At 63.3% G+C, this 57,671-nt stretch carries 48 protein-coding genes and 4 pseudogenes (1 of these 52 running past the window's edge); 20 read left to right on the top strand and 32 right to left on the bottom strand.

All coding sequences use genetic code 11. The features are described from left to right. From F1640_RS20580 to F1640_RS20570, 3 genes are all read left to right on the top strand, one after another. Positions 1–2,914 carry the 3' portion of an efflux RND transporter permease subunit gene (locus tag F1640_RS20580; RefSeq protein ID WP_194921679.1) on the top strand. It extends 230 nt beyond the left edge of the window, so the window shows 2,914 of its 3,144 coding nt (coding positions 231–3,144); its start codon lies beyond the left edge, outside the window; it ends in the stop codon at positions 2,912–2,914. A gap of 11 nt (positions 2,915–2,925) precedes the next feature. Then, positions 2,926–3,315 carry a copper-binding protein gene (locus F1640_RS20575; RefSeq protein WP_255530646.1) on the top strand — a complete coding sequence of 130 codons (390 nt, stop codon included), beginning with the start codon at positions 2,926–2,928 and terminating at the stop codon, positions 3,313–3,315. 248 nt (positions 3,316–3,563) lie between these two features. After that, a complete protein-coding gene (locus F1640_RS20570; RefSeq protein ID WP_013039108.1) occupies positions 3,564–4,859 on the top strand; it encodes a hypothetical protein in 1,296 nt (431 codons plus the stop codon). Between the two features lie 66 nt (positions 4,860–4,925). On the opposite strand, the gene F1640_RS20565 is transcribed toward F1640_RS20570, so the two are convergent. Both F1640_RS20565 and F1640_RS20560 read right to left on the bottom strand, forming a co-directional pair. Continuing rightward, on the bottom strand, positions 4,926–5,456 hold the full coding sequence (locus F1640_RS20565) for a GNAT family N-acetyltransferase (RefSeq protein WP_007686150.1): 531 nt from the start codon (positions 5,454–5,456) through the stop codon (positions 4,926–4,928). Then, positions 5,453–6,073, bottom strand: a complete 621-nt coding sequence (locus F1640_RS20560) for a recombinase family protein (protein ID WP_008832583.1) — start codon at positions 6,071–6,073, stop codon at positions 5,453–5,455. Before F1640_RS20560 ends, F1640_RS20565 begins: the two co-directional genes overlap by 4 nt. A gap of 125 nt (positions 6,074–6,198) precedes the next feature. Between F1640_RS20560 and F1640_RS20555 the strand changes: the two are divergent. Continuing rightward, positions 6,199–7,305: pseudogene (locus tag F1640_RS20555) on the top strand (DUF4158 domain-containing protein); the annotation flags it as partial. 45 nt (positions 7,306–7,350) lie between these two features. On the opposite strand, the pseudogene F1640_RS20550 reads toward F1640_RS20555, so the two are convergent. From F1640_RS20550 to F1640_RS20535, 4 genes and pseudogenes are all read right to left on the bottom strand, one after another. Next, positions 7,351–10,319 (bottom strand): annotated as a pseudogene (locus F1640_RS20550) (Tn3 family transposase). A gap of 91 nt (positions 10,320–10,410) precedes the next feature. After that, entirely contained in the window at positions 10,411–11,829 is a 1,419-nt protein-coding gene (gene merA / locus F1640_RS20545) for a mercury(II) reductase (protein ID WP_004213247.1), read from the bottom strand. A 37-nt stretch (positions 11,830–11,866) separates the two neighbouring features. Then, positions 11,867–12,196 (bottom strand): heavy-metal-associated domain-containing protein, encoded by a 330-nt coding sequence (locus F1640_RS20540; protein ID WP_004213249.1) that lies wholly within the window; start codon positions 12,194–12,196, stop codon positions 11,867–11,869. 12 nt (positions 12,197–12,208) lie between these two features. Beyond that, the gene (locus tag F1640_RS20535; RefSeq protein WP_014072602.1) at positions 12,209–12,604 is read right to left on the bottom strand and encodes a mercuric transporter MerT family protein; all 396 of its coding nucleotides are present in this window, start codon (positions 12,602–12,604) and stop codon (positions 12,209–12,211) included. Positions 12,605–12,680: 76 nt separating this feature from the next. Between F1640_RS20535 and F1640_RS20530 the strand changes: the two genes are divergently transcribed. The 3 genes and pseudogenes from F1640_RS20530 to F1640_RS20520 all read left to right on the top strand — a co-directional run. Continuing rightward, entirely contained in the window at positions 12,681–13,103 is a 423-nt protein-coding gene (locus F1640_RS20530) for a helix-turn-helix domain-containing protein (protein WP_014072603.1), read from the top strand. Between the two features lie 170 nt (positions 13,104–13,273). Then, positions 13,274–13,834, top strand: coding sequence for a recombinase family protein (locus F1640_RS20525; protein WP_004213255.1), 561 nt, complete (start codon positions 13,274–13,276; stop codon positions 13,832–13,834). Positions 13,835–13,895: 61 nt separating this feature from the next. After that, positions 13,896–15,701: pseudogene (locus F1640_RS20520) on the top strand (Tn3 family transposase); the annotation flags it as partial. A gap of 196 nt (positions 15,702–15,897) precedes the next feature. Here the strand turns inward: F1640_RS20520 and F1640_RS20515 are convergent. The 13 genes from F1640_RS20515 to F1640_RS20455 all read right to left on the bottom strand — a co-directional run bounded on the left by F1640_RS20515 (position 15,898) and on the right by F1640_RS20455 (position 30,542). Next, positions 15,898–16,647, bottom strand: a complete 750-nt coding sequence (locus tag F1640_RS20515; protein ID WP_194921675.1) for an HAD-IIB family hydrolase — start codon at positions 16,645–16,647, stop codon at positions 15,898–15,900. Next, positions 16,644–19,145 (bottom strand): heavy metal translocating P-type ATPase, encoded by a 2,502-nt coding sequence (locus F1640_RS20510; RefSeq protein WP_004212886.1) that lies wholly within the window; start codon positions 19,143–19,145, stop codon positions 16,644–16,646. Before F1640_RS20510 ends, F1640_RS20515 begins: the two co-directional genes overlap by 4 nt. Then, positions 19,142–19,750 (bottom strand): cation transporter, encoded by a 609-nt coding sequence (locus tag F1640_RS20505; protein ID WP_004212885.1) that lies wholly within the window; start codon positions 19,748–19,750, stop codon positions 19,142–19,144. Before F1640_RS20505 ends, F1640_RS20510 begins: the two co-directional genes overlap by 4 nt. After that, a complete protein-coding gene (locus F1640_RS20500) occupies positions 19,747–20,433 on the bottom strand; it encodes a ZIP family metal transporter (RefSeq protein ID WP_004212882.1) in 687 nt (228 codons plus the stop codon). The genes F1640_RS20505 and F1640_RS20500 overlap by 4 nt, the downstream gene beginning before the upstream one ends. A gap of 3 nt (positions 20,434–20,436) precedes the next feature. Beyond that, complete coding sequence (locus F1640_RS20495) at positions 20,437–20,850, bottom strand: hypothetical protein (RefSeq protein WP_004212881.1); 414 nt, start codon at positions 20,848–20,850, stop codon at positions 20,437–20,439. Positions 20,851–20,897: 47 nt separating this feature from the next. Beyond that, on the bottom strand, positions 20,898–21,275 hold the full coding sequence (locus tag F1640_RS20490) for a hypothetical protein (protein ID WP_009824022.1): 378 nt from the start codon (positions 21,273–21,275) through the stop codon (positions 20,898–20,900). Further along, positions 21,272–21,760 (bottom strand): SRPBCC domain-containing protein, encoded by a 489-nt coding sequence (locus tag F1640_RS20485; protein WP_004212879.1) that lies wholly within the window; start codon positions 21,758–21,760, stop codon positions 21,272–21,274. Before F1640_RS20485 ends, F1640_RS20490 begins: the two co-directional genes overlap by 4 nt. 53 nt (positions 21,761–21,813) lie before the next feature. Continuing rightward, entirely contained in the window at positions 21,814–25,059 is a 3,246-nt protein-coding gene (locus tag F1640_RS20480) for an efflux RND transporter permease subunit (protein WP_004212878.1), read from the bottom strand. A 3-nt stretch (positions 25,060–25,062) separates the two neighbouring features. Beyond that, positions 25,063–26,241 (bottom strand): efflux RND transporter periplasmic adaptor subunit, encoded by a 1,179-nt coding sequence (locus F1640_RS20475; RefSeq protein ID WP_004212877.1) that lies wholly within the window; start codon positions 26,239–26,241, stop codon positions 25,063–25,065. Next, on the bottom strand, positions 26,241–27,518 hold the full coding sequence (locus tag F1640_RS20470) for a TolC family protein (RefSeq protein WP_013039111.1): 1,278 nt from the start codon (positions 27,516–27,518) through the stop codon (positions 26,241–26,243). The genes F1640_RS20475 and F1640_RS20470 overlap by 1 nt, the downstream gene beginning before the upstream one ends. 60 nt (positions 27,519–27,578) lie before the next feature. Continuing rightward, positions 27,579–27,875, bottom strand: a complete 297-nt coding sequence (locus F1640_RS20465; protein WP_194921673.1) for a hypothetical protein — start codon at positions 27,873–27,875, stop codon at positions 27,579–27,581. A gap of 73 nt (positions 27,876–27,948) precedes the next feature. Next, the gene (locus tag F1640_RS20460) at positions 27,949–29,916 is read right to left on the bottom strand and encodes a cytochrome c/FTR1 family iron permease (protein WP_194921671.1); all 1,968 of its coding nucleotides are present in this window, start codon (positions 29,914–29,916) and stop codon (positions 27,949–27,951) included. Then, on the bottom strand, positions 29,916–30,542 hold the full coding sequence (locus F1640_RS20455) for a cation transporter (protein ID WP_004212870.1): 627 nt from the start codon (positions 30,540–30,542) through the stop codon (positions 29,916–29,918). The genes F1640_RS20460 and F1640_RS20455 overlap by 1 nt, the downstream gene beginning before the upstream one ends. Before the next feature lie 75 nt (positions 30,543–30,617). On the opposite strand from F1640_RS20455, the gene F1640_RS20450 reads away from it, so the two are divergent. Continuing rightward, on the top strand, positions 30,618–31,037 hold the full coding sequence (locus F1640_RS20450; protein WP_007406847.1) for a helix-turn-helix domain-containing protein: 420 nt from the start codon (positions 30,618–30,620) through the stop codon (positions 31,035–31,037). Here F1640_RS20450 and F1640_RS20445 read toward each other — a convergent pair. After that, complete coding sequence (locus F1640_RS20445) at positions 31,031–32,233, bottom strand: aspartyl protease family protein (RefSeq protein ID WP_013039112.1); 1,203 nt, start codon at positions 32,231–32,233, stop codon at positions 31,031–31,033. The two genes, F1640_RS20450 and F1640_RS20445, sit on opposite strands and share 7 nt — an antisense overlap. A gap of 289 nt (positions 32,234–32,522) precedes the next feature. Beyond that, positions 32,523–33,095: a recombinase family protein gene (locus F1640_RS20440; protein WP_194921669.1), complete on the bottom strand. Its 573-nt coding sequence runs from the start codon at positions 33,093–33,095 to the stop codon at positions 32,523–32,525. 191 nt (positions 33,096–33,286) lie between these two features. Between F1640_RS20440 and F1640_RS20435 the strand changes: the two genes are divergently transcribed. The 4 genes from F1640_RS20435 (at position 33,287) to F1640_RS20420 (ending at position 37,141) form a co-directional block, all read left to right on the top strand. After that, positions 33,287–33,760: a helix-turn-helix domain-containing protein gene (locus tag F1640_RS20435; RefSeq protein ID WP_309229334.1), complete on the top strand. Its 474-nt coding sequence runs from the start codon at positions 33,287–33,289 to the stop codon at positions 33,758–33,760. A 77-nt stretch (positions 33,761–33,837) separates the two neighbouring features. Further along, positions 33,838–35,187 carry an IS1380 family transposase gene (locus F1640_RS20430; RefSeq protein WP_194917264.1) on the top strand — a complete coding sequence of 450 codons (1,350 nt, stop codon included), beginning with the start codon at positions 33,838–33,840 and terminating at the stop codon, positions 35,185–35,187. Positions 35,188–35,358: 171 nt separating this feature from the next. After that, a complete protein-coding gene (locus tag F1640_RS20425; RefSeq protein ID WP_230461501.1) occupies positions 35,359–36,336 on the top strand; it encodes a Mu transposase C-terminal domain-containing protein in 978 nt (325 codons plus the stop codon). After that, on the top strand, positions 36,263–37,141 hold the full coding sequence (locus F1640_RS20420; protein ID WP_009824028.1) for an AAA family ATPase: 879 nt from the start codon (positions 36,263–36,265) through the stop codon (positions 37,139–37,141). The genes F1640_RS20425 and F1640_RS20420 overlap by 74 nt, the downstream gene beginning before the upstream one ends. A 314-nt stretch (positions 37,142–37,455) precedes the next feature. On the opposite strand, the gene F1640_RS20415 is transcribed toward F1640_RS20420, so the two are convergent. Beyond that, a complete protein-coding gene (locus F1640_RS20415; protein WP_013039113.1) occupies positions 37,456–38,694 on the bottom strand; it encodes a site-specific integrase in 1,239 nt (412 codons plus the stop codon). Between the two features lie 182 nt (positions 38,695–38,876). On the opposite strand from F1640_RS20415, the gene F1640_RS20410 reads away from it, so the two are divergent. Genes F1640_RS20410 through F1640_RS20400 form a run of 3 tightly spaced genes read left to right on the top strand, consistent with a single transcriptional unit; the run spans position 38,877 to position 42,594 of the window. Continuing rightward, complete coding sequence (locus F1640_RS20410; protein ID WP_170112583.1) at positions 38,877–40,529, top strand: Mu transposase C-terminal domain-containing protein; 1,653 nt, start codon at positions 38,877–38,879, stop codon at positions 40,527–40,529. Continuing rightward, complete coding sequence (locus F1640_RS20405) at positions 40,526–41,449, top strand: TniB family NTP-binding protein (RefSeq protein WP_107394497.1); 924 nt, start codon at positions 40,526–40,528, stop codon at positions 41,447–41,449. The genes F1640_RS20410 and F1640_RS20405 overlap by 4 nt, the downstream gene beginning before the upstream one ends. After that, complete coding sequence (locus tag F1640_RS20400) at positions 41,446–42,594, top strand: TniQ family protein (RefSeq protein ID WP_185210328.1); 1,149 nt, start codon at positions 41,446–41,448, stop codon at positions 42,592–42,594. The genes F1640_RS20405 and F1640_RS20400 overlap by 4 nt, the downstream gene beginning before the upstream one ends. A gap of 34 nt (positions 42,595–42,628) precedes the next feature. Here the strand turns inward: F1640_RS20400 and F1640_RS20395 are convergent, their stop codons facing one another. After that, positions 42,629–43,519: a recombinase family protein gene (locus F1640_RS20395; protein WP_107394495.1), complete on the bottom strand. Its 891-nt coding sequence runs from the start codon at positions 43,517–43,519 to the stop codon at positions 42,629–42,631. Positions 43,520–44,493: 974 nt separating this feature from the next. Between F1640_RS20395 and F1640_RS20390 the strand changes: the two genes are divergently transcribed. Next, on the top strand, positions 44,494–45,009 hold the full coding sequence (locus F1640_RS20390; RefSeq protein ID WP_194921667.1) for a hypothetical protein: 516 nt from the start codon (positions 44,494–44,496) through the stop codon (positions 45,007–45,009). 1,104 nt (positions 45,010–46,113) lie between these two features. Here the strand turns inward: F1640_RS20390 and F1640_RS25510 are convergent. From F1640_RS25510 to F1640_RS20370, 7 genes are all read right to left on the bottom strand, one after another. Next, entirely contained in the window at positions 46,114–46,383 is a 270-nt protein-coding gene (locus tag F1640_RS25510; protein ID WP_255530642.1) for a hypothetical protein, read from the bottom strand. 35 nt (positions 46,384–46,418) lie between these two features. Continuing rightward, entirely contained in the window at positions 46,419–46,856 is a 438-nt protein-coding gene (locus F1640_RS25505) for a replication initiator protein A (RefSeq protein WP_309229333.1), read from the bottom strand. After that, positions 46,817–47,242, bottom strand: coding sequence for a replication initiator protein A (locus F1640_RS25500; protein ID WP_309229362.1), 426 nt, complete (start codon positions 47,240–47,242; stop codon positions 46,817–46,819). Before F1640_RS25500 ends, F1640_RS25505 begins: the two co-directional genes overlap by 40 nt. Then, the gene (locus F1640_RS25875) at positions 47,124–47,411 is read right to left on the bottom strand and encodes a hypothetical protein (RefSeq protein WP_309229367.1); all 288 of its coding nucleotides are present in this window, start codon (positions 47,409–47,411) and stop codon (positions 47,124–47,126) included. Before F1640_RS25875 ends, F1640_RS25500 begins: the two co-directional genes overlap by 119 nt. Positions 47,412–47,519: 108 nt before the next feature. Next, positions 47,520–47,891 carry a hypothetical protein gene (locus tag F1640_RS20380; protein WP_194921665.1) on the bottom strand — a complete coding sequence of 124 codons (372 nt, stop codon included), beginning with the start codon at positions 47,889–47,891 and terminating at the stop codon, positions 47,520–47,522. Positions 47,892–47,908: 17 nt separating this feature from the next. Then, the gene (locus tag F1640_RS20375) at positions 47,909–48,598 is read right to left on the bottom strand and encodes a ParB N-terminal domain-containing protein (protein WP_194921664.1); all 690 of its coding nucleotides are present in this window, start codon (positions 48,596–48,598) and stop codon (positions 47,909–47,911) included. Between the two features lie 48 nt (positions 48,599–48,646). Next, positions 48,647–48,964, bottom strand: a complete 318-nt coding sequence (locus tag F1640_RS20370; protein ID WP_194921662.1) for a hypothetical protein — start codon at positions 48,962–48,964, stop codon at positions 48,647–48,649. Positions 48,965–49,985: 1,021 nt separating this feature from the next. Between F1640_RS20370 and F1640_RS26080 the strand changes: the two genes are divergently transcribed. After that, complete coding sequence (locus F1640_RS26080) at positions 49,986–50,846, top strand: toprim domain-containing protein (RefSeq protein WP_194921660.1); 861 nt, start codon at positions 49,986–49,988, stop codon at positions 50,844–50,846. A gap of 69 nt (positions 50,847–50,915) precedes the next feature. Next, the gene (locus tag F1640_RS20360; RefSeq protein ID WP_194921658.1) at positions 50,916–53,114 is read left to right on the top strand and encodes a strawberry notch-like NTP hydrolase domain-containing protein; all 2,199 of its coding nucleotides are present in this window, start codon (positions 50,916–50,918) and stop codon (positions 53,112–53,114) included. Between the two features lie 185 nt (positions 53,115–53,299). Here F1640_RS20360 and istB read toward each other — a convergent pair whose 3' ends face one another. After that, positions 53,300–54,079, bottom strand: coding sequence for an IS21-like element helper ATPase IstB (gene istB / locus F1640_RS20355; protein ID WP_194918758.1), 780 nt, complete (start codon positions 54,077–54,079; stop codon positions 53,300–53,302). Then, a pseudogene (gene istA, locus F1640_RS20350) lies at positions 54,069–55,595 on the bottom strand (IS21 family transposase). Before istA (F1640_RS20350) ends, istB begins: the two are co-directional and overlap by 11 nt. Positions 55,596–55,828: 233 nt before the next feature. Between istA (F1640_RS20350) and istA (F1640_RS20345) the strand changes: the two are divergent. Both istA (F1640_RS20345) and F1640_RS20340 read left to right on the top strand, forming a co-directional pair. Then, on the top strand, positions 55,829–57,340 hold the full coding sequence (gene istA, locus F1640_RS20345) for an IS21 family transposase (RefSeq protein WP_066770782.1): 1,512 nt from the start codon (positions 55,829–55,831) through the stop codon (positions 57,338–57,340). Next, positions 57,337–57,671 (top strand): ATP-binding protein (locus F1640_RS20340; RefSeq protein ID WP_219730931.1); only part of this gene is annotated, 335 nt, incomplete at its 3' end. The genes istA (F1640_RS20345) and F1640_RS20340, both read left to right, overlap by 4 nt.

Below are 57,671 nucleotides of genomic sequence, written 5' to 3'. Positions count from 1 at the left end.
CGGCGCCAAGACGGTGCGCGGCTATAGCTTCTTCGGCGACAGCTTCGTCTATGTGATCTTCGAGGACGGCACCGATCTCTACTGGGCGCGCAGCCGCGTGCTCGAATATCTCAACCAGGTTCAGGGTCGGTTGCCGGCCAGCGCCCGCAGCGCGCTCGGGCCGGACGCGACCGGGGTCGGCTGGGTCTATGAATATGCGCTGGTCGACCGCACCGGCCGGCACGATCTCTCGCAGCTTCGCGGGTTGCAGGACTGGTTCCTGCGCTACGAGCTGAAGACCGTGACCGGCGTGGCCGAAGTCGCCAGCATCGGCGGCATGGTCAAGCAGTACCAGGTGCTGCTCGATCCGGTGAAGCTCGCGGCCTACGGCGTAACCCACGCCCAGGCAGTGCAGGCGATCAGCCAAGCCAATCAGGAAGCCGGCGGCTCGGTGCTGGAAATGGCCGAGGCCGAATATATGGTCCGCGCCTCGGGCTATCTGAAAACGCTCGACGATTTCCGGGCAATCCCGCTCAAGACTGCGGCGGGCGGCGTGCCCGTCCGGCTCGGCGATGTCGCCACGATCCAGGTCGGCCCCGAGATGCGGCGCGGCATCGCCGAACTGAACGGCGAAGGCGAGGTCGCCGGCGGCGTCGTTATTCTTCGGTCAGGCAAGAACGCCCGTGAGACCATCGCGGCGGTCAAGGACAAGCTCGCCGATCTCAGGAAAAGCCTGCCGCCGGGCGTCGAGGTGGTCACGGTCTATGACCGCTCGCAGCTGATCGATCGCGCGGTCGAGAACCTCACCCGCAAGCTGGTCGAGGAGTTCATCGTCGTCGCATTGGTCTGCGCCCTGTTCCTCTGGCACGTCCGCTCGGCGCTGGTCGCGATCCTGACCTTGCCGCTCGGTGTGCTGGCCGCGTTCGTCGTAATGCGGTTCCAGGGGGTGAACGCCAACATCATGTCGCTGGGCGGCATCGCCATCGCCATCGGCGCGATGGTGGATGCGGCGGTCGTCATGATCGAGAACGCCCACAAGAGGATCGAACGCTGGGAGCAGGATCACCCGGACAGACATCTCGATGGCGAGATGCGCTGGATCGTCGTCACCGAGGCGGCGGCCGAGGTCGGGCCGGCGCTGTTCTTCAGCCTGCTGATCATCACGCTGTCGTTCATTCCGGTCTTCACCCTGGAGGCGCAGGAAGGCCGGCTGTTCGCGCCGCTCGCCTTCACCAAGACCTATGCGATGGGCGCGGCCGCGATCCTGTCGGTGACCCTGGTGCCGATCCTGATGGGCTGGCTGATCCGGGGCCGCATTCCGGCCGAGCAGGCCAATCCGGTCAATCGCTGGCTCACCAATATCTACCGGCCCGCGATCGACTGGACGATGAAGCGGCCCAAGGCAGTGCTGCTGATCGCGGCTCTGGTGTTCGCCACCACGGCCTGGCCGCTCAGCCGGCTCGGCGGCGAGTTCATGCCCAATCTCGACGAGGGCGACCTGCTCTACATGCCCTCGGCGCTGCCGGGCCTCTCGGCCGCCAAGGCGAGTGAGCTGCTCCAGCAGACCGACCGCCTGATCAAGACCGTGCCCGAAGTCGAAAGCGTGTTCGGCAAGGCCGGCCGCGCCGAGACCGCGACCGATCCCGCGCCGCTCGAAATGTTCGAGACGACGATCCAATTCAAGCCCCGCGACCAGTGGCGGTCGGGCATGACGCCCGAACGCCTTGTCGACGAGCTCGATCGCCGGGTGAAGCTTCCGGGTCTCGCCAATATCTGGGTGCCGCCGATCCGCAACCGCATCGACATGCTCGCGACGGGCATCAAGAGCCCGATCGGGGTCAAGGTGTCGGGCAGTGACCTCGCCGAGCTCGACCGCATCGCGCATGATGTCGAGACCGTGGCCAGGAGCGTGCCCGGCGTCAGCTCGGCGCTCGCCGAGCGGCTGACCGGCGGACGCTATGTCGATGTCGACATAGACCGCGCCGCCGCCGCGCGGTTCGGGCTCAACATCGCCGACGTCCAGGCCATCGTCTCCGGCGCGATCGGCGGCGAGACGATCGGCGAGACGGTCGAGGGCCTCGCCCGCTACCCGATCAGCGTGCGCTATCCGCGCGAATTGCGCGACAGCCTCGACGGGCTGCGGGGGCTACCGATCCTGACGCCCGCGGGCCAGCAGATCACCCTCGGCACGGTCGCCAATGTCACGATCGCCGAAGGGCCGCCGATGCTCAAGACCGAGAATGCCCGGCCCTCGACCTGGGTCTATGTCGATGTGCGCGGGCGCGATCTCGCCTCGGTGGTTGGCGATCTGCAACGCGCGGTGGCGAGACAGGTTCGGCTCTCGCCGGGGGTCAGCATCGCCTATTCGGGCCAGTTCGAATATCTCGAGCGCGCGGTCGACCGCTTGAAGCTGGTCGTGCCCGCGACGCTGCTGATCATCTTCGTGCTGCTGTACCTCATCTTCGGCCGCTTCGACGAGGCGGCATTGATCATGGGCACGCTGCCGTTCGCGCTGACCGGCGGCATCTGGACGCTCTATCTGCTCGGGTTCAACCAGTCAGTCGCGACCGGGGTCGGGTTCATCGCGCTAGCCGGCGTCTCCGCCGAGTTCGGGGTGGTGATGCTGATCTATCTCAAGAATGCGCTGGCCGAGCGCACGGCTAATCCGGACGCCGCCGAGGTGAAGGCCGCGGTGCGCGAAGGCGCGCTGCTGCGCGTCCGGCCCAAGGCGATGACGGTCGCGGTGATCCTCGCCGGCCTGCTGCCGATCCTGCTGGGATCGGGCGCGGGCTCGGAGGTGATGAGCCGGATCGCGGCGCCGATGATCGGCGGCATGCTGAGCGCGCCGCTGCTGTCGATGTTCGTCCTGCCCGCCGCCTATCTGCTGCTGCGCCGGCCGAAGACCGACCCCATCCATCAACCCGCTTCATCATGAAGGAGACGATTATGAGACATGCACGACTGACCCTCGCCCTCGGCCTTGCCGTCCTGACCGCCGCGTGCGGCAAGAAGGGCGAGACCCCGGTTACAACCGAAACCAACCAGGCGGCGCCTGCCGCGACCATGAGCGGCGACATGGGCAACATGTCGATGGCGCCCGACGCGAACGCCGCAATCAAGGCCAAGGGCCATGGCACCGTCACCGCGATCGACAAGACGGCGGGCACGATCACGCTCAACCACGGCCCGATCCCCGAAGCCAAGTGGCCGGCGATGACGATGGCGTTCAAGGCGGCGCCCGCGATCACCGATGCGGTCAAGGTCGGCGACAAGGTCGATTTCGACCTCTCGCTCAAGGGCAGCGATGGCGAGGTCACCGCGATCGCAAAGCAGTGATCCGCTAAGTTCGACCGGAAAAAGCTGGTTGCGTCGCCGCTCCCGGGCGGCGACGCCCGTGCCGGCCGTCTGCCTGGCTGTGCGCCCGGTCGACGGTTGCGACCGGCAACGCCCAATGCCAGCGGCGTTTCCCTGCGCGATCACCGACAATTTGAGCACGCTTCGCGGATCGCACATTGAACGTGCAAGCCGCCCTTGCTCGCGATAGCCTGAACGGCAAGGAGCCCAGTTTAGATGACCCAGCCAGTATGACCTTGTTACCCGCGACACATCATGATCTCGTGAGCGAGCTTGTCCGTCGTTGGCGAGACGATCCCGGCGCCACCTATCGCTCCTGGTTTCTGTGGGACGAACGGCTGAAAAACTTCCGCTCCATCCGTCGCGGGCTGCAGCAGGTGGTCGCAGAAATCGAAAGTGGGCGGTTCGGCGTCGCCTATCGCGGCTCGTCACTGGAAACGGTTGTCCACTCGATCGCCGAACAGCGGCAGATCTTCAAGGGCGCCGACCATGCCTGGCTGTGGAAGCCCAAGCTGCGCATTCCAGACATCTACGAAAGCCCGGACAACCAGCGGGCGTTCGGTCGCCTGCTCGACAATTGCTCGTGCTGCGATACCGCCGAGGAGATCATCAGCCACATCCGCAGCATAGACGCGCTCAAGATCAAGGGGCTGGGGCCGGCGGCGGCCAACCTGCTCTATTTCCTTCACCCGACGCTGGTGCCGCCCTTCAATACCGCGATCGTCAAGGGCTACAATGCCGTCACCGGCGCCAAGGTGAAGCTCGGGTCATGGGATCATTTTCTCGCCATGCGCGCCGGCATCCTCGACCTCAACGACCGTTACCGCGAGTTGCTCTCCAACGATCTCGGCGCGATCGGCGGACTGTTGTTCGACATTGGCTCGGGCCGCTATCCCGCGCCACCGCTGGAGGATGACGCAACGGCGGCCGACGACTGGCTCGGCAGATTGGAACATGCCAGAGCGGAGGCAAGCCGGCTCGACAAGACAGCCGCCGCGCAGGGCGAAACCGATCGCACGCACGCCGAAATCCAGGCCTGGCTGCGCGACCTCGGCCATGCCCTCGGTTACGATGTGTGGATCGCCGCCAATGACCGCGGTCGACTTCACGCTGGCTGCCCGCTTGGACAGGGATGCCTCGAGCGCCTTCCAGACGCCATTGCGACCTCTCCCGGAGCGGACTCGATCCGCCTCATCGACGTGTTGTGGCTGGCGAAGGGTGGCGACGGCGTCGCCGCCGCGTTCGAGGTTGAACATTCGACCTCGATCTACTCGGGGATCGTGCGCATGCTCGATCTGGCGCTGTCGGGGAGCGATCTGCACGCTGCCGCCGGGCTATTCCTGGTCGCACCGAATGCGCGCGAGCAGGACGTTCGCGCGCAACTCCGTCGCCCGGCTTTCAGCCGTATTGCCGATCTCGACTTCGCCTATCTGCCCTATGGCGAGCTGGAGAGAAACAGGGACGCGATCGCTCGTTTTGGAACGGGATTGAAGGCCATCAAGGCGATCTCAAGCCCCCTTCCCTGAAAGGGGGCGTTTGCGGGAGGGGGCGGAATCCTACGCCAAGCTCGCCCAGATAGCCGGCGCGAGATCTTACTTGTTGCTGCCTTCTACGGTCGCGCCAGAAAGGCGACGGCTCAGTTCTATCCGGCGATGGCTACGCATTTTGAAGGTGTCTGGCCCAACGCGCCGATACTCAATGAAGCCGAGAGAACGCCAAAATCGCTCTGCCGCTTCATTCGCTTCCAGCACGGCCAACCGAATCTCTGTGGCACCTCTCGCAGCGGCCCAGCTTTCGACCGTCGAGTAAATTGAGCGTCCGACGCCACGACCACGCTGTGCGGCATCTACGATCATGAAGCCGAGATACCATGTGCCATCACGCGGATAATCGCGGAGGATGGCCGCGATTGCATATAGGCCGCCAGGCCCCTTCCATCCCAGGACAGCTTGATTGTGGGCGCTCTTTTCGGGCGGCACATCGGAGAAAAGCTCGCGAGCATCGTCCAGCGTGGGCGCGGCCCCGTCCTGCAACAGGAAATAGTCGCTGCAACGGTTGTACAGGTCTGCAACGTCTGCGGCGTCCGCTTGGGTAAGTTTGATCGGGGCTCCCGTCATCATCATCGCGTTTTGGCAGCAAGCACGCGCTGACCGTAATCCCGGAGTTCCCCGTTGGGACCGACATAGCGGTAGAGAGTGACGCGCTCGATCCCGAGTTCCTTGCAGAGGTCGGAAACGGACGTGTCGCGTTGGGCCATAGCAGCCTGAGCGAGCCGCACCTGGGCCTTGGAGAGGGCGAACTTGCGGCCACCCTTGCGTCCCCGCGCGCGGGCAGCGGCCAGGCCAGCCATGGTGCGCTCGCGGATCATATCCCGCTCAAACTCCGCCAGTGTGGCAAAAATGCCGAACACCATCCGGCCCGATGGCGTCGTGGTGTCGATCTGCGCGCCCTTGCCGGTGAGCACCCGCAGACCGATACCGCGATCCGACAGATTCTGCACCGTGCTGACCAGGTGGGTGAGCGTTCGGCCGAGCCGGTCGAGCTTCCAAACGATGAGGACATCGCCGTCGCGCAACGATTTCAGGCAGGCGGCAAGACCGGGGCGATCATCACGGCTACCGGATGCACGATCATCATAGATATTGCCTGGCTCGACACCGGCAGCGCGAAGGGCATCGTGCTGCAGGTCGAGCGACTGCGAGCCGTCGGCTTTGGACACGCGGGCGTAGCCGATCAGCATGGATCACAAACGAAGGTTTGAGGCGGTGACGAACATGAGCACATAAGATTGGGCTATTGTGTATCTTAACCAGCATCTCAATCAAGCTATCTCAAACCGTAGCTCGGAAAGAATAAGGAGCATGTATGCCGCGTCGCGTGACCCTGACCGATCGACAGCGCGAGGCGCTGCTTCACTTGCCGGTCGATCAAGGTGAGCTGCTGCGGCACTATACCCTCAGCGATGAGGATCTCGGGCATATCCGCCAGCGCCGGCGCGCCCACAATCGTTTTGGCTTCGCGCTGCAACTGTGCGTCCTGCGCTACCCGGGCCGGGTGCTCGCTCCTGGCGAGTTGATCCCGGCGCAGGTATCGGATTTCATCGCGGCCCAGCTCGGCCTGACCAGCGACGATCTACTCCTCTATGCCGCGCGCGAGGAGACCCGGCACGAGCATCTGGCGGACCTTCGCCGAATCTACGGCTATCGCTCCTTTTCGGGGCGGGGCGCACGGGATTTGCGCGAATGGATCGCTCGGGAAGCCGAGGCGGCGACATCGAATGAGGATCTTGCCCGTCGCTTCGTTGCGGAGTGTCGCCGCACCCGCACGATCCTTCCCGGCTCCTCGACGATCGAGCGCCTTTGCGCCGATGCGCTGGTTGAGGCCGAGCGCCGGATCGAGGATCTTATCGCCCATCGCATCACGCCAACCCTGAGCGAGAATTTGGCTCACCTGTTGGAGGATACGGTGGATGGTCGCGTCACGCGCTTCGTATGGCTGCGACAGTTCGAGGTTGGCGCAAATTCAGCAGCCGCTAACCGGCTGATGGATCGACTGGAATATCTTCAAAGGTTCGATCTTCCGGCGGATTTGCTGGACGGCGTGCCGGCGCATCGTGTGACCCGGCTTCGCCGGCAGGGCGAGCGCTATTACGCCGACGGCATGCGTGATCTGCCCGAAGACAGGCGGCTTGCGATCCTCGCTGTCTGCACCCTGGAATGGCGGTCATCGCTGGCCGATGTCATCGTGGAGACCCACGATCGCATCGTAGGCCGTCTCTATCGGGCCTCCGAACGCCTTTGCAACACCAGGATCGCCGACGAAAAGGCGGCCGTTCGGGACACGCTGAAGTCCTTTGCCGAAATCGGTGGTGCTTTGCTTGGAGCGCAGGACGATGGCACGGCCCTGGACGGGATAATCGCCACCGGGCCTGGCTGGGAACGGTTCAGAACCCTTGTCGGCGTCACCTCAAGGTTTGTTCGCCAGACAACGATTTCTCGGACATAAGCGGAACATGGGCTACGCTACACGCTTCAACCGCGCCATTGGCTCGTTGAGTGGGTGGAATTCACCTGCTGGAAGTCGCCTGGCCTGCTCCCAGAGGTAATCGCCGGTCAGACTGATGTGCGCCCAGCCCATCGGAGAAAGGTGCGCAAGCAGTGCCGCATCGAACGTCGTGCCGACAGCGTTGAGGTGCTGGGCGGCCCGGTCGAGATAGACCGTGTTCCAGTAGGAAATCGCCGCAATCAGCAGGTTCAGCCCAGATGCGCGAAATTCCTGATTTTCCAGCGAGCGATCGGTGAACCGACCCTGCCGGTTGGTATAGATGGCGGCGGCAAGCGTGTGCCTCGCCTCGCCTTTGTTGAGACCGGCCTGACAGGCACGTCGCAGTTCCGGTTGTTCAAGCCAATCGAGCGTGAACAAAGTGCGCTCGATACGGCCCAGTTCAGCCAATGCAAAATCCAGCCTGTTCTGGCGTTTGTAGGCGGCAAGTTTTCGCAAGATTACTGACGGCGCCACCGTGCCATCCTTGATTGAGGCGACAATCCTGACGATGTCATCCCAATCGGCCTCGATCGCTGCCGTTTTGATGGTGCGGCCCATCAGATTTTCGATGCCCTTGTATGTCGATGGCGCAGCGATCGAACCCAGCTTGCGGTCGCCAATATCGCGCAGCCGTGGCGCGAAGCGGAACCCGAGTAGGTGGCAGAGTGCGAAAACATGATCGGTGGCGCCGCCGGTATCGTATAGTGCTCATGCAACGGAAGGTTGCCGGCGCCCAGGACAAGCCCGTCGAGCACGTAAGGCGCTTCACCTGCCGTCGCGGACATGATCCGTGATCCGAATGATGCGAAGTGATCGGAAAGGTGAGAATAGATTTTCACGCCAGGTTCGGCGCCATATTTGGCATTGACGTCCGCCGCCCCTGAACGGCTCCGCCCCGACCGGAAGAACTGGCCATCGGACGACGAACTGGTGCCAGCGCCCCAATGCCGCGCGAAGGGTAATTCGTGATGGGCTGAGATGATCATGGCCAGCGCGGCCTGATAGTTCTCGGGTGAAAGATACCAGTTGTGGGTCCATGCGAGTTGGGCATAGCTGACGCCTTCGCTGGCATTGGCCATCCGCTCCAGCCCGAGGTTGGTGCCATCAGCCAGAATTGCGGCGAGTACCGTGCTGGGGTTGTCGTGCTCCTTGCCTGAGCGCAGGTCACGGAATGCGTTCAAAAAACCAGTGCGTTCGGCGACTTCAAGCAGCAGCTCGGTGATGCGCACGCGGGGAAGCAGGGTATCGAGCTTGCGATCGAGGGCTTCAGCTTCCGGTGGGGTGACAGGCGGCATTTGCTGAAGCTTGAGCCGGTCTCGTTCGAGCGACACTCCCTCAAGCTTGTTTGTTTTCAACTGCTTGGCAAATCGGCGCAGCCGCCAGTCAAGATTTCGTGCCCGGTCAGCGAGGTAGGATGCAGCATTTGAATCGAACGGAAGCACATCCGCCACTTTGGCGGCGTCGCGCCGACCCAGCAAATAGGCATCGAAGCGCTGATAGTTGCGGGTTCCCTCGATCCATACATCACCGGCGCGCAAACGATCACGCAAGGTTGCCATGATCGCAATTTCATAACGTCGGCGGTCGATACGGCCGCTTTCGGTGATGAGACGCTTCCACTGCCGATTGGGGAATGGCAGTGGAACGCCATCGGGAAGGTCGCGCGACTTTCGTGTGTTCGCATCGCGAATGACATCGATGGCTTTGATCAGTGCCGTCCCTGTTCCAGACGCCTTGAAGGTGAAGGCGTCCAGAAATGCCGGGCTGAAACGCCGTAGCGTGGCGTAACGCTCGGTTGCCGTTACCAGTGCGTCCTCGCCGGCAAGATCAGCAAGGGCATCTACTTGGGCCTTTGCCGCAACAAGCCGGTGCCAGCCCACCGCTTCGTCAATCAATTCGAGCGGATCGCCGCCATTCTGGACAGCCTCATCAAGTGCTGTAATCGTGGCGCCAAACAGCCGCATGAGTTGCCCCACCGACTGAATACTATCTTGGTAGCGACGCTCGCGCCCACGCCGCGCGCGCGTGAACATGCCGCCGATAAGTCGGTCAAACATTTGGATCGCGGCATCGGCAAGTCTGGCCTCAAGGTCGATCACTGCGGCCGTCAACGTCGCCCGCCTGCGATTGACGCTGTAATCCGAAAGCAGGAATGCCGGTGCCACGCCGCCCTCGCGGACAAATTGGGCAAAGCGGAATTCCGGAATGGCGCCCCCAACTACCGGGTGGATACCTATGCCGCGAACATAGCGCAGGCGCTCAAGCAAGCCATTGATATTGGCCGCAGTCGGGGCTTCTTCGAAATTACGCAACCACGCCAGCGGTGTCATGCCGAAATCCGGGTTGTTGATTACGAGTTCGTCTAGCCGTGTCAGTTCAGCAGAGCTGAGGCCTTCGACGATTGCGGCTGCGGCAGCTTTGCGTGCGCGTGCCCGGCCAGCAAGACCGGCGCGTTCCAGTGTGTCGCCTGACGGAAGAATGAACCGCTCACCCTTCAGGCCAACCATGAGGGCGCGAACAATCGGTTCACCTCTGTCTGTATACTCGGCGGCTTGCGCGGCAAGATTCAGGGCAAGTGCCAGGTCGCCGCGTCGAAACGGGCGTATGCCAAGATAACGCGCCACGAGATCGGCATGATCGGTACGGGTTTGCGCGCGCTGACCATATGCAGAGAAGGAGGAAGGATCGACGAATAACTGTGCCGCGAGGTACTGAAGAATGACGTCGGGAAGCCCGATCTCGGGTTGCAGACCAAAGCCGGGATGTCGCATCAAAGCGATTTGTGCAGCCAGACCGAGGCGATTTGCTGGACCATAGCGGCGCCCAACCAATTCAACATCTTCCGCAGAAAGGGTATAATGCCCAATGATCGCGGTTTCTTGGACAGGAGGATCGAACAGGCGCCGGCGCTCGTCTCCGGTCAGAAGTCGGCGTCGTGCCATTTTGCTCTCCCGCTGAGGCGAATAACAAAATTGACACCAAAGCGGCTTGCACTGGAGGGAGGCCATTCGTTGCCGGTTGATCCCCGAGCAATCACCCGGCGCAGCAAGACAGTTTGGCGACATCCTTATCAAACGTTTGGGCCGCCAGTTTGAGGCCTTCCACAGTGGTCAGGTAAGGAAATATCGTTGCACCCAATTCCAGGGTGGTCATGCCGTGTTTGATCGCCAGCACCAGTGTCTGGATCGAATCCGCGCCTTCGGGTGCCATGATCTGGCCGCCCAGCAAACGGTCGTTCGCCTTGTCGGCAATCAGTTTGATGAGACCCCGCGTATCGCGTGCTGCCAGTGCCCTTGGCACAGCATCGAGCGGGAGCAGCGAAACCTTGATGTCCAGGCCTTGCGCCCGTGCTGTCGTTTCAGTGAGGCCGGCGCTGGCGACTTGCGGGTCGGTGAAGACGACGGATGGCATGGAGGAATTGTCGTAGCGGTATTGGTTGCCCGTCACCGCGTTGCGCGCGGCCAGTTTTGCGCCATAGGCGGCCATGTAGACGAACTGGTCCCGTCCCGTTACATCGCCCGCCGCGTAAATGCCTGGAACCGACGTTTCGAGGTGGTCATCGACGACGATTCCACCATTACGGGCAAGCACTATGCCGCGCTCCTCCAGCCCAAGCCCGTCGCTATTGGGTCGGCGTCCGGTGGCGATGAGCACCTGTTCCGCCGCGACGGTGTCACAATGCCCCTCGCAGGTCAATTCGACCCCGCTCTGTGTTTGGGCGATACGCTGATAGCCGACACCTGCGCAAACCCGCACGCCCTCGGCTTCCAAATAGTTTTTCAGCGCGGCACTCACTTCCGGGTCCATTTCGGGGAGCAGGCGGCTTCGGCAGCAGATGGTGACATCAACGCCCAGACGCGAAAACATCTGTCCCAGTTCTACCCCGATCACCCCGCCACCGATCACCAGCAGCGATTTGGGCAAGCGATCCAGCGCCAGCGCCGATGTGCTGGTTAGGTAGGGCACGCTGTCCATCCCCGGAATCGGCGGCACGGCGGCGTGCGCACCCATCGCCAATATGACCTTGCCGACCTTCATGGGCGCATCGCCGACAATCAGCGCACCATCGGCAAAGCGTGCCTTGCCCTCGATATAGCTCACACCGTCATAGGCGGGCAGCAGATCGACATATTTTTTTTGGCGCAGCGTCGTGACAAGATCGTCCTTCGACGCCGCCAATACGGACCAGTCATCCATCTGGACAGCGCCCCCAAGGCCGGGAAAGCGCGCGGCGGCAAGCCCACCATGCACCGCTTCGGCGGCGCGGATCAGCGTCTTGGAAGGAACGCAGCCAACATTGACACAGGTGCCGCCAATCGTGCCGTGACCGACGAGCGCCACTTTCGCGCCCAGATCGGCAGCGGCGATCGCGGCGGAGAACCCGGCAGAACCCGCGCCGATGACGGCCACGTCAAATCCTTCCTGCCCGGGGCGGTTGCAACAGTCGTTCATTGCTTATCGCTTTCTTGAGGCGCTGGCGGCGCCCCGCTCAGTTTTGAATAGCGCGCGCCGGATAACCCGCGTTGGTTGATGCAGCGGCAATCGCAGCAGCATTGGTGCGGCGCGGGTTATAGGTTGCGCGCGCGGTCTTGGCTGCGAAATCGACCGTGACCGCCGTTACCCCGGCGACGCCTTCCATCGCCTTCTTCACGGTGATCGGGCAGGTGGCGCAGGTCATGTTCTCTATGGCAAAGGTGGTTTGCTTCTGAGCGGTTGCGGTAGCCGCGGGGCGATCTTGCGCCGTGCCACTAACTGCATAGGCGACCCCGCCGCCAGCCATAGCCAGCACGGCCATAGCGATACATACTGTCTTTTTCATGGGTATTTCCTTTCAATAGAACCAGGGTGCCCACCAGTCGATGGTGAGCGCCAGGATGGCGACGGCAAGGCCCAGCCACAGCACCGCCTTGGTGGTCCAAGCCGATTGTGGACGAGCGCAGTAGGAACCGTCTTCACAGGGCGGTTTCGGCTTGAAATAGACATGCCAGAAGCCGTAGCCGAGCAGCGCGAGCGTTACGCCTGCGACATAGGGCTTGTAAGGTTCGAGCGCCGTCAGGTTGGCGATCCACGCGCCGGAAATTCCGAGCATAACCAACAGTAGCGGGACGACGCAGCAAGCCGAGGCGAGCCCCGCGCCGATCAATGCGCCCGCCGCAACCCAGTTTGCCTGCTTCGGCTCGTGGTTTTCGGTGAGGGCTGGCTGTCCCGCTTCCGGCGTTGAGACCATGGCTTGAATCCCTTGTTCCAACTGAGTGATTCGCAGTGTAGGCTCTGTAGCCACTACAGACTCAAGAGGTATTTTCATGGAGCAACAGGTCGGCATCTTGCGTGCCCAGCTTGCCCGGAAAACAGGCTGCAATCTCGAAACCATCCGCTATTACGAGAAGGTGGGATTGCTGCCGGGGCCGCCTCGCAGTTCCAACGGCTACCGCGTCTATTCGCCGGAACTGGTGCAAAGGTTGCAGTTCATCCTGCGCGCGCGCGACCTTGGCTATGCAATGGATGAGATACGGTCATTGTTGTCGCTCACCGATACCGGTGCACAAACCTGCGCGGAGGTTATGGCGAGAACCGAACTCCACCTTGAAGATGTCCGCCGCCGCATTGCAGATTTGCAGAAGATAGAGGTGACGCTGGCGACCACGTTAGCCAGATGCACTGGAGATGACGTTGCCGAATGTCCCATCCTGGAAGCACTCCAGTTTTTACCCCATCAAGGCAATTGACGCCATCTTTGAGGGATTTGATTTTGTGATGTCAGCTTGGAGTATAGCCTAACCGGACGTCAGGGCGCTACCGCGGTTTCTGTCAGATTAGGGTACTAAACGGAATTTGTTGACGAATGTCGTTGCGTATCATAGATTTCAACCTGACATTTTGATGGAGAGAGTGCGCAGTGAAGGGGCAACGGATCGGCTATGTCCGGGTCAGCACGTTCGATCAGAATGTGGATCGCCAATTGGAAGGTCAGTCGCTCGATCGGACCTTCACCGACAAGGCATCGGGCAAGGACGTCAACCGCCCCCAGCTTGAGGCTCTGCTCACTTTCGCCCGCGAAGGCGATACCGTCGTCGTCCACAGCATGGATCGGTTGGCCCGCAATCTGGATGACCTGCGCAAGCTGGTCCAGGGCCTCACCAAGCGAGGTATCCGGATCGAGTTTGAGAAGGAAAGCCTGTCCTTCTCGGGGGAGGACTCCCCGATGGCCAATCTGATGCTCTCGGTCATGGGTGCGTTTGCTGAGTTCGAGCGCGCCCTGATCCGCGAACGGCAACGCGAAGGCATTGCGATCGCTCGGCAGCGCGGCGCCTATCGGGGGCGGAAACGGTCGCTCTCGGATGAGATGATTGCCGATCTGCACCGCCGCGTTGCCGCCGGTGAACGCAAGGCGACCATCGCGCGCGACATGGGCATCAGCCGCGAAACCCTCTACCAGTACCTTCGCGCCGCTGCCTGACACCAATGTTCACATTATGTCCGGAAAATCGTTGTTCAGCGTACAAAGCTTGAGGTGACGCCTTGTCGCCACGGCCTCCGCGCTGACCAACGTGCTCGCGGCCGACCCGCTCAGCCGTGTGCTGGACGGCTATCACCGTTTCCGCCTCTACGCGCCCAGGATGCTGCGCCTGCTCGACATGCAGGCGGCGCCGATCGCCACGCCTCTTCTGGCGGCCGTTGCGATGCTGCGTAACGGGATCAAGGTCGATCCGCCGGTGGATTTTCTACGTCCCAACTCGAAATGGCATCGTCATTTTTGCGCTGAGCCCAGCGGCGACCACCGGCTTTGGGAAATCGCGGTGCTGTTCCACATCCGCGACGCCTTCCGGTCCGGTGACATATGGTTGGCGGGATCGCGCCGCTATGGCGACCTCAAGCAGCTTCTGGTCCCGCCACAGGCGATAGAGCAGACCGCGCGGCTCGCCGTGCCGCTGCGACCCGGCGAATGGCTGGCCGAGCGCAGGGCTCGACTGGATACACGGCTGAAGGAGTTTGGCCGCGCGGCGCGAACCGGCACGATCCCAGGCGGCATCATCGAGAACGGCAAGCTGCACATCGACAAGCTGAGGGCCGACACGCCCGAAGGGGCCGAGGATCTCGTGCTCGATCTCTATCAACAGCTCCCGCCCGCGAGGATCACCGATCTGTTGCTGGAAGTCGATGAGCGAACCGGATTTTCCGAGGCGTTCACGCATCTGCGCACCGGCGCGCCCTGCAGCGACCGGATCGGCCTGATGAACGTGTTGCTGGCGGAAGGCGTCAATCTCGGTTTGCGCAAGATGGCGGCGGCGACCAACACGCACAGCTTCTGGGAATTGCTGCGGATCGCGCGCTGGCATGTCGAAGGCAGCGCCTATGATCGGGCGCTCGCCATGATCGTGGAGGCCCACGCCGCCCTGCCCATGGCCGCCTTCTGGGGACAAGGGCAATCGGCATCCAGCGACGGGCAGTTCTTCCTTGCTACCGAGCAGGGCGAGGCGATGAATCTGATCAACGCGAAATATGGCAACGTCCCGGGCCTCAAGGGATGCAGCCATGTGTCCGATCAATATGCGCCGTTCGCAACCCAGGTGATCCCGGCAACGGTCAGCGAGGCTCCCTATATCCTGGACGGGCTGCTCATGAATGACGCGGGCCGCCGCGTTCGCCAGCATTTTGCCGACACGGGCGGCTTCACCGATCATGTGTTCGCCGCCTGCGCCTTGCTCGGCTACAGGTTCGCCCCCCGTATCCGCGATCTCCCTCAGAAAAGACTCTATGCCTTCACGCCCAACGCGACGCCGGCCAATGTGCGAGCGCTGGTCGGAGGTAAGATCAATGAACCGCTCATCGAGCGCAACTGGCCCGACATCCTGCGCATCATGGCGACGATCGCAGCGGGGATCGTCGCCCCCAGCCAGATTCTTCGCAAGCTCGCCTCTTACCCGCGCCAGAATGAGCTGGCCCTCGCATTGCGAGAGGTGGGCCGCATCGAGCGAACCCTGTTCATGATCGACTGGATTCTTGATGCCGGCCTCCAGCGCCAGGCTCAGATCGGCCTCAACAAGGGTGAGGCCCACCACGCCCTAAAGCGCGCCATCAGCTTCCACCGCCGAGGTGAAATCCGGGATCGATCCGGCGAAGGCCAGCACTATCGCATCGCCGGAATGAACCTGCTCGCCGCCATCATCATATTCTGGAACACCATGAAGCTCGGCGAGGTCGTCAATACCCGGGCCGCCAGCGGTACCCATATCGCGCCTGATCTACTCGCCCACGTCTCGCCGTTGGGATGGGAACACATCAATCTAACCGGGGAATATCGCTGGCCCAAATCCTTAGCGTAGGATTCCGCCCCCTCCCGCAAACGCCCCCTACGATTGAGAAGCGCGGCGGAATCTCTTAGATTGATCGCTGGAGGCTTTGTTCGCGGAGACGCGCACATTGCCTTCTTTTCGTTTTAGGAAGCGCTGCCCTAAGCGACAGAAGCCAGAGCTTTGACAATGCGGCATTCCGCGATGGAGCCGACCATGTATCTTGATCCTATCGGTGCAGACACGCGATGATGGCGGTCACGACGGCGGTGGTTTCCGCGACGTCGCGCACCCTCACTGTGTCGAGGCCGATTTCAGCAGCGGGATAGTCATTCCCACCGGGGAATATCGCATCCCCAATGAACAGCATCCCGTCGAGCGGGACACCGCTCTCGGCACTCAGGCGCTTCAGGCCATAGCCCTTGTCGATCCCTGCTCTGGTCACGTCGATCGTTGTCGTGCCACCGAGATTGATCGAGAGCTCCGGCAGCTTCGCGCGCAACGTGGCCTGCAACGCGGTCCTCTTCTTTCGGTCAGGATCCCACGCTTCCTTTTCCTTCAGCGGCGCTGCCTGCCCCAGGCCCGAAAAGGTGATCTGGCTGCCCCGGTCCTCGATCCGTTCGCCCCAGATACGTTCGTCGGCGAGACCGGCATCGGTCAGCGCCTGATCGAAGGCCGTGCGGATCTTCGCCTTCTCCGCGTCGTCGAACAGTTCGGCATAGACCGCGCGCCAAGCGCCATTGATGAACCGATAGAGTTTCGTGCCTGTGGTCGGCATCAACCAGAGACGGTCGAGCGCGACGCCGGCAGGAAGGCGCGAGGCGATCTGCTTTTCGAACTGCGGCCAGTCCCCGCCCGAGATCACCGCCACATCCGTGATGGCGAGCAATCGGGCGAGGATTGCGGCCATATCCTCCGATAACGGCCGCTTGCTCTCGGCAAGCGTGCCGTCGAGGTCGAAGGCGATCAGCCACTTCATGCCGCCTTCCCTGCCGGATCGCGGTAGGCGAGCAGCCTGAGCGCATTGATGACGACGAGCAGCGTCGATCCCTCATGAACCGCCACCGCTGGCCCAATGCCGAGGCCGAGGATGGTAGCAGGCACCAGGAAGGCGACGACACCCAGGCTGACGAAGACGTTCTGCCGGATGATTCCACGGGTATGGCGGCTAAGACCGACTGCGAATGGCAGGTGCGCCAGATCGTCGGCCATCAGCGCCACGTCGGCTGTCTCCAGCGCAACGTCCGACCCCGCCGCGCCCATCGCGATGCCGACCGTGGCGCTTGCCATCGCCGGCGCATCGTTCACGCCGTCGCCCACCATCGCGACCTTGTCTTCGCCGGCGAGCTTCTTGATCGCGGCAACCTTGTCTTCGGGCATGAGGTCGCCCCACGCTTCGTCGATCCCGACTTCGTCGGCGATCGCTTCGGCGACTTTCTGGTGATCGCCGGAGATCATTATCATCCGCGACACGCCCATCTCGTGCAGCCGACGCAACGCGGTCTTGGCAGCTTCGCGAGGCGTGTCCATCAGGCCGATCGCGCCCAGGTCGCGGTCCCCCTTGCGGACCACCATTGTCGTGCGGCCGTTCTCGCGCAGCTTCGCGATTGCGTCCTGCGCGCCCTGCCCCAGCGCCGGAATGCCCTCACTTCCGAACATCTCGGCCTTGCCGATCCACACCGTCTCGCCATCCACGCTCGCGGTGACGCCCCGACCGGTCAGGCTCTTGAGGTCGCCGGCAGTCGGCACGGCACGATCGTTCAGACGTTCGCGGCCGTCCTTGACGATCGCTTGGGCCAGGGGATGGTCGCTCAACGCTTCGACGGCGACAGCCAGCGCCAGCAACTCGCCTTCATCGGCGCCATCGACGGGCACGACATCAGTGATGCGCGGACGACCTTCGGTCAGCGTGCCCGTCTTGTCGAAAGCGATCGCTTTGAGCGACCCGAGGTTTTCGAGCGGTGCACCGCCCTTCACGAGCACGCCGCCCCGCGCTGCACGGGCAACGCCCGACAGGACCGCGCTCGGCGTTGCGATCGCGAGCGCGCACGGGCTTGCCGCCACCAGCACCGCCATCGCGCGATAGAAGCTGTCGCGGAACGGCTCGTCGACGACCACCCATGCGAACAGCAGGAGCACTGACAGGACCAGGACGGCGGGCACGAAGATCCGTTCGAACCGGTCGGTGAAGCGCTGCGTCGGCGACTTCTGCGTCTCCGCTTCGCTCACCATCTTCACGACCTTGGCAAGCGCGCTTTCATTGGAACGGCGTGTCACCTCGATCTCGATCGCGCCGCCGCCGTTGATCGTACCAGCAAAAACCCGGCTTTCCGCGTCGACTGCATCGGGCTTGGCGCGTGCCGCTGCGGCATCTGCGACCGGCACCTTGTCGACCGGGATGCTTTCACCCGTGACCGGGGCCTGGTTGATCGCGCTGGTGCCCTTGATGACGAAGCCGTCGGCAGGCAGGCGCTCGTTCGGGCGGACGATGGCAATGTCCCCGACGACCATCTGCTCGACCGGGATTTCGCTGGTCTGCCCGCCGCGTCGCACGGTCGCGGTTTCGGGCGCGAGCTTCGCCAGCGCCTCGATCGCCTTCTTGGCGCGGCCCATTGCATAATGCTCAAGCGCATGGCCGAGGCTGAACAGGAACAGCAGCAGCGCACCTTCGGCCCATGCGCCCAGCGCAGCGGCGCCGGCCGCAGCGACCAACATCAGCGTGTCGATCTCGAACTTCTTCATCCGGAGGTTGTCGATCGCCTCGCGCAGCGTGAAGAATCCGCCGAAGAAATAGGCTGCGATATAGCAGGCGGTCGGCAGCCATTCGGGCGCGCCAGCGACCAGCCTCTCGATCGCGTAGCCGATCCCCAGCAGCGCGCCACAGGCGAGCGCGAAGATCAGCTCGGTATTGGGGCCGAGAAATTCGGCGTGGCTATGGTCGTGGCCATCGCCGGGGCCGTGCTTCTCTTCGCCCGCGCCGTGGCCCCCGGGGCCGTGGTCGTGGCCGGCATGTTCATCGGCAGCGACCCGCTTGCCCACCCTCACCTTCAGCTTGCGAAGCGCAGCGCGCACCTCCTCTTCGGTGGTTTCGCGGCGATCATATTCGACCCGGACAGACCCGCTGGTGCTGGCGCTTGCCTGGACCACGCCGGGCAAGGCGCACAGCGCATCGCTGACCGTGCGCGCCCGACGTTCGTGGTTGATCCCCGTCACCTGCCAGATCGCATGGCCGTAGCGCTCGGTGATTTCGGCACCTGCGGCGCGCACCATTTCGCGCAACCGTGGCAGCGGCAGCTTGGCGGCATCGAAATGGATGCACAGCGCCGCTGGCGTGTTGCCGTCGAGACAGATCACATGCGCCCGCTCGACACCTTCGCGCTTTGACAGGGTTGATACGAGACGGTCCAGGCAGGCATCGGCCGCGTCAGGAAGGTCCGGCAACAACACTGGAATGTCGAGTTCGAGCTTGTCGTTCATGACGACCTCCTTTCGCTTTTCTTGGTTTCGGCGCGCGCGTCGCGCAGGATTTCGACACCGCCCTTGATGGCGATGATGGCGGTGGCGAAGCCGACCAGCAGGTCCGGCCAATTGGTACCCAACCACAGCACCAGCACGCCGGCGATCAGGATGCCGCCGTTGGAAATGAAGTCGTTGAAGCTGAAGGTGGTTGCGGCCCGGAGATTGACGTCCGGATCCTTGAGGCGCTGGAGCAGCCGCAGGCAGAGGTAATTCACGACGCCGGCGATCGCGGACATGACCATCATGGTAGGTCCGATGGGCTCGCTGCCCTGCACGTAGCGCCGTCCGACATCGATCAAGATGCCGCCCGCGAAGATCAGCAGCATGACGCCCGAAGCGACCGCGGCGCGTGTCTTCCATGTCTGGCCCCGGGTGAGCGCCACAAGGCTCAGCGCATACACAGCCGTATCGGACAGGTTGTCGACGCCGTTGGCGATCAGCGCGCTCGAGTCCGCGAAGAAGCCGGAAACGAAGAAGCCCGCAGCGATCGCCGCGTTCAGCAGCAGGACGATCCACAGTGTGCGGCGCTCCTGCCCGCCATTGTTGTCGTTGCCCGGGATCATCCCATCATCTCCTCAAGTGTCAGCAGGGCCAGGAAGCCGACGAAAAACATCGAGCTGATGAGCGGGGTGTCGGGTTTCTCGTGCGCCTCGACCAGCAACTCCTCCGTGACGAGGTAGAGCAGCGCCATCAGCCCGAAGCTGAGGAAGCCGGCGATCATCACCGGCGACAGCGCGGCGACCGGCACGGCAGCGAGCGCGCCGATCGGCAGCAGCAGGGCCAATGCCGAGACGATCACGATGATGCGCAAGCGCGAGCGATAGGTTTCCGCCAGCTCGTCGGTCAGCGTCAGTCCCAGAAATAACACTTCCAGAGTGAGCGCGATCGTCAGCAGGAGACCTGCCTTCTCGCCCGCCACGAAAGCGAGGCCGAGCACCAGGCCGTCGACCAGAATGTCGATGCCGATCGCGGCGAGTAGCGCCATCGGCCCCTTGAAGCGGGCCTCAAGAGCCTTGAGCCCCAGCATGGTCGCGACGCCCGCCGCCCCGCCGATCAACGTCGCGCTGGGCGATGCCTCATGCTTGACCTGCGGCAGGATTTCGGTCGCTGCCGCCGCGAACACGACGCCGGCAGCGAGATGCTGTAGGCCCGCCACGAGGCCAGGTTTCAACTTGGTGCGGCTCGCGACAATCGCGCCGAGCACGACCGCCAGCACAGGCGCAAGCGTATAGAGCAGTGCCTGCATTTCCTAGGACTCCTCCGGGGTTCGGTGGCAGACGCGGATCTTCCCGCGTCGCGTGAACGCGATCGATCCGCCCGCCACGACAGCCCGCGAATGGTCGCCGCGAAACTCGTCACCGGTTCGCTGCGCGCGCAGGATCTCGGTCCTGCCCTTCGGCAGCCAGGTGACGGCCATTTTCAAGCCGTCATCGATGAAGTCGACATCGGCGCGTGTGCCGTCGTCGCAGTACATGATGCGCTGCGCGATTAGTTTCGACGTCAGATGCTTTTCATGCGCCGGCTCGGTAGGCTGGGTCGGCGCTGGATTACACGCCCCTATAACCGCCCCGGAGACGAGAACGACGCCGAGGCGCGCGATCGCCAGACCGGCCCGATTCAGGCCGCACAAGGTTGTCACATTTGAAATCGACGTGTCAGACATCGGTCTCTTCCGACGAAGCGCCCTGTGGCGTTCGAAGGCAGGGCAGTTCATCGCGTGCCTTCCTGCTCGCAGATCCGGGTACGGCCATCGCCTTCCACGATGGTGAGCTGCGACCCCTTGAAGGTCGCGGTGGCTGTTTCGCCGACATATTGCAGGCCCTGCGCTGGCGCGGTCAGCATCATCGGCGGTCCCCCGTTGGAGCGCCGCAAATCGATCTGCAGGCCGTTGTCCTTGTAATCGACGAACAGCGGTTCCCCGTCGGAACAGCGATATCTATGCCGCCCCATTTCCCCGGTCGCCACGGCGCTGTCGGACGAATGGATCTGCTGCTCCGTTGGCGGGGCTGGCGGCTTTCTTTCCGAGCACGCCGCGAGCCCGACAACGAGGATGACGGCGGGCAGCACCCGCTTACAGTGCATCATCATCGCGCCTTCCTCCTGTAGCGGAAGGGGACGCGCTGACGATTGATAGCCCGGGCAGGCTGACCTACCCGCCAGCGGAGATAGGTTGCGAGGCGATCGTCAGATTCGACCATCAGGGATCGCAGGCGGCGCAACATCATCGCCGCGAACGGCAGGGAGAGCGCCCCGCGCAGCGTGCAGCTATGCGTTAGCCTGGTGCCGCCATCGTCCCCCGCCAGCTCGTACCGCTCTTCGAGCGTGAACAGATAGGGGATGCCGCAGGACCAAGCGAAGGCGTGCGGTTTATCGAATCGATCAATCCGTGCTGGCGTCCGAATTGGCCGGGTGATGCCCTGGATCGCAAAGGTGCATTCTGTGTCGCCGAGCCGGGACGGATCATCGAGAAATACGAGCGGACTCCACGCCCGGCGATGATCCGGATCGGTGAGTGCCGACCAGATGCGCAGTGGCCCGCCGTGAAGCATCGAGCTGGTTATGGTGCGAGGCATATCCCCATCTCCCAGAGATGGGCGGGGCGATCGCGGATCGCCCCGCCCATCCATCAGGCCAAGTTGTTCACGAAGGTCTGACCGTGGTCGTCCCCTTCATGCTCCTCATTGTAGTGCTCGGGTTTCTCGATCACTTTCTGCCCGAACCGGGCATAGAGTGTCGGCAGCACGAACAGCGTAAGAAGCGTCGCCGAGATCAGACCGCCGATGACGACCGTCGCCAAAGGCTTTTGAACCTCTGCGCCGGCGCCTTCGCCCAGCGCCATCGGCACGAAGCCGAGGCTGGCGACTAGCGCGGTCATGATGACGGGTCGCAGACGCTGCATCGCGCCAACATGCGCGGCTTCCTCGCGGCTCATCCCTGATCGGATCAGATCTTGGATCGAGCTGACCATGACGAGGCCGTTGAGGACCGCGATGCCCGAGAGGGCGATGAAGCCCACTGCCGCCGAGATCGAGAAGTCCATGCCCCGCAGGAACAGCAACAGGACGCCGCCCACCAGCGCGAAAGGCACGCCGGTGAACACGATCGCGGCGTCGCGGACCGATCCCAACGCCCCGTAGAGGAGCAGCAGGATCAAGATGAAGCAAGCCGGAATGACCAGCTTCAGCCGTTCGCTTGCCGATTGGAGGTTCTCGAACTGGCCGCCCCATTCGAGATAGGTGCCGGCAGGCAGCCGGAGTTGGCTGCCGATCGCCGCCTGCGCATCCGCCACGACGGATCCGACGTCGCGGCCACGCACGTTGGCTTGCACCACCACGCGCCGCTTGCCGTTCTCGCGGCTGATCTGGTTCGGACCATCGACCACCTTGATCTCGGCGACGCTGGACAGCGGTACATAGCCGCCGCCTGCCACCGGCACCTGCACCTGTTGGAGCAGGCCGATGTCGGCACGCTGCGCCTCCGACAGGCGGATCACCACGGGGAAGCGACGGTCGCCCTCGAAGATCTGGCCCGATGTTCGCCCGCCGATCGTCGCAGTCACGGTGTCCTGCACATCCTGAGCCGTAACGCCCAACCGCGCCATCGCGTCGCGGTTGACGCGAATGTCGAGCATGGGAAGACCGGTCGTCTGCTCCACCTTCACGTCCGCTGCGCCTTGCGTTCTGCGCAGCACCGCCGCGATTTGCTCGGCCGTCCGGTTCATCTGGTTGAAGTCGTCCCCGAACACCTTCACCGCGATGTCGCCGCGCACGCCGGCGATCAGCTCGTTGAAGCGCATCTGGATGGGCTGGGTGATCTCGTAGGCATTTCCCGGAATCTTCGCGAGATTACCCTCGATCCGGCTGACCAGCTCCTCCTTGGGAAGCTCAGGATCCGGCCAATCCTTGCGCGGCTTCAGGATGACGAACATGTCGGTCGCGTTCGGCGGCATCGGGTCGGCCGCCAGCTCGGCGGTGCCCGTCTTGGAATAGACGAATTGCACCTCCGGCTGCTTCGACATCATCCGCTCGATCGGCACCTGCATCGCCTGGCTCTGCTGGACCGACGTTGCCGGAATGCGGAGCGACTGGATCAGCAAATCGCCTTCGTCGAGCTGCGGCAGGAACACCGAGCCGAGCGTAGTGAAAGCAAGCGCCGCCACCACAAGGCTTCCCACACCCGCACCGATCGTCAGCGTCGGGCGCTTCATGGCCCGGTCGAGACCGGGTTCGTAGCGCTTCTTCAGCCACGTGATGATGCGGCCGTCCTTCTCCTCGACCTTCTTCGACAGCCAGATCGCAATCATCGCCGGCACGAAGGTGAGAGAGAGGATGAAGGCGAAGGCGAGCGCGATGATGACGGTCAGCGCCATCGGTCCGAACGTTTTACCCTCCACGCCGGTCAGCGTGAGCAGCGGTACGTAGACGAGGATGATGATTGCCTGCCCGTACACAGAGGGACGGATCATCTCACGCGCAGCGGCTGCCACGGTCGCGAGCCGTTCCTTGACGCTGAGCAATCGGCCTTCATGATGCTGTTGCTCGGCAAGCCGGCGCAGCGCGTTTTCGACAATGATGACGGCGCCGTCGACGATCAGACCGAAGTCCAAAGCCCCAAGGCTCATCAGATTGGCCGAGACCCCAGCGCGCAGCATACCAAAGCCTGTCAGCATCATGGTGATCGGGATGACCAACGCCGCGATCAGGGCCGCACGGAAGTTGCCGAGCAGCAGGAAGAGCACGACGATGACCAGCACCGCGCCTTCGGACAGGTTTTTCGCGACCGTCTTGATCGTCGAATTGACCAGCTCGGTGCGGTTCAGCACCGGCTGAATTACGACGTCAGGAGGCAGCGAAGCGTTGATCGTCTTCAGTTTCTCAGCGACCGCGGTCGACACGATGCGGCTGTTCTCGCCGATCCGCATGATCGCCGTGCCGACGACGACTTCGGTACCGTTCTCCGATGCCGAACCCATGCGGATCGCCTGACCCGTCTTCACAGTCGCAACTTGTTCGACCGTGATCGGCACGCCGTTACGTGTCGCGATCACGGTCCTGGCCAACTCGCTGGCATTGCGAACGAGCGCATCCGAGCGAACAGCCAGACCTTCGCCATTGCGATTGACGAAGCCACCGCCGACGCTGGTGTTATTGCGCTCCAGCGCATTTCCCAGGTCCGTCAGCGTGATGCCGAGCGAGGCCAGCTTCTGCACGTCGGGCACGACGAGGAACTGCTTGGCGTAACCGCCAATCGAGTCGACACCGGCGAGGCCCGGTGTGGTCTTCAGAAGCGGCGTCACGATCCAGTCCTGCGCGGTGCGCAGGTAGGTCGCCTTGTCCTCTTCGGTCGTCAGTCGCTCGCCCTCTGGCGTGATGTAGCTGCCATCGGGCTGTTGGCCCGGTTCACCGGGCTTGTGCTTGTCGTCCTCGCGATGATCGAGACGAACGGTGTACATGTACACCTCGCCCAGGCCTGTCGCGATCGGACCCATTTCAGGGTTCACGCCGTCGGGCAGATTCTCTTGCACGCCCCGCAGACGCTCGCCCACCTGCTGGCGGGCGAAATAGATGTCCGTCGCGTCCGAAAAGACCGCCGTGATCTGCGCGAAGCCGTTGCGGCTCAACGAGCGCGTATATTCCAGGCCGGGGGTGCCGGCGAGCGCGGTTTCGATTGGAAACGACACCTGCTTCTCGACCAGCTCGGGCGAGAGGGCAGGCGCGCGGACGTTGATCTGGACCTGATTGTTGGTGATGTCCGGCACCGCGTCGATCGGTAGCCGGTAGAGGGAAAAGGCGCCGATGGCGGCGACGATGACGGTGAGGAGCAGGACTAGCCAGCGCTTCTCGACCGCCCAGGTTACGATACGGGCGATCATGGCTTAATCCTCGTGGCTCGCTTCGCCCTTGCCGATCTCGGCCTTGAGCGTGAAACTTCCGGTGGTGGCGATCTGTTCGTTGCCGGTCAGGCCCGACCGGACGATCACCGTGTCGCCCGACGCATCGCCGAGCTGGACCGGGGTCGCCTTGAAGCCGGTGGGCGTGCGCACGAACACGACCGACTTGCCCTCGAAACTCTGGACCGCCGTCGTCGGCACGCGGACCGCCCCGCTCCCGCCGCTGCCCGTGAGCTGCACGGCTGCCGTCACAGGCTCGCCGACCCGCCATTCGCCACCGCGATTGTCGAGGGTGGCGAGCGCAGGCACGAGCCGCGTCTGCGGATCAAGCGCCGGCGACACGAAGGTCACGCGGGCGGTCGCCTGACGGCCTGCCGCCTTCACCAGCACCGTATTGCCGGGACGCACCCGGCCCGCATCCTCGGGCTTGAGATTAAGCGCGATCGACACCTGGCTCAGGTTGGCGATGCGATAGAGTTCGGCATCCGCCGCGACCGTTTGTCCCAGCGTCACGGGGCGCGCAATGATCTGGCCCGAGATCGGCGCGGCAATGCCGAGCCGGTTGAGCCCGCCGCCGCCGACACCCGCCGCCGAAACCATGCTCTGCGCCTGCGTCAGGGCGATCCGCGCCTCCGTCGCCGCTGTGCGGGCGGCGATCAGATCCTGTTCAGGGGAGACTCTCTGCGCGAACAGCCGCTGTTCGCGCGCGAGGTTCGAATTAGCGAGCTGAAGCCGCGCCCGCGCCGCCTCGACCTCGCCCTTGATCTGCGCCGCCTCGCGGCTTTCGATGACCGCAATGGTCTGGCCGCGTCCGACCGATTGGCCGAGGTTACGGGTGAGCGCGACCACGCGTCCCGCAATTGCGGCCGAGACGACCTGCGTTCCCTGTGGGTCGCCCTCGATGATCGCGGGCAGCTCGATCGTCCCGGCCCCGCCGATGATCGGCCGTCCGACCTGGACGCCCGCTGTGGCGATCTGGTCGGCACCCAATGTGACGACGCCTTCACCGGCATGACCGCCTTCAGCGCCGCCCTTTTCCGTGCCCGCTGCCGTCTCATTGGCAGCTGCGCCTTCGGCAGTTGCCTCGTTTCCGCCATCCTTGCCGCCGCAGGCAGCCAAGAGCAGGGCGAGCGACGCCGCGCCCGCGAGATAAAAGCTCTTCATCACTGATTCCCCCCATTGGGCGCACGAGCGGTCAGTCGCTCCACTTGCGCGCGGGCATTCTGGTAATTGGCAAGCGCGTCGATCGCGGCGACCCGCGTTTCGGCGAGCGTGCGTTCAGCATCGAGCAATTCGAGCTGGCCGAACTTGCCCTCGCGATAGCCGATCCGCGCGATGCGGGCGGCCTCCTGTGCAGCCGCCAGCGCCGGCCCCGACGCCGCGCGAGCCGTCGTTGCGGCATTGGCCGCCTGCGCCTGCGCGTCCGTGATCGCCTGTTCGATGTCGAGCGCGGTCACGCGGCGCTGCGCATCCGCCTGGGTCCGCTGCGCGGTCGCCTGCGCAATCGCGGCGCGACCATTGTTGAACACCGGGATCGGGATCGACACGCTGAACACCGCCGCCATGTCGTTGGTCGCTTCCAGGCGGCGGATCGACGGCCCGACGTTCAGGTCAGGCACGCGATTGGCGCGCGCGAGCCGCACGCCGGCTTCGGCAATGGAGAAATCCGCGTTGGCTGCCGCCAGCGCGAGTGTGCCGGTCGTGTTGACCGGTGCCAACGGCCCATAGACGTTCACATCGGGAAGGCGATCGAGCAGCGTGTCATCGAGCAGGCCGTCGATCGGCCGTCCGATCCGACGCGCCAGATTGGCGCGGGCCGCCTCGGCCAAGCGAAGCTGCCGCTCCACATTGGCGTCGGCATTGATACGCGCGACATCCGCGCGCTGTTGCTCGAGTGGCGATGCCCGCCCTGCCTGCACGCGAACGCTCGCGGCCCGCAGCGCATCGCTGGCGATCCGGGCCTGATCGCGGGCTGTCATTACCCGGCGATCGGCCGCGACCGCTTCGACATAGAGCTGCGTTACCTGAAGCCGGACATCCGCCGCGATGATCGCGGCCTGGATCTCGGCCCGGGACAATTGCGCATTGGCGACCGCGACGCGGGCGCCGCGCTTGCCGCCTAGCTCGATCGGGATCGCAAAGCCGACCGTGGTTTCCGCGCTGCGGACCCCCCGATACGGCCCGGAGCCGATGACATTCTCGACTTGGCCTTGAACCACCGGATTGGGCCGCAAGCCGGCGACTGTGCGACCTGCACGGGCCGCGTCGATTCCAGCTGTCGCCGCTTCCGCAGCAGGGGCCGAACCGCCCGCTGCACTGACCGCTTGGTCAAGCGTGTAGACCGGCGCATCCTGCGCAACAGGCGCGGACGGTCCGACCTGCGCCTGCGCCATCGTGGCGCAAGACGCTGCGGCCAGCATGGCCGCGAGGATACGATTCATGAAAATAGGACTCCTGACGATGATCGACAGGGGCGCGCCAACGCACGCCCAAATCGGACGTCAGGCTTGGGGGGGCCTCAAATGGACCATGCCGGTGCGGCCGTCGAGCGACGCAGAGGCGGAGATTGTCGGCTTGGGCACTGTGAGGACGGGGGTATATTCCATCGTCGTGCGCGCAGGCGCGCCGACGTCGTGTCCGTGACAATAATTGTGATGATGCGGGACATTCTTGTCCGAGTCCGATGGCACCTGATCGATGTCACCGGCGGTATGGACCGTGAACTCAACGCCCGCGATGCTTCCCCCCGCCAGATCGGCGGCATGGGCCATGCCGGAGAAGCTGATCAGGACCAGCATCAGGCATGTCAGGAAAGGCAAAAAGGCTCGCACTAGCTTGCCTCTATCACGGAAGGGTTTTCATGTCATTGCACTAATTCGAACCAAGGGTCACTGAGCCGGAACCCGAGCGGGATCGGTCGCGCCCGTTCCAGGCGAACCCGACCGCAATGGCGACCGCCATCAGGAGTTGCGCCAGCACCGATTGCCAAGTGGGAAACACGCCGAGCATCGACAGCCGTGGCACGTCCGCGAGCGGTGCGATGTTGATAAGGCCGGCTTCCTGGAGCGCGGCGACGCCTTTACCCGCCAGCACGACGGTCAGGACCGCCATGAGCCAGGAGCTATAGCGGAAGAACTGCGCGATCGGCAGCTTGCGACTGTAGCGAAGCATGGCCCAAGCGATCAGGCTGAGCAGTCCAATCGCCGACCCGGCCCCCGCGAGAAGCATCCCGTTGTCACCTTGCGCCGAAAGCGCGGCATAGAACAGGATCGTCTCGAAGACCTCGCGATAAACTACGACGAACGCCAGCCCGAACAGGAACCAGCCCGACCCGCCCGAGAGCGCCCGCGACATCTTCTCGCGAATATAGCGCTGCCACTGATCGGCCTGCGCCTTGCCGTGCATCCAAATCCCGACCGAGAGCAGCACGACCGCGGCGAACAGCGAGCCAAACCCTTCCGTCAGCTCCCGGCTCGCACCGCTGATCCCGATCGCATAGGTGGCGACCGCCCAGGTGATCCCGCCCGCGATGATCGCGCTGACCCAGCCGCCATGCACGTACCGCAGCGCCTCGCCGCGCTCGGCTTTACGCAGGAACGCGATCATGGCGACAACGATGAGCAGGGCTTCGAGCCCTTCACGCAGCAGGATCGTGAACGCGCCCAGGAACGTGGACGCTTCGGTGGCGGCATCAGGCGCGAGCGCCGCTTCCGCATCGTCGAAAAGGCCGCCCAGTACTGCGACCTTCACCGCGAGATCATCGGGCGACGCGCCCCGGTCGATCGAGGCGCGGAACTCCCCCATCGCGCCCTCGATTCGACCCATCAGCGTCGCGTCGCGCGCGGTGAGTGTTGGCTCGATCGGCTCGAACCCATCGAGATAGGCCGACAGCGCCAGCTCTTTCGCCATGCGCGCATCGCCGCGCCGCGCAGCCGCCACGCTTTCGGCGAGTTTGGCGCGGGCGACCGCGAGCGAGCCGGGAGCCTGTTGTATCACCTGTTCGGGATGACGACGCAGGAACGCGAGCACTGGGTCAGCCTTGGCGTCGCCGATCGCCGCGCCGAGCGCGGCCGGGGTGAGCGCGACCAGGGTTTTCAGGTCCGGAATGCGCCGGCGAAGGGTCGGGTCGGATTTCCAAAGCCGCTCGCCTTCGCGCGCCTGCGCATCCGTGAAGGCGAAGCTCCCGGCTCGGAATGCTAACGCCCAGCGCTGATCGTTGGGCAGATCGGCGAAGCTCTGCATCGCGGTCCCGTCGATGCCTTGCGTCACCACCTGATAGAGCGCGAACACGCTGCGCTGGCGCGCGCGCTCGGCATCGGTGAAAGCAATCGGGGGCGTAGCGAGCTTGGCGGCGTCAGGGCCACGGCCGTTGCCCGTCATCCCGTGGCAGGACGCGCAGGATTGTCGGAACAGTGCATCGCTGGAGACGAGGTTCGGAGCCTTATCGGGCGCGAGCGGCACCGGGTAGGCGCGCAACAGATCGGCCGCGAGCCCGTGCGCCAATGTTGCCACCTGTTCAGTCGGTCCCTTTTCCGCGATCACCGCCTGGAGGTTGGCAGCCCGCTGGATGAGGGCTTGACGCTCCGGCTTCGCCGGCAGGCCCTGAAGCCGTGTCGAGACCGACGCGGCGAACTCCGTCATCTCGGCATATTCCGACGTGCTCTTGATCCGACCGTTGGCGACCGCGCCGCCATAATCGACGGCCATATAGTCGAGCAGCCGCCATGCGGTTTGCACGTCGCCGGGTTCGGCGATTGCCGCAGCAGGGATCAGCAGCGCCGCGAGCGCGGAGAGCAGCCGCAACGAGAGCATTGCCCGGATCAACGCGAGCAGACGCACTACCGCTCTCCCAATTCGCGCCGAGCGCCAGTGACGATTTCATAAGCGGAGTGGAGGAACAGGAGGGCGATGAGGCCGGCGACGGCGAGGTCCGGCCAGGCGCTTCCTGTCCACGCCACCAGACCGGCCGCGGCGATCACCGCCACGTTGGCGAGCGCGTCGTTGCGGCTGAACAGCCAGATCGCGCGAACATTGGCGTCCCCTTCCCGGAAACGCGCAAGCACCAAGGCGGACACGACATTGATCGCGAGCGCGACAACGCCGATTGTGCCCATCAGTTCGGCATCGGGCGCGGTTGCGTTCAGGGCGCGCCAAATCGCGAAACCGATTACGCCCACGCCAAGCGCACCGAGAAACAACCCCTGCGTCAGCGCGACCTTTGCCCTCGCCCGTGCGGACCAGGCAAGCGCGAGAAGACCGATAAGGCTGATCGACCCGTCCCCGAGAAAATCGAGGGAATCCGCTTTCAGCGCTTGGCTATCGGCGATGAACCCGCCGAACAGCTCGGCGACTCCGAAGCCGAGGTTGAGCACCACGACGGTCAGCAGCGCACGGCGATAGGCCGGATCGGTTTGCGCGCGCGCGGGCTCCCCGTGGCACCCGCAGCTTTCGGTAGAAGCATTCATGCGGCCTTCCTTACCACCTCCAGTCGCTGTAGAAGCAAGCGAAATGTGCGACACGTTCGCATAAGCAAGGATGGCATGATGAAGCCGGTGATGATTGGGCAGCTCGCCAGCGAGACCTCGACGAAGGTGACGACGATCCGCTTTTATGAGTCGATCGGGTTGCTCCGATCCGCCCCTCGCACGGCGTCGGGTCGCAGAACCTACGATGCCAGTGACATTGAGCGTTTGCACTTCATCCGCAACGGTCGCCGGCTTGGCTTCTCCGTCGACGAGATCCGTTCGTTGATGGGGCTGGCGCAGAACCCGGACCAGGATTGTGGTGCCGCCTCAGCTATCGCTGCTCAGCACCTCAAGGATGTGGAGGAGAGACTGGCGCAACTCGCGGTGTTGCGGGATGAGTTGGCAATGCTCAGCCAGAGCTGCACCAAGGCGCGCATGGCCGATTGTCGGATCATGAAGGCGATCGGCAAAGGCCACCCTCAAGCCGATCAATAATAATCGGCCAGCCTGAGCTCGCGCACATCACCCGAGGCCATCGTCAGCTTTACGAGGGTGCCAGCAGGCCGGGAGCGCACTTGCCAGAGCTCCCCACGCGTATAGTTCGCATCGATCGAATGGCCGTTCACCGCCACGATCCGGTCGCCGACCGCCCAGCCAGCCTTTTCCGCGGGACTGTTCGCCGCCACATGAACAACGGTGAGCGCCGTTGGTGAGGCTGCGAGGCCAAGGCCGCTACGGTCCTTCAGCATCGGCAGGCGACGACGAGGACCGAGTGGCCGGAGCCACACGAATCCGGCGGTCACGTCGAACACCACGTCGAATTGAGCGATCAGCGGTAGGCCGACATTGCCAACCGTGCTGGTGGAGAGCCAAGCTCTCATCCCGAGTGTGGGGACGTTCGAGACGCCAAGCCCTTCGATGTTGATGTTCTGGATCGTGAAAGCATCGTTGATACGCACACCATCGACGCCGCCGATCGCCGCGGTCGAGACGAGCTTCCCGTTCAACAGCCCTTGATCGCGGGCATAGGCCGACGAGAGCATCAGCGCGGCCGAGCTGCCAAGATCGATCATCAAGGGCACGGGAGGCAAACCCGAGACGGAAGCTCGAATGAACAGCTCCTGCTTGGCACCGCGCCCGAGCGCGACAGCGCGCCAGTCGGGACCGGCGAGAAACGTGCCTGACTTGACGACCGCCATACGCCTTTTCGCGAAATCGAGCGCGATGCAGCTACCCGTGAACATATCGGCACCGAGGAGGATATCGATCGGTCGTCCGAAGGCCGCCGACACTGAACTCAGATCACCAACGACGGCAAAGGGTAAGCGACGGGTTTCGCGGGCGAGCTGTACGTCGATGTCGCGGACCAGCAGCACCGGGGCCTTGGCGCTCAGCCCGCTAATCATGCGCCGCTCACCATCGTTCAAGCCGAGCTTCGCCGCGAGCGCCGTGCTCATGATCGACGCGCCGCTGCCACTGTCGAGCACCGCCCGCACCGGCACTCCGCGCACTTGTGCCGAAACAAGGAGGGTATCACCCGTGCCGACTTCCAGCGGCTCCCATTCGAGGTGAGCCGCACCGAAGTTCCACGAGCCCGCAGACCGGGAAGTCTGTCGCGCGAGCGTTGGAGAACCGAGCACCAAGCCGGTTCCACAGGCCACCAGCCGCGCCACTAATGAGCGTCGAGACATACCGATTGCTTCAACACGGGCCGTCAAAAAGCCACCTCCAGCCCCCCGTCCGCAGGAGAGCAAATTGCGGTTACATGCTCCAGCCACTGGAGGAGCAAGTGCTTTTGGTGCGCCCGAAAATCCTCAGAAGCGCTTGGAGAACTTTAGATGAAGGATGGTGCAGACCGCTTAGATGCCTTCCCGATAACGAACGGTTCCGGGGGACGCTGGGCCGATCGGGACCGCGAACGGTGTAAACGCTCGCGCTAAGTGGCGGCATTCTGATCGCGCTATTTGTCGGCGAGCGTCGCTACGCGGCTACCGGCTTGGTCTCGGCCGATCGCACATAGGCGTAGAGTTTTGGCTTGGAGATGCCGAGCATCGAGCAAATCTTGGCGATCGGCATCGTGTTCTCGTGGTAGAGCCTGACGGGCAGGTCGCGCTTGTCCTTGCCGAGTGCGGCCGGCCGGCCACCCTTCTTGCCGCGAGCGCGGGCTGCGGTGAGACCGGCCTGGGTCCGCTCGCGGATCAGGTTGCGCTCGAACTCCGCCAATGCCCCGAACAGGTGGAAGGTAAGCTTGCCCGACGTGGTGGTCGTGTCGATCGCCTCGTGCAGGCTCAGCAGCCCGACCTTTTCCTCGTCGAGGTAGGTCATCCATCCGATCAGATCACGGAGCGAGCGGCCGAGCCTGTCGAGGCGCCAGACCACCAGTGTGTCGCCGGCGCGAAGCAGCTCCTTCACCTTTTCCAATCCAGGGCGAGCGGCAGTCGCCCCGGCGGCCTTGTCGGTGATGACCTTCTCGCAGCCGGCAGCCTTCAGCGCATCACGCTGGAGGTCCAGGTTCTGCTCGGCGGTCGATACGCGGGCGTAACCGATTTTCATGCGTAGGGCCGGTGGCGCCCCGATCGGGCGCGGTTTGGGAAGAAAGTCGTCATCGGCAGGTCTATGTTGCCCTAGTTTTCTTTACCGGGTAGATTTACGTCGAACAGGCCGGTTTGGCAACGCGAGCGGACTCGCATGGCGATGGGCAGGCAAATCTCCGTTTTCCTTACCTGCGACACGGACCGTCGGCGGTGACGCATCCGGCGCTTGTCCCGCCGCTGGCGATCGAGCGCTACCGCGTCCTTGAACCGCACCTCGCCGATGGCATCCCGCTCGCGGACCTCGCCCGCACCGGCACGCTGAGCGAGCGGACGTTGCAGCGCTGGCTCGGGCGCTACCGTGCCGAAGGACTTGCCGGTCTCGCGCGTCTGCCGCGCAACGATCGGGGCAGGCTGCACCTGCCGGAACATCTGGTCGAACTGACCCGCACTCTCGCCACCAAGCGCCCGCGACCCCCGGTCGCCGCCATTCACCGAAAGGTGCAGGAACTCGCCATCGCGCATGGACACCGAACCCCCAGCTATGCGGCCGTCGCGCGTGTCGTCAGGGCGATACCGGCAAGCCAGATCGCCGCAGCCTCCGATCCGGCCGTCTACCGCGACCAGCACGAGCTAGCCCGGCTTATTCACCGCGTTGGGCCGAGAGGGTTGGCGGGAGTGGCATAAGCCTCTGATCTGAATTAGGAACTGGGTGTCTAAGCCGAACCTGCCGCAGGGCAGAAGATGCCACAGGCCACCCCGCCATGACCGACGATACTGCAAACCCATTCCGATTCCCAGCAGTGCGCAGCCGGAAAGTCACAGCCGCCTTTGATGGTGGTCGGCTGACCTCGGACGGCGGCGTCCTGCTACTGGCACAGGCTGAGCGCGCGATGGGCATCTGCCGTCGGCTTGCCGCTTGCATAGCCGACCCGCGTGACCCTGGCCGGGTGATCCATGCGCTGCCCGACATCCTGCGCGCCCGGGTGTTCGCGATCGCTTGCGGATACGAGGATGCCGACGATCTCGACGCCCTTCGCGACGATCCCGGCTTCCGCCTGGCGCTGGGCAAGCTGCCGGGCTCCGGTGCCGGGCTTGCGAGCCAACCCACGATGAGCCGCTGGGAGAACGCGCCGACCACGCGCGAACTGGCGAAGTTGATGGCCGCCATGATCGATATCTACTGCGCCAGCTATCCCACTTCGCCGGCGGCGGTGACGTTGGATATCGATGACACCTGCGATGTCGTCCACGGCTATCAGCAGCTCTCGTTCTGGAACGGGCACCATGGCGAGCGCTGCTTCCTGCCGATCCACGTCTACGACACCGCCAGTGGCCGGCCGGTGGCGATGCTGCTTCGCACCGGCAAGACGCCATCTGGCGCCGAAGCTGCTGGCCACATCCGGCGTCTGGTGCGTCACATCCGCCGGCACTGGCCCGATACCCACCTCACCATCCGCGGTGACGGGCACTATGGCCGCCCCGAGGTCATGGCGTTCTGCGAGGCGTACGGCATCGATTACGTGTTCGGCCTGCCAACCAACGCTGCGCTGCGGGCCGATCCCGCCATCGTCGCCGTCGCCGATACCTGCGCGGTCAAGCGGGCCGAGGAGCAGCGTGTGATCCTGCGAAACTATGCCGAGACCCGCTACGGCGCCAAAAGCTGGAAGGGCCAGCGCCGCGTCGTCGCCCGGATCGAGGCCAGCACGCTGGGCATGGACATCCGCTATGTCGTCACTTCGCTGACCCAAGGCTCGGCCGAGCACATCTACGACACGCTCTACTGTGCCCGCGGCCAGGCCGAAAACCTGATCAAGCGGCACAAGACCCAGCTCGCCAGCGATCGCACCTCGTGCCGCTCGGCCAATGCCAACCAGATGCGCCTCATTCTGCACACCGCCGCCTACTGGCTCCTGTGGCGGATCCAGCAAGAAATCCCAAAATCTGCCGCGCTTGCCGTCGCCGAGTTCGCAACGATCCGCCTCCGGTTGCTCAAGGTCGCCGCCCGCGTCATTGAATCCGCAACGCGCATCCGCATCGCCTTCGCGTCAGCATGCCCCGATGCCGCCACGTTCAAGGCCGTCGCCACCAACCTTCGGCCTGCTCCTACATAGCCCGCGCGGCCGTGCCGCCGAACCGCAAGCCCCCCTCCATTAACCCCGAAAAGCCCATCGATCCCACCGCGGTGAAAAACACCGCCAGAGGCGCTCGTCCGGATCACATCACCGAAAACGCATCGCCACCCAACAAGCCCGGAACCTCAGTCTCATGAATAGGCCGGGCTAGTGCATCGGCGCGAAGCCGCGACCTCGAACGAGATGTGGCAGGCCGATCATACCGTTCTCGACATTCTCGTGCTCGATGATGCCGGAACCCCGGTGCGTCCTTGGCTGACCGTCATCGTTGACGATCACAGCCGAGCCATCGCCGGTTACTTCCTCAGCCTCGATGCCCCCAGTGCCCTCAACACGGCGCTCGCCTTGCGGCAGGCGATCTGGCGCAAGCCCAATCCCGAATGGATCGTCAGCGGCATTCCCGAACAGCTTTACGTCGACAACGGCTCGGATTTCATCTCCGAGCATATCGAGCAGGCGTGCATCGCCCTCAAAATCCGCCTCATCCATTCGCTGCCGGGGCGTCCTCGCGGGCGCGGCAAGATCGAGCGGCTGTTCCGCACCATCAACGACATGTTCCTGCCCGACCTGCCCGGCCACCTGATCGCGGGCAAGCCGCTGTCGGCGCCAGTGCTCACGCTCGACGAGCTGCGCGCCCGCTTCGAGGCGTTCGTGTGCGGCGTCTATCATCGTCGCCCGCATGGCAGCACCGGCGAACCGCCGATCACGCGCTGGCAGAAGGGCGGGTTCCTGCCCGCAATGCCCGACAGCCTTGAACAGCTCGACATGCTGCTCGTGCACGTGCCCAAGCCCCGTAAAGTGCTGCGCGACGGCATCCGTCTGATGGGCAGGCGCTATGTCGAACCCACGCTCGCGGCCTTCGTCGGCGAGCAGGTCGAGGCGGTCTATGACCCCCGCGACCTGACCGAGATCCACGTCTACCACCAGGGCCGGTTCGTCTGCCGTGCGCTCAGCTCCGAGCACGCTGGGCACCCGTCGTTGCGCGCGATCCAGCGCGCCCGGCGCGGCGCGAAGGAGCGCGACAAGCAGGTGCCTGCCCCCACGGAGACCTTCGATGGCGACCAAGAGGATACGGCTTCCCGGCCCACCACCTACCGAGGGCTCCGGCTCTACGCCGCTGACGATTGAGTTCCTGGTCGAGCAGCCGTTCCTGGCGACCCGCGAACATGCCCGGTTCGTCGAGTTTGCCGAAGCCTGCGCGCACTACCGCTATATCGGCGTGTGTCATGGCCGGCCGGGCGTCGGAAAGACGCGATCGGCGCGCGAGTTTTCCAGCTTCCCCGACCTGGGGGAATATGCCGCGCTCCGTCCCATTGCCGCGCTCCTTGGCGAAAAGGTCGCTCGCTGCCGCGCCGTCTTCTACACCGTGTCGGTCAGCAACACGCCCAAGACGATCGACGCGGTGTTGGGCCTCAACCTCATTAAGCTGGGCTATGCCCGGCTGACGGTCGCGGGCGGCTCGCAGGACGAAATCACCCATGACGCCGCCCGCATCGCCTGCCCCCTCGTCATCGTCGACGAGGCCGACCGCCTGACCATAAAGTCGCTCGAACATCTCCGCGACATGGCCGATCGCCACGGCTTCGGGCTGATCCTGATGGGTATGCCGGGCTTGGAGAAGCGCCTCGCCCGCTATGCCCAGCTCTACTCGCGGATCGGCTTCGTCCACGAGTTCAAACCGCTTACCGAGACCGAAATGCGGCTGCTGCTCGCGACCCACGCCGGCGATTTCGGGATCAGCTTCGACCCGGCCCAACTCGACGCGATCGAAGCGCAGGCAGCCGTGATCCGCATCACGCGCGGCAACTTCCGGCTCATGGAGCGCCTGTTCGCGCAGATGCGGCGGATCATGACCCTCAACCGCGTCGAGGAGGTCACCGCTGACATCGTTCAGGCCGCGCGCGATTGCCTCGTCATCGGACCCGGCAACTGACAAATAGCGCGATCAGAACGCCGCCATTTAGCGCGAGCGTTTACACAGGATAAGATCCATACCGTTTCCGGAACCACTTTCTTGTTTCCTCTTCGAAATTGGACTGTGCTGATGAGTTTGAGCGATGGTGGCTTCGCTCATACACTACGCGCTACCAGGCCCCTGCCCGTTTCTTAGGCTTAACGTTGTAGCTCAAGACCCCGGGGGCTCAGCCTCCCTTCTCCGGTTCTTGCCGCTGCGCAAATCCCTCGATCTACCTGCCGCCGTCGTGTGGTCGCACGGCATCATCCAAAGACCTATTTAGGCCGTCATGACTAGCCAATCTTCGCCATAAGGCGCCCCGCCGCCCCCTGCTCTGCCGCGAGATTGCGATTATAAGCGAGCGGCATCCGCGGCGACTTCCACCGCAGCGCGTCCATGATGCCGGCCAAATCCTCCCCGCTGGCGAACAGGTCCTGATTGAGCCCGATCCGCGTCGAGTGCGCACTGATCCCCTTCAGCAACCGCGCCAGATCGTCCGCCGTCAAATCGGGCAGCGCGCCACGGTCGAACGCGCGGCCGATGATCGACCGAAAGATTGGTCCGATCGAGCCCGGGTGCAGCGCCACGGTGCCGATGTCATATTCGACGCGCGCCTTCACCGCCGGCTTGGACAGCGTCTTGCGCAGATCCCACGTCTCCCGGCCCGAGATGCTGTCGATCGGCCGACCGCGCACGGCTGCCCGCGCCTTGTAGCGCCGCACCTGCACCCGCCGGAACAGCGGCCCTGTCGTGATCCCCGCCGCTTCGGTCCACGCCGCGATCGCCGCGACGGTGCGCGGGCTGAGGTAGGCGGTCGCCCCCTCCCCGTCTTGATCGCCCTTATGACGCAGAATCTGCAGCAGCCGCGCTTCGGGATCGATCGCCTCCTCAATATGCTCAATGGCGACCGCCACCAGTTCGGAGGCGCGCAGCCCGGTGTCATAAGCGGCCGATAGCAGCGCCCGATCACGCAGCCCCGGCAGATCCTCGCCACAACTCTCGAGCAGCGCGCGGATGTTGAGCCCCCGCGCCTTGTCGCGCTCGACGTCGCGCACCGGGCCCTTGAACCGCAGCGGCCGCGCCTGCTTCTGCGCAGCCCCCTTCTCGCGGCGCACCGTCTGGAGCCGCAGCTTCACCAGCGGCGCCGGCGTCGGATCCTTGAGCTCGAGCAGCTGGTGGATCTTGGCGATCGACGCCTTGTAGCGGGATAGCGAGGCCGGCCGGCTCCCCTTCCCGGCCCGCGCGTCGAGATAATCGGCCACGGTCTCGGGCGTGGCCGGCAGCGCGATCCGGTTGTTGCGCCTACACCACGCATCGAACGCCTCGACGTCGGACTTGAGCGCACGGATGCTATGGGGCGATGAAGCGGCCTGATAGGCGGCGATCAGGCCCTCGTTGACGGTGATGCGCTCGCCGGCGCGCATCTGCACGATCGTCCACGCAAGGTCGGCCGGCGCCCTGACGGCCGGCAGGACAGCCTCAGGCGGCGCTACGGGGATTTCTGGCCCTTCCCGGGCGGTTTCGGTGCTCACGACGCGCCTCGCTCCTCAGCCGCGCTTGTTGTCAGTTTGAGTAAACCGGCGGACCGGAAAAACTAGAGATTTCAATCTTCACCTTGCTACAATACCTCCGGACTCTCGCCTGCCTGTCCAATTTCTGATACAATACCGGCGGACCCGGCAACACGAGTCCCTGGCACGATCGGGGATAGGCTATGGCCGAAACGGGCACGGCTCTTACGAGAGCGGATTCTACAGCCTGGAGCATCGCTTGCAATCGCGAGCCGACTATTCGTGCGCTCGCCAACCTACCTAAAATTACCCGCGCCGCCATGTTGGATGCGAGCGCGGAACTGAGTCTGAGCAGGTCGCGCCTTTTTGAGCTGGTGGCGCGCTACCGGGAAGATCCCGTTACCAGTTCCCTTGTCGATCGGCCCGAAGGCTTTCCCAAAGGACGCCGCCGCCTGCCGCCAGAGGTCGACCAGCTCGTCGCCTCCGAAATCGAGCAGTTCTACCTAACCCGCCCCAAGCCAACCCTCGCGCGACTGGTACGCGACATCCGGCACGCCTGTTATGAGCGCGGCCTACGCTCTCCAACGCGTAAGACGATCGCCGCACGCGTTGCCACGATCGACCGGGAGCGGCTCATCAGGAAGCGCGACGGGGCGAAAGCAGCGTCTGATCGATATAGACCAGTGATCGGATCTTACACAGCCGACCATCCTCTTCAGATCGTCCAGATGGATCACACGCCTGCCGACATCATCATCGTCGACGAACATTTCCGCAAACCTCTCGGTCGCCCGACGTTGACCCTGCAGATCGACATCGCGACGCGCGTGATCCCAGGCTTCTATATCTCGCTCGAAAGCCCGTCGGCCACGTCAGTCGGCATGGCGATCCGTCACGCGGTCCTGCCAAAGATGGCTTGGCTTGAGGAGCGGGAGATCAAGATTGATTATCCCATCTTCGGCATTCCCAAGACACTGCATCTCGACAATGCCCCAGAGTTCCGGTCCCGGGCGCTGAAGCGCGGCTGCCAGCAGCATGGCATCAATCTCAAGTACCGGCCCCGACGTACGCCCCACTACGGCGGCCACATTGAGCGCCTGATCGGAACAACGATCGGCGCCGTGCACCTCCTACCGGGTACGACCTTCTCAAATATCCAAGCCAAAGGCGATTACGACGCGGAAGGCCAAGCCTGCATGACACTGCGCGAGTTCGAGCAATGGTTTACGATTGAAGTTGGCGTCTATCATGGTTCGATTCATAGCGAGCTTGGCATTCCTCCCCTCACGGCCTGGGCCGACGGGCTCGGTGTTCGCCCCGATCCGCTCCGGCTCCCGGCCGATCCCGATCGCTTCCTGCTGAATTTTCTCCCTTTCGAAATGCGGAAGATCAGGCGTGAGGGTATCGAGCTGTTCCACGCCTTCTACTGGCACGGCGGTTTAGCCAGCCTCATCGCAAACTGCGGCCAAAAGCTCCCGATCAAATACAATCCCCTCAACCTCTCGGCAGTCTACGTCGAGCTGTCCGATAACGAGCATCTGACGGTCCCGCTTAGTGATCGGCGGCGGCCTGCCATCACTAAGTTCGAGCACGACCTGGCAGTCCGAACGCTGCGCGAGCGCGGGCGCCAGGCTGTCGATGAACAGTCGCTGTTTGACATGGTCAACGAGCAGCGGCGCATCGTCCTTGACGCGATCCACAAGACTAAGGCGGCCCGAAAATCCGCGCAGCGTGTTGCCTATGCCCTCGAAGCAGGTTTTCCGCCGTCCCCGCACTCTCTGCCGCCGCCGCCCACATCGCCCGAGCCGGATGATACGGAGCCTATTGTCCCGTTCCAGATCGAGGAACGATTATGACCGACCTCTACGATCATTTGTTTCCCGCATATCGCGAGCAGGCGGTGTTATCCGATGAAGAGCGCATCGACTGGCTGCGACGCGACCGATGGGTTTCGCTTCCGCAAGCCGAAGCGGCACTCGGCAGGCTTGAGGATCTGCTGACCTATCCGCAGCGCGGGCGCATGCCCTGCCTGCTGCTGTTCGGATCGACCGGGATGGGTAAGAGTGAAATCCTCAACCGCTTCGCTGAACTACACGCGAGCAGGTACGACAAGCGCGCCGGTCTCACGACCATGCCGATCGTGATGGTGCAGATGCCGCCGCAACCGACTGAGGACGAATTCTACACTGAGCTTATGCTGGCGATGAACTATGCCGAGTTCGATCATATCAGCCTGCGATCGCTGCGCTCACTCGCACGACGGACCCTTGGCGAGTTCGGAACCAAGGTGCTTGTGCTCGACGAAATCGATAAGATGCTGGCGGGCTCGCCGCGCCAGCAACGGATATTCCTCAACACTATCCGTTTTCTGACCAACGATTTGCGCATCCCGATCGTATGCGCGGGCACGGAAGATGCGCGCATCGCGATCCTCACCGATCCCAATCTCGCCGACCGCTTTGCCGCTTTCGAGCTTGCCCCATGGCGTAACGATCACAGCCTGCGCCAGCTTATGGCGAGTTTCGCGGGATTGCTGCCCTTACGCCGTTCTTCCCGGCTCGATGACCATGAGGTCCGTCAACGCGTCATTGCGCTAACCGAGGGCGTGACAGGCCGGATATTCCGAATCATGGAGGCTGTCGCCATTGAGGCGATCCGCAACGGCCGCGAGATGATCGACGCCGACAGCTTCGAAGACGACCAGCTATTGCTCCCGCTCGTGTCGATGCAAGTAATTGCCAGCGCCAAGCGGGCGATGCGCCGGCGCGCGGCATGATTGCACCCAATGTACCGCTCGCTGACGAACTGCTCACGTCCTGGCATGCGCGCCAGCGCCGATCGCGCCGCGGACGAACGCTTTCCAAGCCCAAAGCGGTTCGAGATCGCAAAGGCAACTGGCGACACCCCGATATTCGGCCGATGCAGGCTTGGCTGAAAGCCGCCGCCGATCGCCTGGACGTGTCGGCAATTCGCTTGGCCGAGCAAAGCCTTGCACGGCGATACCCTGCTCTCGCGCTCGACTTTCTGGTCTGGGAGCACCTACCCCGCCCGGTCGACTATCCCGAAGTCAGCGCCGTTCCGAGGCTCGGCATCTCCTGGTGTAGCCGGTGCCTCGCAGAGGGCTTTGCCAATGACGAACCTGCCTACGTCCGGCAGCAATGGGTATTGGCCGCTTCAGGGTTCTGCCACCGGCACCGCTGGCCTTTGGAGGACCGGTGCAACGCGTGCGGATCGCTGAACTGGCGCTTTGCGACGCCGGCCCGCGGGCCGCTACGAATGATCTGCGGGGCATGCTGGCGACCACTGGAAAGAGCTTCCGTGTCGACACTCGACGCTGAAAAGGCCGCCCGGGCCTGCTGGGACCACGCCATTACATTCGAGTTGCAGTTGATGGGTGCCATGGCAGGCAAAACCCCCGACCAGTTCCGCTTCAACTTCACATCGGCCAGCCAGCTCCTCGATCAGGTGCGCGACATTTGCAGCCTCCTGACCCGATCCCCGCCGGGCCACGACCATTGGGGAGGCAGGACCAGGGCCATCGCGCTCAACGATTTCGCATGCGACGCGATAACGCCCGGCATGCGCGACTACCGATTTCTTTCATACGATGAACCGAACCCACTCGCCACGGCAACACCACTGCTGCGCCGGTGCCTCCTTGCGGCCGCCCACGCAATCATCGACTCCGATCCAGGGACGACCACCGCGCTGTTCGGCCCTGACGCACCGCCGGCAATCGACACCTTCGTCGCCGGGATGAATCGCGAGCTGCTTGACAGCTATCCCGCCGCCACGGGCCACTGGTCTCCCACGTTCACTCGACAAATTGAGGCTGCAAAGCAGCGGAGGCGGCGGCGCTCGACCCTCGCAAAGTTCAAACTACGCCGTTTCGCCGGCAACACAGCCTTCGCGGAGGTGTAGCGGTCATCTCGCGGGACTTCCTTCCAAGCCCCGCTCAGGTGTCCATCAAATGCAGCTTCTCGGCTTGGTCAATCACCCGCCGGACCCCTTCAGGCGACCACGCCAGCCCACCCCGCGGAGTTGGTTCACGCAGATCCCGTGTCAGCCACGCGGCGATTTCTCGCAGCGAAGAATCCGGATGCGTCTTTCGTCGATCGGCGACAAGCCGCGCGACCCGCGTATCAGGCGGCAAGCGCGGCGCCGGATCGAGGATCGTCGGGTCCGCATACCCTGCCTTGACCAGCGTTCGGCACGCTTTCACGAGCGTCCGCTCACTGAACGAACGAACCGGCGGTGTGATCGCGCGGATTTGTCGCAGCACGATCCCCCAGGGGAGGTGTGGCCGCAGTCGCGCGACCGTGGGTAACCATCGGTGCCGATCATCGACCAGTTCATGGAGATAGCGCTCCTTGAGGGCGTACCGGATGTCTGCGATCGCCGCTGGATCGCGCGAGCGCATCTTCGGGTTCCCGGGCTTCGCCCCGCGCGCGACAGCGGCCTTGAGGCCGGCCCTGGTCCGTTCGCGGATCAATGCTCGCTCGAATTCGGCGAAGGCGCCGAGCATCTGGGTCATCAGCATGCCTTGCGCGCTCGACGTGTCGATGGGATCGTGGATCGAGCGGAAATAGGCCCCCTTCCCCCGCAAGGTCTCGACGATCTCGAGCAGATGCGAGAGCGACCGGGCCAAGCGGTCGATCCGGACCACCAGCAGCGTGTCGCCGTGCCGCACGCGCTCGAGCGCTCGTGCAAGGTTCGGCCGATCGCGGCTGCCACCGCTCGCCTTGTCCTCGAGGATCACCGTGCAACCCTCAGCGCGCAAGGCACTGAGCTGCGCGGCGGTGTCCTGTTCGTCGGTCGAGACGCGCGCGTAGCCGATCAGGGCCATTTGTCACATTCCATATAATGGGGTCAAACGACCGGTTGCCCCCATATGATATGAATTCGAGGACCTTATGGCCAGCTTTGATTGAGGTGGTCGAGTTCGATCGGCCCATCTCGACGGCCACAGAACCCGCTGTCAGCCCGGCTCTCCCGCGCGGACAGGCAGCGTCGGCTTTCACATCCTGGCGAGCTCGAAAATGCGGGCAGTCTGCGGGGTTTTCTCGGCAGAGGCCGCACCAGTCCGGGGGTTTGCTACCCAGAATCCGGCGGTTTGGGGACAATCTGGCGCGCTACGTCGCGCGGTAAGCCAGAGTCCGGTCGTATGGGGAAACCGACACTTGTAGCCCACCTTATAAAGAACGGTCAAATCTGCTTATGTGATAAGTGCAATTATCCAATGTGGAATGAGGAGACGTGCAGGATGTCACAACGAACCGGTGACTTACGTTGAGAACGTGGTATCAAGAATCGTGAGCACTTCGATGTCCTTACCCCCCCTACTCGCCCTCGGCCGACTGGATGGGCGTCTCTCCAACAGTCCGGCTCGGGATATCTGGCTAGCGCGGGCGAGAGTGAGTGGCACAGCGACGATCGCGGGAATCGCAGGTGTTTCCGTATCCATCGACGATATCATGAATTGGATTTGCGGGCGAACGCCACCGCCACGCCACAGCGAGGGCTTGAACGACCCAATGTCTGTGGCAGCCGTGATGCACTTCGCCCTGACGGCTCAGCAGACGCCAGCTGACGATCTCACCGCAGCCACGTTCAGGATCCTGCGTACGCTGCTCGACGACCGCGCCGAAGCGGAGCTCTGGGGCCCAGAGGACCTTGCTCGCTTCTCAGGCGCATTCAGGGCGGCTCAGGCGGCCATTGCAGCCCCCTACCCCTCCCCTACCCTCCTCGCTGTCGCTGAGCGTCTCCTGGAGGTCCAGGCGGCTTTTGGAGGTCTCGCCGGCCTCCGATCGGACTGTCACGATGATCGACGGCCGTCAGATGATTCTCGAACCGGTGAGTTTCGGCACAATCTGGATGACTGCGTGTCAGCTGCCTCGAGCATTGGTCGCGTCCGGCATGGCGACGCAAATTCTGCCATCGGCTGTGCACCTGCCGCGCTACCTTCCAAACTTGGCAGAGGAACTTACCCGCGAGTTGGAAAACACGATCGGCTTGGCAAGCAGGCAAGGATTGGCGGAGCTCGACAGGCTCGAGGGACGGATCGCAAATCTGCCGCGGGTCGTTGAGGTGACCAGGCGTAGCCGGCTGCCGGAGTTGTTGCGCTTGGAACTAGCCTATCCTGGGCTTCGGGTGCCCGCCATCGCACGCTTGCTTGGCGTCACACCTCAGGCAGCGGCCAAGCTGGCGGCGCGCTCCAGGGAGTTGAAGGAGAGCGGTCGGACCAACCAAGGGGACCGATCGCAAGAGTGGCGTCCCTCCCCTCCTCTCTCCTTTCCATCTAAAAATAAGAAATCTCAAAATCCGCCGAAGGCGTAAGCGTTAAGCGGGTTATATCTTTGAGTTAAAAGGTTACTGCCGCGGCGATTTCGGAAAAACCTAGGGAATCCCGCGATTCGCTGCCTGTGGACAGATTCCGATAACACGACGGGCGAGCTCCGATAACACGACGGCGCGATTCTAATAACACGACGCTTTCGGTCTGATACCACGATGGCCGCTATGAGGGCTGTGGATAAGCTGATCTTGGTCGGGCCTGCACCGATCCGCGCTGGCAGCGGTTAGCGTTCCGATTCGCTTTTTTTGCTTCAACCCCAAACCCGGGATTGTCCGATCGTGATCCTTGCTCAGGTTCGGCGTGTTATCGGGAATGTCGAACACGTCTTCCATCGTGTTTTCAGGAATGGCTTTTCGCCCCCGCCCCGCCGCACAGCTTCGATCGGTCTGCTCCGATGCACGCGGCCATGGGTCCTTCAAGGGGGTGCTTCAACCTCACTGCGGCCTCAACATCGAGGCGGGCCCAGGCTCCCTCTATTGCTCGCAAAACCATTGGTTGGCGCTTGGTCACCGGGTCGTGTTTTTAGAATCAGCCGGGTGGATTTCCCGGGAGTGTCCGAAAGCGCCGAATTTCAGCCCCTTTTTCAAAGTGGCCCGGTTTATCGGATGGCGTTTCAGATCGATTCCTGAAAACACGTTGCGATCTGCAGCGGAATTTGTCGCTGCCGGTGGTCGATGCTCCGATTCCGGATTCGCGAAGCCAACGTTGGAAATCCGTTCCCGGGCTGGCGATTTGCGGGTGTTCGTCGCTCGGTTCGTGCCGCGGCGCTGTTCAATGGCAGGCGTCTTTAGATCGGTCGTCTCGGCTATACGCGAAGAACCTTCAGGGGATGGTCGGAGATCAGATCGGCTACGGCGTTCACGATGCCCAGGGCCAGAGCCGGAAGTTCAGGCCCACGTGAACCCCACCATAGTCCTTCCGCCAAAGCCGTGGATGACATACGAAGCAGCCGCTTATCCGCGCGGTAAGGAAGCGATGGCCGGACGATTGCACCCGCACGTCGTTCGGCTTGCTGCGTCGACCGCGTGGCTCGCTTCAATCAGAATTCCCCGGGAGCGTGTATTTATTGCGCTCGTGATGCTTCTTCATGAAGCGTAAAACCGCTTCGAGTAGTTCCTCGGCATCTCGTCGGGATTGCTGTTCAGGAATGCGTCGAACTGCTTGATCAGGACGTCCAGGTCCCACCCAGGGCATTCTGCCTTGATCGCCGCGTAGGTCTCCGGGTCGAGAACCTCATGTGCCCGGCCGCCGCGGCGGCGCGGCGTGGAAGCCGCAGCGACAGCGTAGCTTTGATCATGCGGATCTAGGCTGGGCTTGGGATCGGCGACCTTGAGATCTGAGACAGCACGCTTCACCAGGCTGCGGACGAGGCTTGGGTCAACAAGCTTTTCTACGGCTTCCTCAGCCGGCGCTGGGTGGAGCGGCTTGGGAGCACCGACCGCCTTGGAACTTGCAGCCGGGCGGGCAGGGAGGGGGGCGCGCTGCGCTTCCGTGACGGGACCTCCTGGTGCCCTTCCATGAAGCGACGCATCACCATCTTCAGCTTTGGTCGGGGCGTCTCCGCTCCAATCACTTCCAAGTTGATCTCCGGGAGGCTGTTGGCCCGCGCCAATTCAAGGATCTTATTCTTGAAGGACGGCAGCGAGCTTTCGCTCCCGCTCTTTTGATGCAGCGTCTCGAAGCCGATCGTGAAGCCTTCGGCGCCGTTGCCGCCGGCGTGCTTGCGGCTCGCGCGGTACAGCCACTTCCCGAGCCCGCTTGTGATCTCGAAATAAAGGGGAGAAATCGCTAGACGTTGCGCTTGTCCATCACACCGTCGAAGAACCACTTCGACAGAGTGATCTCCATTCCGAGGGACCGTTGGGTTCGCTCGTCTACGAGATGCGTATAGCTGTCGATCCACGAGAAGGTGGTCTCACGGTTTTCGAATTTGCCCGGATATTGGTCTTGATCGTGGTTGCCTGTTAGCCTGTCCAGCGCTCCGATGAGACGCTCATAGGCACGTCCGCTCACACCCCAGCAGATGCGCTTCAACAAGTCGCCTGGTTGTAGCCGGATCGTCGGCGAAAGATCATTCTCTCCACGTTCGCGCAACTCATTCAAGTGAGAGGCGAGGTAGATCATGATGTCCGCATCCCAGATCGTCGCCATGCCATATTCGGGATTGGCCGACACGTGGACGGTAACCTGTTTGTCCGGGCTTACATATTCGATCGGTTTGACCCGCTTTCTTCTTCGACAGGCTGAAGAAGGGGCGCTGCATCGTTTCCTGATAATCGCGCAGCGAGATGTCGCTAAAATCCGGGAGCGTGAAGAACATTTCAAACTGTACGCGACGGCCACCAAGCACCGTCGTCGCAGCTTCGTTTTCGCTCTCGTTCATGCGCGTCCCACGCGTGGGACAAATGGCCTAACCCATTGAAATCGCGCGGAAAACCCCGAATTTCAGAGTGGTGAAGTTCGGGTTATTCCAAGCGGCCTCCAAGCCCCATCAGCGCGCCGCTCCTTTCAGGATCTTGGCTCGCTCGATGAGCGGGCGAAGAGCTTCGAGGATATCGTCCGCCGACAGATCAGTCGGATTGATCGTGATGGTGAGCCCCCGCGCACGATCACGGTCGACCTGACCAATCATGGTCCCCTTCGCTTCGATGGTGGCCTTCTGGGAGCGACTGCTCCTGCTGACCGTCGTCGCCTTGATCAACCGCGCGACGACCTCCGCGCCGCTAATCGGCTCCTCGTCTCCCGACTGCCGAAAGCTCTGTTCCGCGGCGATGTCCTTAGCGGCCGCCTCCATCTTCTCTCGCATTGCGGGCATGCGAACGAGCGGCAGCAGCTTGTCGCCGTGGCGCACCTGAAGGTCCATCGGCGAGCTAAACGCACTTACGATCGATTGCGGGATTTCCCGTGAGACCGATGTACCTCGACAACATGGATTTCGAGAGCTTCACACACGGTCCGCCAAGCGGGCCTGCACGCCATCATAATAGCGTCGACGGCAGCTTTGTAGTTTGCTCCCCGTTCGAGATCGGAGATGTCCTCACGTTCCCGGTTTTCGATGTCGGCCAGCCTGAAGGCGGCCTCGTCGTCGAGATCCTCGATGATCGCGACAAGCTCGATATCGGATAGTGGTTCGCGTTGAGCACGCGATGGGCCCAATGGCGCGCGTGTGCCGATAACGAGCTCATATTCGAGCGCGGCATTCTTCACCCGCCGAACAACGACCGGGATACGGTTGCCGTTCTCGGCCTGAATGGAGTCTATGAGGCTTCGGACACGATCCTCAGTCAGCAGCGCATAGTCGCGCGCGTTTCCGGGCCAGATCGAACATTCAGAGGCTTCAGCCGGATGGCCGGTCGCTTCACCATTCGGGCGGCCTCGTGAAGCCTTCCAGCCGCCGCGCCGTGAAATTGCGAGCAGCTCCGCTTTGCCCGACGTCGGTCTGCTCGGGCGTGGGCTCCGAGGCCGGTGCCGCGCGCGCCAAGAGCTTCGCTGATCGCTGACCGCCGGCTCACGCTGCGGCACTCGCGACGGAAATCGTTCGCTCGCCTCGAGATGCTCTGCGACGGCCATTGCTCACGGATCGCTGCTGAGACCTCTCCGAACACAGCGTCGAGATTATCACGGCACCTTTGATAGGTGGCGTGTGCCCGCCGACGGCTTGCTCTCGTAGATCGATCGAAAGGCCTGTGTGGCGTTCTTGATTTCTTCCGATGCCAGAATTGCTGGCCTCAGGAGGAAGTTGGCATAGGTTGCCTGCATCATCTTCCACATGTCGGCCTCACCCGGTTGCGCTGGGCTGTAGGCTGAGCAGACCACGCGAATAAAACCATAATCCACCGGCGTGCCATTCTCTTCGAGAATCTCGATATTGTCCGCATAAGTATCCATGAAGTGAATTGTGGACAGATAATCGAGCTGGCGGGCTGGTACAGGCACAGAAGACGCGGTCGCGGCCGGCCATCACGTTCAGACCAAGAAAGCCCATCGCGCGGCCCGGATCGAGAACGATGACGTCAAAGTCTTTTATGATGCTTTGAATGCCGATGCGAAGCCGCTGCAGACCCTCACGGACAGCCTGACCGCCCTCGCGCAAGTCGGCTGTCAGGTCCCATTCCGCATCCTGAAAGCCCGAGGCTCGACGGGACGATCTTGATGGTCGGCCATGCCGTGTCATGAATCGCCTGTCGGAAAATCGTCGAAGGTGCTGCGGGGCGACAAAAGAATTGCCGAGAGTCTTATCTTCATCGAAGAGGGTCTCGGGCTGAATATCGAAACATCGTAGTGGTCGAGCCTTGCGGGTCGCAGTCGATGACCACACGCTTATACCGTGAGAGCCAAATAATCCGCAAAATGCTTTGTGATCGTGCTCTTGCCAACGCGCCCTTGAATTTTGCACTGCTACACAACGCTCTTCTCTGCCGCTTTGCCGGGACGAATGTGCAATGCCTCGCGGTCTTCGTCAGTTTCAAGCGTTGTAATAGCGGCGGCCGTTGCCCAGTTGCTTTGGCGCGGAGGCCGGCCTTCCTTCTCAGCCTTCGCAGCCTCAGGAGTGCGCCCGACCAGTTCGGGCCCCGCCGTGGGGCCATAGGTGAGGTCGAGAACCTTCCGGTCCTCGGGTTTGATTTACGACCGACTTCACTCGGTCGCGGGCATCATCTCGCCGAACGGGTCATCGTCCGAAGCGTGTTTACTGGTATAGGACATCCCCGCGTGCTCCCTTCGAATCAAGCCAGCCGATCCGGTTTGCCTTCCATCGCAAAAATAGGCTAAAAGTCAAACTTGGCATGAATCTGCGGGCAATCCCCTAATCGTTGCGTTTTGCGCTCGCGATTCGGGTCGGCGATCAGATCAGATCGAGTGGTCCAATTGAAGGCGATGGAGCCTGTTTCAAAGTAGATCTGGGCGGACCACGCAGAGGAGGAAAGCGGGAGCGACGCATCGAACGTGAGGTGCAATCATGCCGCTGGTAGCTAATCGCCCAACCCAAGAACTTGTCGATCTCGTCGGCGCGCTCGGCGGCCGTTGGATCGGCAACATTGCCATGTGTCGTTGCCCAGCCCACAGCGACGCCGATCCAAGTCTATCAATCCGGCAGGGCGACCAAGGCATCTTGGTGACGTGCTTTGCCGGGTGCGATCGCGAGGACGTTTTGCGCGAACTCGGCCGAATCCGCCCGGACCGGCATCATCCAATGCCGGCGGCCGTACAGGCTCGCCGAACATCGAACGGCGCGCATATTTGGGACCAGGCCATCGATGTCAGGGGCACTCTCGGCGAACGTTACCTTGACCACCGGAATCTTCTCCCACCGCCCCCTGATGTCCGGTTCCACCCGCGCTGCCCCTACCTTCCAAAGCCGAAAACGGTGTTCCTCCCGGCGCTCCTTGTTGCGATCCGCGAGGTCCGGAAGTTGGTTGCCATTCAACGCATCTTCCTCAATCCGGCTAGCGCCGATTACGTTCGCAAGGTCATGCTAGGTACACCTGGGTCAGGTGCGTGGCGGGGTCGGAGAGGCGGTGCGACGTTGGCGCTCGCCGAGGGCTTCGAAACCGCCGACGCCTATGCTCGTATCCGCAATATTCCTTGCTGGGCGTCCCTCGGAGCGCGCCGTCTGGACCAGCTCATCATTCCAGAAGGCGTGACCACCCTTTACATTGCCGAGGACAACGACGCCGAAGGTCGCCTCGCCGCGCAAAAAGCCGAGGACCATTACGCCAGGCCTGGCCTCACCATTCATCGCGATCCGCCTCCCGCCATCTTCAATGATTGGGCAAATGCGCTCGACGCTATGAGCCGGCAGCGACGGCTAGGCGCTTAGCGCCGGAGGAGGGGAGGGGGGCCGAGAACGTGACGCTGCCGAGGGTGCAGCCACGCAGGAGACCCCGAAATGACCGACCTCTTCCACGCGGCCGCTCGCGCGGACCATGACGCTGCGCGTCTACTCGTCCCACACCTCACATCGGGCGGCGCAATTACGCGTCGCCTACTCAACGAGGTCATGGCCGCCGCTTACGGTGGCTCCGACGCGGACGGTCGCTGGACTCAGCGGGCAAGCTTCGAGGTTCTCGAGCACGCACTGGCATTACACCTCCGTGATTTTCGTCCGGGCTTGCGCACGTTCGCCGACGTGAGCGCGCTCGTTGCGCTTTCGGACCGGCTGCCGACCCAGACCGTCAGGAGCGAAGAGCAGATCGACTGGCAGCAATTCTCGACACCCGTCGACATTGCAGCCGTCGCCATATTGCTCGCCCACGTACAGGCGGACGACGTCATCCTTGAGCCGAGTGCTGGCAACGGCCTGTTGGTCGCGCAGCTCGGGTCGCACAAGGCACTTCATCTCAACGAACTCGATCCCGTGCGGCGGGCGCGCCTGCACCAAGTGTTCCCGGAAGCCCACATCTCCGGCGAGGACGGCGCCACGATCAACTCGACCCTGTCCGCGGTCGAGGCGCCATCCCTCATCCTCATGAACCCGCCATTCTCGCGCTCCCTGGGACGCGGTGCCGATGACTACGCAGCAGTCCGCCATCTCCAGGCGGCGCTCCGTCGCCTGCGATCAGGCGGACGACTGGTCGCGATCATGCCCGACTGGTTTGGTCCGAGCGCCAGGATGCGTGATCAATACGAGACCGTGCTGCGCGATGTCACCGTTCGCACCGCGATTCGGCTCGAAAAATGCTACCTGAAGCACGGCACGTCGATTGCCGTTCGGTTGTTCGTCATCGACAAGGCGCCTGGCAAGGCGCCACCGGCCATCATTCAACGATCTTCCGTGGCCGAGCTGCTCAGTGCGCTGCGCGTTCCGGAAAGATCGACCCTCGGCCGCGACGCTCCAGCGCCTGCACCGAAGCGGTCGGCCGGCATCTCGATGTTCCGGGCCGTCAGGAGCAGCCGCCCCGAGCCGCGCGCCTATCACGCGCCCGTCCGCAACGACGTCCTTCCGGTGGAATATGAAAAGCTGGCAACCCCGGCCCCCTTGCTCGAACAAACCGGCGTCTATCTTCCCTACCGGCCGAGCCGCATCAGCTTCATAGCCGCCGGCGAACATCCGACGCCGCTCGTCGAATCGGTGGCGATGGGTTCGATCCCGGCGCCGGTGCCGGACTATGTCCCGTCGCTCCCCGAACGCACAGTATCAGAGCGACTTCTCTCCGCGTCCCAGCTCGAAACCGTCGTCTATGCCGGACATGCCTGGTCTCAGACCATCCCAGGCAGGTTCAAACCGAACAAGGAAGGCGTCGGCCTGACGCTCGCCGATGACGGGTACATCTACCGGAAGGGCTTCTTCCTGGGCGATGGCACGGGCGCCGGGAAAGGCCGGCAGATTGCGGCCTGCATTCTCGACAACTGGCTCCAAGGCCGCCGTCGCAGCATATGGGTTACCAAAAACGCGCCTCTTCTCGAAGATGCACGCCGCGACTGGACCGCACTTGGGGGTGTGAGCGGCGACATTCAGCCGATCTCCAACTGGAAGATCGATGAGCCTATTCGGCTCGACCAGGGCGTTCTTCTCGTCACCTATCCGACGCTGCGCTCCATGCGCGGCGATCACAGCCGCCTCAAGCAGATCGTCGACTGGGCCGGCGCCGACTTCGAAGGCGTGCTGGCATTCGACGAGGCTCACGAGATGGGCGGCGTCGCAGGCGGGGAGGGTGCGCTTGGCGCAAAGGAAGGCTCCCAGCAGGGAATATGCGGCGTCCTTCTCCAGAACCAGCTCCCCGGCGCGCGCGTACTCTATGCCTCTGCCACCGGCGCGTCCGACGTCAACAATCTGGCCTATGCCGTGCGCCTGGGGCTTTGGGGCCCCGACACCGCGTTTGCCGATCGCGAGCAATTCATCAGCAGCATCCGCCAGGGCGGCATCGCCGCGATGGAGCTCGTCGCGCGAGACCTCAAGGCGACCGGCCTCTACATGGCGCGCGCCTTGAGCTTTGCCGGTGTCGAATATGAGATTCTCCGGCACGAGCTGACGCCTGCGCAGATCGAGATCTACGACACGTATGCGGACGCCTGGAGCATCTTATGCGCAGCTAAGCATAAGATGGCTTATCGCGAGGAAGCGGTAATGCGAAGGAACGCGGCGTAGTCGCGGGTTTCCTGGGGCGCGGCAGGAAGTTGCTGCGCATTATTTTGGTTGCGAACCTCGGCGGTCTCTGGACCAGCTGAGGAGTCAATCATGTTGAAACTGTTGATTTCTGCTGAGAGTTGACCCGGGATTTTCATCGAGAAGTGACCCTGGTGGGTGTTATGTCCCGCGCTGCGGGGTTTGGGTCAAGCGGGTGATTTTTCCTTTCTGGATTTTGGGGCAGCGGTGCTGGCCTTGAAGCGGAAGCTATCGTTTCCGGTCTCGATGATGTGGCAGTGATGCGTGAGACGGTCGAGCAGAGCGGTGGTCATCTTGGCATCGCCGAACACGCCGGCCCACTCGGAGAAGGAGAGGTTTGTGGTGATGACCACGCTGGTGCGCTCGTAGAGTTTGCTGAGCAGGTGGAACAGCAGGGCGCCGCCTGATGGGCTGAACGGCAGATAGCCGAGCTCATCGAGGATGACGAGGTCGAGGCGGAGCAGGCGCTCGGCGAGTTGCCCGGCCTTGTTCATGGCCTTTTCCTGCTCGAGGGCGTTGACCAGATCGACCGTGGCGAAGAACCGGACCTTCTTGCGATGATGCTCAACGGCATGAACGCCGAGGGCGGTGGCGAGATGGCTTTTGCCGGTGCCAGGCCCGCCGATCAGCACGACGTTGTCGGCATTGTCCGTGAAGTCGCCGCGGTGGAGTTGGCGCACGAGCGCCTCGTTCACCTCGCTGGCGGCAAAGTCGAAGCCGGCCAGATCCTTGTAGGCCGGGAACCGGGCCGCCTTGATCTGGTAGGCGATCGACCTGACCTCGCGCTCGGCCACTTCGGCCTTGAGCAGCTGGGAGAGGATGGGCACGGCAGCATCGAAGGCCGGGGCCCCTTGCTCGGCGAGGTCGCCGGCAGCCTGGGCCATGCCGTACATCTTGAGGCCGCGCAGCATGACGACGACGGCGGCGCTGGCGGGATCATGACGCATGGCGCCACCTCCTGCCACGCAGGGCATCATAGCGGGCCACATTGGCCTTGGGCTCGCGGTGCAAGCTCAGGGCCTGTGGCGCGTCAATGGCGACCGGGTTGACCGGCTTGCCGTCGATCAGGCGATGCAACAGGTTCAGCACATGGGTCTTGGTCGGCAGCCCGGCTTCCAGCGCCAACTCGACCGCGTACAGCACGGCCTGTTCGTCATGATGCAGGACCAGGGAGAGGATATCCACCATCTCCCGGTCGCCGCCGGGCCGCTTGAGCAGGCCGGCCTGGAGACGCCGGAAGGGCCCGGGCATCTCGAGGAAGGGAGCGCCATTGCGCAAGGCACCGGGCTTGCGCTGGATGACTGCCAGGTAATGCCGCCAGTCGTAGATCGTCCGCCCCGGGTGATCATGGGAGCGCTCGATGATCCGGGCGTGCTCGCACAGGATCTGCCCTTCGGCGACGATGACGATCCGCTCCGGGTAGGCCCGCAAGCTCACCCGCTGGTTGGCGAACGATGCCGGCACGCTGTAGCGGATGCGTTCGAACGTCACCAGGCAGGTCGGCGATACCCGCTTGGCATGCTCGACGAAGCCGTCGAAGGGCCGGCCCAGCGGCATCAGGCAGCCCACTTCGGCGGCATGCACGTCGGCAATGGTGCCGGGCAGCACACCATGCTGGATCTGCGGCCATTGCGCGATGCACTGAACCTCGAGCCAGGCATTGAGCGCCGCCAGATCGGGGAAGCTGGGCATCGGCTGCCACAGCCGGTGCCGGGCATCCTGGACGTTCTTCTCGACCTGCCCTTTCTCCCAACCCGAGGCCGGATTACAGAACTCCGCCTCGAACAGATAGTGGCTGACCATCGCCGCGAACCGGGCGTTGACCTGCCGGGCCTTGCCCGAACCGATCCGGTCGACCGCAGTCTTCATGTTGTCGAAAATCCCGCGCTGGGGAATGCCACCCAGAACCCTGAAGGCCTGCGTCAACGCATCGAACAACATCTCGTGGGTCTGGAGCAGGTAGGCCCTGACGACGAATGCCCGGCTGTGCGACAGCTTGGTGTGGGCCACCTGCAGCTTGACCACCTTGCCGCCAAGCAGTGCGTAATCCTCGCTCCAGTCGAACTGGAACGCCTCGCCGGGCTGGAACGCCAGCGGCACGAACGTTCCCCGCCCACTGGTCTGCTGATCGCGTTGCCGCTCGAGCTTCCACTACCGGACAAAGGCCGCGACACGGCCATAGGAACCGGTGAAGCCAAGCACCGTCAGGTCCGCATAAAGCTGCTTCGCCGTCCGCTTCTGCTTGCGCGACTTGCCCGCCTCAACCCGCAGCCACGCCGTCAACTTCTCGGCAAACGGGTCCAGCTTGCTCGGCCGCTCCGGAACCCTGAACTGCGGCACCAAAGTCTCGGCGCGCAGGTACTTGCGGATCGTGTTGCGCGACAATCCCGTCCGCCGCTCAATCTCCCGGATCGGCAGCTCTTCGCGAAAATGCCAACGGCGGATCACACTCAAAAGGTCCATGTCGATCACTCCTCGTTCCCCCGACCTGTCAGCCAGGGGGAAGGTCAAAACATGGGTCACTTCTCAGTGGAAATTTACGCCCCTCCCGGGTCAACTCTCAGCAGAAATCAACAGGTCGGCCGGTTCTTGTGCAGGGCGGTGACAAAACCAGCCACTGGAACGCCAGCGAAGTGCTGAGCGTGGCGGAGTAAAAACCGGCCAGTGGTAAGGCTGCCCTTTTGAGGGCGGCCGGGATGTATGCCGTGGAAGTTTACGCGAGTGTTCGGCAGTTTGTGTTTGTGCAGGGGCGCAGCCAGCGAGAGGCCGCGCGGGTATTTGGATTAAGCCGGGAGACGATTGGCAAGATCTGCCGATTTTCACTGCCACCTGGCTATACGCGCACGAAGCCGGTGGAGAAGCCGAAGCTGGGGCCTTTGCTGCCGGTGGTTGACGCGATTTTGGAAGGTGACCGGACGGCGCCGGTCAAGCAGCGACACACGGCGAAGCGGATCTTCGAGCGGCTGCGCGATGAATATGGCTATGGCGGCGGCTACACGGTGGTGAAGGACTATGTCCGGCTGAGCCGGGTGCGTGGCCGCGAGACATTTGTGCCGCTGGCGCACCCACCGGGGCATGCGCAGGTGGATTTTGGCGAAGCGGTGGGCGTGATTGGCGGTGTGGAGCAGAAGATCCACTTCCTGTGCATGGATTTGCCGCAGTCCGATGCCTGTTTCGTGAAGGCTTTCCCGCGCGAGACGACCGAGGCATTTCTGGATGGGCATGTATCGGCCTTCGACTTCTTTGGCGGCATTCCCCAGTCGATCCTCTACGACAACACGACGATTGCGGTGGCCAAGATTCTGGGGGACGGCAAGCGTGAGCGCACACGTGCCTTCAGCGAGCTGGTCAGCCACTACCTGTTTTCTGACCGCTTCGGCCGACCCGGCAAGGGGAATGACAAGGGCAAGGTCGAAGGGCTGGTCAAATACGCGCGCCGCAACTTCATGACGCCCAAGCCGCAGGCGGCGAGCTATGACGCACTGAACGCGGCTCTTTTGGAGCGCTGTCATGCGCGGCAAGGCGAACGTGCTGGCCGCCATGCCCAGACCATCGGTGAGCGCATGGTTGCTGACGTTGCGGCGCTACGCCCACTACCGCCGGTGCCATTGGAGCCATGCGAGAGGCGCAGCGCCCGTGTGTCATCGACGGCGCTGGTGCGGTATCGCGGCAATGATTACTCGGTGCCCACAAGGTTTGGGTTCCAGGATGTGGTGGTGAAGGGCTTCGTGGACGAGGTGGTGATCCTGTCCGGCGCCGAGGAGATCGCCCGCCATGTGCGCAGTTATGGCAGCGGCGATTTTGTGGCCGATCCGCTGCATTATCTGGCGCTGATCGAGACAAAGCCGAATGCTCTCGATCAGGCGGCTGCACTGCAGAATTGGGCCTTGCCCGATGTCTTTGCCCACCTGCGGCAATTGCTGGAGGGACGCATGGGCCGCAAGGGCAAGCGCGAGTATATCCAGGTCTTGCGCTTGCTGGAAGCGATGCCCATGGCCGTGGTGACCCATGCTGTCACTCAGGCGATCCACATGGGCGCGATCAGCTTTGATGCGGTGAAGCAGATCGCACTGGCCAGGATGGAACGGCGGCCCGCCAGGCTTGACCTGACGACCTATCCCCACCTGCCAAGGCTGGATGTGAAGGTCACGCAGGCGGCTGATTATGCGGCTCTGATGCCCCAGGTCTCGAAGGAGATGGCAGCATGAGCCGGGCGCCCGATGACAACCTGCCCACCGGCACCACCGCTGGTGCGCCACAGGTGCTGCTGGCCCACCACCTCAAGCAACTCAAACTGCCGACCGTTTTGCGCGAATATGAGAAAGTAGCCCGGGAGTGCGCGCGTGATGGTGTCGATCATCCCCGCTATCTACTGCGCCTGATCGAACTGGAACTGATCGACCGTGAGCGGCGCACTGTCGAACGCCGGATCCGTGCTGCCCGGTTCCCGGCCGTCAAAAGCTTCGATACCTTCGACTTCACCGCCATCCCCAGCCTCAACAAGATGCTGACGCTGGATCTGGCGCGCTGCGAATATAT

It is taken from the genome of Novosphingobium sp. NBM11, from assembly GCF_015390225.1.
GTDB lineage: Bacteria > Pseudomonadota > Alphaproteobacteria > Sphingomonadales > Sphingomonadaceae > Novosphingobium.
This window is presented reverse-complemented; position numbering and strand designations above follow the sequence as displayed.

Bases quoted from the DNA above. Each gene is read 5' to 3' on its own strand.
- F1640_RS20405 (WP_107394497.1), top strand. From the start codon at position 40,526: ATGACCGACCTCTACGATCATTTGTTTCCCGCATATCGCGAGCAGGCG.
- F1640_RS20475 (WP_004212877.1), bottom strand. From the start codon at position 26,241: ATGAAGAGCTTTTATCTCGCGGGCGCGGCGTCGCTCGCCCTGCTCTTG.
- F1640_RS20570 (WP_013039108.1), top strand. From the start codon at position 3,564: ATGACCTTGTTACCCGCGACACATCATGATCTCGTGAGCGAGCTTGTC.
- F1640_RS26080 (WP_194921660.1), top strand. From the start codon at position 49,986: ATGCCGCTGGTAGCTAATCGCCCAACCCAAGAACTTGTCGATCTCGTC.
- F1640_RS20465 (WP_194921673.1), bottom strand. From the start codon at position 27,875: ATGCTGGTCCTGATCAGCTTCTCCGGCATGGCCCATGCCGCCGATCTG.
- F1640_RS20540 (WP_004213249.1), bottom strand. From the start codon at position 12,196: ATGAAAAAGACAGTATGTATCGCTATGGCCGTGCTGGCTATGGCTGGC.
- F1640_RS20500 (WP_004212882.1), bottom strand. From the start codon at position 20,433: ATGCAGGCACTGCTCTATACGCTTGCGCCTGTGCTGGCGGTCGTGCTC.
- istB (WP_194918758.1), bottom strand. From the start codon at position 54,079: ATGCGTCATGATCCCGCCAGCGCCGCCGTCGTCGTCATGCTGCGCGGC.
- F1640_RS20360 (WP_194921658.1), top strand. From the start codon at position 50,916: ATGACCGACCTCTTCCACGCGGCCGCTCGCGCGGACCATGACGCTGCG.
- F1640_RS20420 (WP_009824028.1), top strand. From the start codon at position 36,263: ATGGCGACCAAGAGGATACGGCTTCCCGGCCCACCACCTACCGAGGGC.
- F1640_RS20495 (WP_004212881.1), bottom strand. From the start codon at position 20,850: ATGTCTGACACGTCGATTTCAAATGTGACAACCTTGTGCGGCCTGAAT.
- F1640_RS20515 (WP_194921675.1), bottom strand. From the start codon at position 16,647: ATGAAGTGGCTGATCGCCTTCGACCTCGACGGCACGCTTGCCGAGAGC.
- merA (WP_004213247.1), bottom strand. From the start codon at position 11,829: ATGAACGACTGTTGCAACCGCCCCGGGCAGGAAGGATTTGACGTGGCC.
- F1640_RS20490 (WP_009824022.1), bottom strand. From the start codon at position 21,275: ATGATGATGCACTGTAAGCGGGTGCTGCCCGCCGTCATCCTCGTTGTC.
- F1640_RS20575 (WP_255530646.1), top strand. From the start codon at position 2,926: ATGAGACATGCACGACTGACCCTCGCCCTCGGCCTTGCCGTCCTGACC.
- F1640_RS20430 (WP_194917264.1), top strand. From the start codon at position 33,838: ATGACCGACGATACTGCAAACCCATTCCGATTCCCAGCAGTGCGCAGC.
- F1640_RS20390 (WP_194921667.1), top strand. From the start codon at position 44,494: ATGATCGACGGCCGTCAGATGATTCTCGAACCGGTGAGTTTCGGCACA.
- F1640_RS20410 (WP_170112583.1), top strand. From the start codon at position 38,877: ATGGCCGAAACGGGCACGGCTCTTACGAGAGCGGATTCTACAGCCTGG.
- F1640_RS20395 (WP_107394495.1), bottom strand. From the start codon at position 43,519: ATGGCCCTGATCGGCTACGCGCGCGTCTCGACCGACGAACAGGACACC.
- F1640_RS20530 (WP_014072603.1), top strand. From the start codon at position 12,681: ATGGAGCAACAGGTCGGCATCTTGCGTGCCCAGCTTGCCCGGAAAACA.
- F1640_RS20485 (WP_004212879.1), bottom strand. From the start codon at position 21,760: ATGCCTCGCACCATAACCAGCTCGATGCTTCACGGCGGGCCACTGCGC.
- F1640_RS20505 (WP_004212885.1), bottom strand. From the start codon at position 19,750: ATGATCCCGGGCAACGACAACAATGGCGGGCAGGAGCGCCGCACACTG.
- F1640_RS20535 (WP_014072602.1), bottom strand. From the start codon at position 12,604: ATGGTCTCAACGCCGGAAGCGGGACAGCCAGCCCTCACCGAAAACCAC.
- F1640_RS25875 (WP_309229367.1), bottom strand. From the start codon at position 47,411: ATGAACGAGAGCGAAAACGAAGCTGCGACGACGGTGCTTGGTGGCCGT.
- F1640_RS20380 (WP_194921665.1), bottom strand. From the start codon at position 47,891: ATGGACCTTCAGGTGCGCCACGGCGACAAGCTGCTGCCGCTCGTTCGC.
- F1640_RS20450 (WP_007406847.1), top strand. From the start codon at position 30,618: ATGATGAAGCCGGTGATGATTGGGCAGCTCGCCAGCGAGACCTCGACG.
- F1640_RS20560 (WP_008832583.1), bottom strand. From the start codon at position 6,073: ATGCTGATCGGCTACGCCCGCGTGTCCAAAGCCGACGGCTCGCAGTCG.
- F1640_RS20445 (WP_013039112.1), bottom strand. From the start codon at position 32,233: ATGTCTCGACGCTCATTAGTGGCGCGGCTGGTGGCCTGTGGAACCGGC.
- F1640_RS20455 (WP_004212870.1), bottom strand. From the start codon at position 30,542: ATGAATGCTTCTACCGAAAGCTGCGGGTGCCACGGGGAGCCCGCGCGC.
- F1640_RS20470 (WP_013039111.1), bottom strand. From the start codon at position 27,518: ATGAATCGTATCCTCGCGGCCATGCTGGCCGCAGCGTCTTGCGCCACG.
- F1640_RS20440 (WP_194921669.1), bottom strand. From the start codon at position 33,095: ATGAAAATCGGTTACGCCCGCGTATCGACCGCCGAGCAGAACCTGGAC.
- F1640_RS20510 (WP_004212886.1), bottom strand. From the start codon at position 19,145: ATGAACGACAAGCTCGAACTCGACATTCCAGTGTTGTTGCCGGACCTT.
- F1640_RS20400 (WP_185210328.1), top strand. From the start codon at position 41,446: ATGATTGCACCCAATGTACCGCTCGCTGACGAACTGCTCACGTCCTGG.
- istA (WP_066770782.1), top strand. From the start codon at position 55,829: ATGTATGCCGTGGAAGTTTACGCGAGTGTTCGGCAGTTTGTGTTTGTG.
- F1640_RS20480 (WP_004212878.1), bottom strand. From the start codon at position 25,059: ATGATCGCCCGTATCGTAACCTGGGCGGTCGAGAAGCGCTGGCTAGTC.
- F1640_RS20375 (WP_194921664.1), bottom strand. From the start codon at position 48,598: ATGGCCGTCGCAGAGCATCTCGAGGCGAGCGAACGATTTCCGTCGCGA.
- F1640_RS20565 (WP_007686150.1), bottom strand. From the start codon at position 5,456: ATGATGATGACGGGAGCCCCGATCAAACTTACCCAAGCGGACGCCGCA.